A 57,095-nucleotide genomic window follows, 5' to 3' on the forward strand; every position below is an offset into this window, starting at 1 on the left:
ACGGGGCTTGTGCTCTTCGATCGCCGCCTCGATCGCCTTGCGCGTTTCATCCAGACGAAGGTCGGCCGTCAGAAAAATGCTCTGATCATCAGCCTCGTGGACCGAGCCAGACGTGGACAGCTCTTCGACCCGGATGCCATCAAGCGTCCACCCATGCGAGGCAGCGATCGCCTCCAATTCAGCGGCGGTCTGCGACAGCGTGACATAAATGCAGTTTTCGCCGGCTTCAACTCCGGCACGCAAGAACTGCAATGCAGCAGTGGTCTTGCCTGAACCAGGCGCACCCTGGAGCATGTAGAGGTTCGATGCCGGGAGACCTCCGCGCAGGATTTCGTCGAGGCCAACGATACCGGTGCTGACGACCGCAGGCTTTTTCTGTTTGGGCATGGTTATCTTCCGCTATGATCATAGGCGCATTTCGAAATCGACGCGCGCTTCAGCCGAGAAGAGACGCTTGCCACTTATATGTGTCTCTTTCGAAACTTCAATGATTGGCTTGACTTGACCATGCTGTGCTGAGGCTTCTTGTCCGCACACGAAGCAGCGGTTCGCCTTTCCAGCAACGGGCTGGCCTGCGACTACGCGCGGCAGCGGTATCAGCCCATCGGGACGGCGTTTGTCGACTGTGACAATATTTCAGCCCGTCTCTCGAAAGTTTTTCTGCCGTCTTTAAATCCCATCAGGACAGGGCAATGCTCGCAGCAGCCATCAAAATGGCGGAGGGTATCGTTCGACTGAGGAAGACATTGGTCAACCGGAAGCCGCTTAAACGAGCGTTGGTGCGCGGATCCGAAGCAACTGCCCGGCACTCCGCGCCCCTACACAACCTCACATCCTATTCTTCACAAGGGAAACCCGGCAGACACCAATCAGAATTCTTCCCAGCTTTCGGTGCTGGCCGCAATGGCAGCCGAGCCCTTGGCACCGAACGCCTTGGCGATCTTGCCGACCATACCACGGGCCGGTGAAGGTGCCGGAGCAGCATTAGGGTGGGCAGCCATGACGGCGGCTGTCGAGCGAAGTACCGCAGCCGGCGCCTTGCCTCCGTCGAGATCGAACTGCCCGATCAGTTCGCGCAGACGGCTTGCTTCGCTGGCCAGCGTCGCCCCGGCGGCATTGGTTTCCTCCACCATGGCGGCGTTTTGCTGGGTCACTTGGTCCATCTGGTTGACGGCCGTGTTGACCTCGTTGAGGCCAAGCGACTGCTCCCTAGAAGATGTGGCGATCGAATCCATGTGCTGGTTGATCGTGACGATGTAGGCTTCGATCGTTTTCAACGCCTCGCCCGTCTGGCTTACGAGCTGGACACCGTTGGCCACCTCGACGGAGGAGTTCCGGATCAGCGCTTTGATCTCCTTGGCGGCCGTAGCCGACCGCTGCGCCAGTTCACGGACTTCCTGTGCAACGACGGCGAACCCCTTGCCGGCATCCCCGGCGCGGGCCGCTTCAACCCCGGCATTCAGCGCCAGGAGATTGGTCTGGAATGCGATATCATCGATGACGCCGATGATGCTGGAAATCTGGTTCGACGACTGCTCGATCTTGCCCATGGCATCGACCGCATTGGCGACGACCTGGCCCGACGCCGTGGCGTTCTGGTTTGCCTGGATGGCAACGGCACGGGCCTCCTCGGCACGCTTGGAGGAGTTGGAGACATTGGTCGTGATCTGGTCCAGCGCAGCAGCGGTTTCTTCGAGCGAAGCCGCCTGCTGTTCCGTGCGCTTGGAGAGATCGTCGGCGCTGTGGCTGACTTCACGAGAGCCGCTGTCGATCGCACCGGTCGCCTTGGATATCGACGTCAAAGTGTCCTTCAATTGCAGGACCGCCTGGTTGAAGTCGGCACGCAGGCTTTCAAACTCGTCGGCGAAGGATTGGGACAGCTGGAAACCGAGATTGCCGGCAGCGAGCTGCTTGAGGCCGTCGGCAAGGCCGCTGGTCGCCTGGGCCATCGCTTCGGTACGGATGCGATCCTGCTCGGCGGTCCGGCGGCGCTCTTCCTCGGTCTGGCTGCGCTGGCTTTCGCTCTCCCGCTCCAGCTGCTTCGCGTGGATGGCGTTGTCCTTGAAGACCTTGACCGCGCGCGCCATGGCGCCGATTTCGTCCGGACGGGTCTCTCCTTCGACGAGAGCGTCGAGGTTGCCGCCGGCCAGCTGCGACATGGTCGCCGTCAGGCGTCCAAGGACGCCGCCGAGTGAGCGCGCAAAGACGAAGAAGCCGATCAGTGACAGCAGCGAGACGATCAGCGTTCCGGCGATGGTAGACCAGAGTGCAGCCTGCGCATCCTCCACCACCGCAGTGACGTCGGAAGCAATTTCCAGTACGCCGATCTTGGTGCCTGAGAAATTGTTGAAGGGAACGGTCTTGACGATCATGGTCCCGGTGGCGGTCGTGACCTGCTCGTGGACCGGCGTGCCCTCGAAGGCTGCCTGCAGTGTTTCGGGCGACAGAAATGTGCTTTCGGATGTAGAGGCCTGCTTCATCAGCTTTCCGTCGACCAGAATGTGCACGGCGATTTCGCCGCCGATGCGGTCGGAGAGCGGTGTGAAGTAGGCATTGGCCAGGCCGGTACCGACATCCACGATGCCAACGGTGTTTCCATCCCGGACGACAGGTGCTGAGGCGAACGTGCTCACGGCCGCAAGGCCCGGCTCGGTGCCGGCCACGAGCTTGCCAGAGGACAAGGCTTCCACCACCGTCTTGCGGCGGCCCTTCATGTCGTCACCGAACTTCTCTGGATTATGGATGCGCGCAACCACTTCACCGTTGGCGTTGGCGAAGGTGATCAGCTGCAGTCCGCCTTCGCTGATGATCGCGGGCAGCGAGCCCGCGAAGCGGCCGAGTATCTCGTCGCGGGCATTGGTTTCGATCAGCCCCGCAATCTCCGGCTGGCCGGCCAGCGCCAGGGCAAGTGCCGAGGCAGCCTTCTTCTGGGCCGCCATGTCCGTCTCAATCAGAGCAAGGTCGCCCGCCACTTCGCGGTTCAGAGCATCCTCGGTCGCAACGGACTGGCGATACCAAGCCGTACCACCGATGGCGACACTGGAGAAAAGAACAGCAGCAAAACCGCATACGGTTAAAGTCATCCACAAAGGACGTTTGATCTGAACTTCGCTCATATTCTCCACCCATCAAATTTAGTAATTGATGAATAGCAACTGGATATAAATTTTTACTAAACTGCCAAATGAAAGTTTTACTCCCTTTGATATCTCACTTCCCAGACGGGTTAGTGGGTTCGCCTGAGCCCAGACCACGGGACGATTGCGCTCGTGTTCAGTCATCCGACCGAAGCCATGGCGAAGCACTATTCGAGACGCGCCGACATGACCCGGCATGCGACATCAGTCGTTCCGAATTTCGGGGAGGAACTGAACAAACGGAAAACGAGAGTTGTCAAACCGGGCGGCTGAAACTGTCAAACCCGAGAAATCAAGGAGATGTAAAATCTCCGGAAAGCATAGACACATCAAGGAATTTAAATGGTGCCCGGAGGCGGATTTGAACCACCGACACGCGGATTTTCAATCCGCTGCTCTACCAACTGAGCTATCCGGGCATCTCGGCTTGTTTGCGAAGCCTGCCGGTCTCTTTTGAAGACCGCCGGGACATATCCCCGGGAGCGAGCGGGGTTATAACATCTTGTTCGGCCATGTCCAGCGCCTGAAGGCACTTTTTTGAAGAAGATGTGAAAATCGCCGAAAGTTGAACGAGAACAAGGGGATCACGAGTAGGGTCGGATGCCTGCATCGCGTTCAGAAGTAGCCGTCGTCCTCGGCCTTGGACTCGTCGTCGGCGACTGGAATGGCGTATGAACCCTTCAGCCAGCGCGACAGGTCGAGGTTGCGGCAGCGGTCCGAGCAGAAGGGATAGTTTTCCCGCGTCGAGGGACGCCGGCATTCGGGGCAAGGCAGCGCCTTGCGCAGCGGCTCGACCTTGGCGGTCCGCTGATGATCTCCTTCCGCCATGGTCAGCCCTCCGTCCAGCCTGTGTGCACGTCGTAGCCCTCGCCCGAGAGCATCTGCAGCGTCTCGAAGAGCGGCAGGCCGACGACATTGGTGTAGGAACCGACGATCTTCTGTACGAAGCTTCCAGCAATGCCCTGGATGGCATAGGCGCCGGCCTTGCCACGCCATTCGCCTGACGCGAGGTAGCATTCGATGTCATAGCCGGAGAGCCGCTTGAAGCGGACCTTGGTCTCGACGATCTTCTGGCGCAGCTTGCCATCGGGGGCGATCAGGCAGACGCCGGTGAAGACCCAGTGGCTGCGGCCGGAGAGAAGATGCAGCGCCGAAGAGGCCTCCTGCATCAGTTCCGCCTTGGGCAGGATGCGGCGCCCAACGGCGACCACGGTGTCGGCCGCCAGAATGTAACTTCCGCCCCAGGTCAGATCCTTGCGGACCTGCTGATAGGCCGCACCTGCCTTGTCCGCAGACAAGCGACGGGCGAGAGAGCGCGGATGTTCGGATTTCTTGGGCGTCTCGTCGAGATCCATCGGCATCAGGCGTGCGGGCTCGATGCCCGCCTGCTTGAGGAGATCCACGCGGCGCGGCGACCCGGAGGCCAAAATCAGCTTCTGTCTCAATTCCATCCGAACGCGCTCCTCAGCCTCACGTCAAAGGCCAAGGCTTACTTGAAGCGGTAGGTGATACGGCCCTTGGTCAGGTCGTAAGGGGTCATCTCGACCAGAACCTTGTCGCCGGCGAGAACGCGGATGCGGTTCTTGCGCATGCGGCCGGCGGTGTGGGCGATGATTTCGTGTTCGTTTTCGAGCTTCACGCGGAAGGTCGCGTTCGGCAGCAGTTCCGTGACGACGCCGGGGAATTCGAGGACTTCTTCTTTAGCCATAGAGTTGTTGTCTTTCCTGGGGTTTTAAAGGGAGCGCACGACGGGCCCCGAAAATGTGGGCGGAAACTACACAATCGCCCGGCATTTGTGAACCTTGTAGATTCGGCTTTTGGATTTTGTTTCAAGAGGGGCAAAACCGGCCCTAATCCGGGGCCAGAACCAGCCTGTCCCGGATCAGCTTCGTCAGGCGATCCCGCACGTCTCGATAGGCGGTGAGCCGCTGTTCTCGACTGCCGGTTTCGACCGTCGGATCCGGCATCGGCCAGTATTCGACCTCGACGGCAGACGAACGCGTCAGTTCGAGTGCCGCGTGATGGGCTTCCGGTGTCAGAGTGATGACGAGATCGAAATAGTCATCCGCCATATCTTCCAGGGTTTGCGGCTGGCGCCGGCCGAGCGAGAGGCCGATCTCGTCGAGCACGACATCGACGAAAGGATCGCGCTCGCCCTTCTTGACGCCGGCAGAGGCAATCCAAGTGCCGGATGGCAGGGACTGTTTGGCGATCGCCTCGGCCATGGGGCTGCGAATAACATTCTGGCCGCACATGAACAGGATCGCGCCGGGCCGCGAGGCGCGGCGGCTCTCCTTTGCCCCCTCGGTCACCGGCCCTAGCCCCGCCAATAGAGCACGCAGACCAGGGTAAAGAGACGGCGGGCGGTGTCGAAGTCGATCTTGATCTTGCCCGAGAGCCTGTCCATCAGCGTCTGCGAGCCGTCGTTGTGAATGCCCCGGCGTCCCATGTCGATCGCCTCGATCTGCGACGGCGTCGAGGAGCGGATGGCTTCATAATAGCTTTCGCAGATCATGAAGTAGTCCTTGATGATCCGCTGCAGGGGCGTCAGCGACAGGATGTGGACGGCGACGTCTTCGCCGGTTTCGGTCTTGATCGAGAAAACCAGCTTTCGGTCGACCAGCGAGAGGAAGAGCTTGTAGGGGCCGCCGGGATGCCCAGCCGGCTCGAAGGTGTTTTCCTCGATCAGGTCGAAGATGGCGACGGCCCGCTCGTGCTCGACATCAGGCGTCGAGCGCCCGATGGTCTCGTCCAGCACGACATCTGAGAGCCGGAATTCGCCCGCCGCCATTTGCTAGTCCCCAAGATTGAGGCGGATGGCGACGGAGCGGGCATGGGCTTCGAGCCCTTCCGATTTCGCGAGCGCTATCGCCGCCGGTGCCAGCTTGCGCAACTGCTCCGGCCCGAGCCGCAGGATCGAGGTGCGCTTGACATAGTCCAGCACCCCTAGCCCCGAGGAGAAGCGTGCGGATCGTGCCGTCGGCAGGACGTGATTGGATCCTCCGACATAGTCGCCGATCACTTCCGGCGTATGGCGGCCGACGAACATCGCGCCGGCATTGCGGATGCCCGAAATCAGAGGCTCAGGATCGTCGACTGCGAGTTCGAGATGCTCTGCGGCGATGCGGTTGGCGAGCGGAATGGAATCCTCGAGCTTCGCCACCTTGATGATCGCGCCGAAATCCCGCCAGCTGGCCGAGGCCGTTTCCGCGCGCGGCAGGGATTTCAGCTGCCGTTCGACGGCGGCCTCCACGGCTTCTCCCAGGGCACGGTCATCGGTGATGACGATGGACTGTGCACCCGGATCGTGTTCGGCCTGGGCGAGAAGGTCGGCCGCCAGCCAATCCGGATCATTGTCCTTGTCGGCAATAATGAGAACTTCGGAGGGACCGGCGATCATGTCGATGCCGACGGTGCCGAAGACATGGCGCTTGGCAGCGGCGACATAGGCATTGCCGGGGCCAACGATCTTGGCGACGGGGGCAATCGTTTGCGTGCCATAGGCAAGGGCCGCAATCGCCTGGGCACCGCCGATACGATAGATCTCGGTGACGCCGGCGATGCTGGCTGCGGCGAGCACAGTCGGGTTGATGGCACCGCCGGTGGCGGGAACGACCATGACGACGCGCGGGACACCGGCCACCTTGGCCGGCAGTGCATTCATCAGCACCGAACTCGGATAGCTCGCGGTGCCGCCCGGGACATAGAGGCCGACGGCATCGATCGCGGTCCAGCGCGAGCCGAGGCCGACCCCGATTGCATCCTCGTAGATGTCGTCCTTCGGCATCTGTCGCGCATGATGGCGCTCGATGCGTTCAGCCGCGAGCTTCAACGCGTCAATCAGTTCGGGCGCAGTTGCAGCCAGCGCATCCGCAATCTCGTCCTGGGTGACCTGCATGGCAACCGTGGCGAAATCGACGCCGTCGAAGCGCCTGGAATAGTCTGCAAGTGCCGCGTCACCGCGCGCGCGCACGTCGTCGATGATCTTGCGCACCGCGTCGTTGACGTCGTCGGAGACTTCACGCTTGGTCGTCAGGAAGGCGGCAAAACGCGCCTCGAAATCTCCCGATGCCTGATCCAGCCAGATTGCCACGCCCCGTATTTCCCTCTTAAGCATTTCCAATTCGATGACGCCGCGACAAACAGGCGTCACAAGCCGATTCAGCCCGCCTCGTGCTCCGGACGCGCCGTCGTTTCCCAGGCGCCGCCGGTGTCAGCCAGCTGAGCCTCGATGCATTCCACTTCAAGCGCGATCGTGCCGCCGCCGGCAAGAAGGAGTTCCACCACGCCATCCGGGCCCTCGCCCTTCGGCACATAACGGATCGCGAGAAGGCTCATCACCTCGTCAGCCTTGGCCCGATCAAATCCGATCGAGCGCACGGCCTCGACTCGTTTGAAGCTGAGGGCCGCGCGGCGGCGCTCGAAGCTCTTCGTCGCACGTGCCGCCTTTTCCCAGACGAAGCGGTTGGCGGCGAGAGAAAACAGGCCCGAGCGGGCCGAAAAGGTCAGGTCACCGACCTTGAACACGGCGTCCTGCATATGGGCCGAGATGATCGCGAGATCATCGGCATCGAGCGCCAGCAGCTTCAAGTCCGTCATGTCACCTCACAGTATCGCCTTTCGGCGGTGCCCGTCGAATTTCATGTTTTCGACATAGGTTGCGGCTTGTCCAGTGGCAACGGGGCAAAAAGACTTTTCGCCCCGTATCGCTGTAAGAGTGCGACCGAGCCAAGGGCTCAGTCGCTGATGCGCTCGACGATGGCGCCGCAGCGGGTGAGCTTTTCTTCCAGTCGTTCGAAACCGCGGTCGAGATGGTAGACGCGGCTGACCATGGTCTCGCCTTCGGCCGCGAGGCCGCCGATCACCAGCGACACCGAGGCGCGCAGATCGGTTGCCATGACCGGGGCGCCGCGCAGGCGGGTGACCCCTTCGATGCGGGCTGTCTGGCCAGACAGCGTAATCTTGGCGCCGAGGCGGGCCAGTTCCTGCACATGCATGAAGCGGTTCTCGAAGATCGTCTCGGTGACATGCGACACGCCATTCGCACGGGTCATCAGACCCATGAACTGCGCCTGCAGGTCGGTCGGGAAGCCCGGGAAAGGTTCGGTCACGATATCGACCGGGCGGATCTGATCGCCATGGCCGATGACGCGGATGCCGCCTTCAACGGCCGAAACTTCGGCGCCGGCGCGACGGATAGCCTCAATGGCCGTGTCGAGGAGCGTGATGTCGGTGCCCGAAAGCGTCACGTCACCGCCGGTCATGGCAACGGCCATGGCATAGGTGCCGGTCTCGATGCGGTCGGGCAGAACGCGGTGACGCGCGCCCGAGAGGCTGGTGACGCCCTCGATCGTGATGGTGGAGGTGCCAGCGCCTGAAATCTTCGCACCCATGGCGTTCAGGCAGTTGGCGAGATCGACAACCTCAGGCTCGCGGGCGGCGTTGCCGATCACGGTCGTACCGCGGGCAAGCGATGCCGCCATCAACATGACATGGGTCGCGCCGACCGATACCTTCGGGAAGGTGTAGCGGGCGCCGATCAGGCCGCCCTTCGGGGCCTTGGCATTGATGTAGCCGCCGTCGATTTCCATCTCGGCGCCGAGAGCCGTCAGGCCCTCGATGAAGAGATCGACCGGACGCGTGCCGATAGCGCAGCCGCCTGGCAGCGAAACACGGGCCTGGCCTTCGCGGGCAAGCAGCGGGCCGATGACCCAGAAACTGGCGCGCATCTTGGACACGAGTTCATACGGTGCCGTTGTATCAGCCACCGTGCGGCAGGTGAAATGCACGGTACGCGAATAGGAGCCGTCCTGGTGTTCGCGGCGGCCGTTGACGGCGATATCAACGCCATGATTGCCGAGAATGCGGATCAGGCCTTCAACGTCTGCCAGATGCGGCACGTTTTCGAGCGTCAGCGTATCGGACGTCAGAAGCGAGGCGATCATCAGGGGAAGCGCTGCGTTCTTGGCGCCCGAGATCGGGATGATCCCGTTCAACGCATTGCCACCAACAATCCTGATGCGATCCATGAGAGCCTGCGATACGGGCGAGAAATGCCCGCCTTTCCTTGAGAAGGTGTGAGGGGAAGCCAATCCGGCGAGGCTGGCTCTTTAGACGAAAAGAACGGATGGTTCAATTGAAGCTGCAACGCTCGGTTAATCACCGGGTTTGGACGAATTTGCGGCAGGCGTCGAATTGTCCGACACTCCGTCACGCCCCTCGCCTTCTGCAATCACCTCCACCGACACCGGACGCGCGGCCGGCAGCCCAACACCATCTTCGGCTTCGCCGGCGCGGCGTGCGCGCGACTGTTGCTTGCGGCGAGCCAGATTTTCCCGCAGCTTCGCCGCCGCCCGCTCGCGCCGGCGCGCCTCAGCATCGGACAGCGTACGTTTTCCACGATCGGCGAGCGGCGTACCCTCGAGCACACCATCATCCGCTTCGCCCTTGTTTTCCGGGTCATTCGTCATCAGCGGGTGATATCCGATCGAAGAAAAATCGAAAAGTCCTTTCGGACCCCGTCACAAAACTTGGCCGCCCAAACGCTTTACGGCTTGCGCTGCCCGAAACTCTATGGCAATAGGCGCCTCGTTCCGGGCCGACCAAACGCGTCGCCCGCCAGATGCTGCTATAGCTCAGGGGTAGAGCACTCCCTTGGTAAGGGAGAGGCCGAGAGTTCAAATCTCTCTAGCAGCACCATTCCATCCCCTTGGATTTGCAGAACATATTGGATTTGCTTGAGGTCTGGCCGTCCCACTGGTACACAGCGGCGGTACACAATGAGCCTCGTAATGCCCTCACCTGTCCTCATCAGCAGACGCTTCTACCTTCGCGTCCGCGTTCCCAAAGACCTACTGAAAATCGCCCCCGGTCGAACCATTCACCTCCCTGTGGACGGCGTCTGGCGACCTGTGAAGGTAGGGAGCGCCGTCAAGCTGTCCTTGGAGACCAACGACGCAGCAGCAGCGAAGACGCGCTTTGGTGAGGCCTACGCCGCGCTTGGGCAAGCTTGGGAGGCAATGCGCTCGTTCCCGGCAGCACTCACCCACAAGCAGATGTTGGCGCTGGCTGGAGAAATCCGTGGCACCTTCGTATCTGCATTCGATGATGAGCCCGGAACTGCCAAGATGTGGGCGCACGTTCTGGTAAAGAACCAGCGGGCAACAGTCGGCCAGTCCAATCCGCTCAAGATCTCCACTCCCGAGACAATCGCGCAGGACATGGAAAGGCGGTTCGGGAGCTTCGTAGACATCAAGCTGGCTCAGAAGGGCCTCTCCATCTCGCCCGAGCAACGCCCCCAGTTGTTGCAACATGTAGCGCAAGCACTGGACGAAGCTGCGGTGGTCAATATGGCCAAGGCCGATGGGGACTACTCGAACGGCGGAGTAAGCACCAAGTACCCCGAATACGCTCCGGCTCCAAACCGCTCGCCCACAACTGCCGACCCAAAGCACGAAGCCGCTACCGCCGCCACCTTTACCTCTGTGATAGATGAGGAAGTCCGCAGACGGTCGGCGGGCAAAGATGGCATGCCAATGCGGGACGCGACCGTGAACAAGTTCCGGGGCGCCGCCGAAGGGTTCCGGATTTTTCGTGGCAGCGACGATGCGACCATGGTCACAGCGCGAGAAGCGCACGACTGGAAGCAGGCCATGCTTGACGAAGGAAGATTGTCGAACAACTCAATCAAACAGCGCTTGCAAAACCTCCGCACTGTTCTGGAATGGGCTCGTCAGCATAGCTTCGGTGAGCTGTACTCAACCGGAAATCCACTTGACGTTGTCAAACCTCCAGCGTTCAAGCCCGTCGCGAGTGATGCCATCACCTACACGATTGAAGAAGCGCAGACAGTATTGCTTGCTGCGAGGCGCCAAACAAGAGCCGAGACCCGCTGGCTCCCCTGGCTGTGTGCCTATTCTGGCGCGCGGATTAACGAAGTGGCGCAGTTGAGACCCAAGAACTTCTTTCAACTCGAAGATGACTGGTTCTTCCGCCTTACCACAACAGGGGGCAAAACTCTAAAGAACCGGACGAGCGAGCGTATTGTCCCGATCCACCCGGCGCTCGTTCAAGAGGGGCTGCTTGATTTCGTAGGCACCTACCCACCGCAGAGTGAGGTGCGGCTCTTCATACCCTCCTCGACCCAGACGGTTCAAAAATGGGTGCGGGAAAAGGTCGGGCTCACCCGTAAAGAACTCGCACCGAGCCACGGGTGGCGACACCTGTTCGAAGACCTATGCATGAATGGTGGGGTCAGTGACGCAGCTCGCAACTACATGACCGGGCGTGCCACGGGCAAATCCAGCGAAGGCTACGGCAAGAGCCAAGCCATGCTCCCCGGCCTCGCCGACCAGATGCGCAAGGTCCCGGCAATTCCATTGGAGAGTAAGCGCGATGCCTGAGGAGCCCCGTGACGGGCTCATGTGCGGCATCGGGTTTCAGCTCCGACCCAACCACTGGTCGGCGACCTGCCGCGTCCATGCGTCCGTTCGGGGGCTTCCCAGCCCGATGTCTCAACCTCTTCTCGAATGGATAACTCATGCGTTCTTCAATCACTGCCCTGAGCACTCAGGCTCTCTACAACCTCGCAATGGACATCTCAGACGGCTTCAAGCGGCGCTTCGCGTTCGTCGGCAATGGCCTCTTCGTCCATCCCCCTTTCGCAGGCCGCAGCCTCTGGATTGAATGGCGGGAGGTATCGGTCGGTCTCGGCATCGAACAAGACGAGACAGGCACAGTCCATCTGTTCGCCGGTCGGCTGCAGGGCACTCTTTCCACCGAGGGGACTCGCTGATGCTGCTCGCCATTCTTGCCGGGCTAGCTGCCTATATAATCACAAACGGTCTTGTGGGGGCTGTCCACGGCTTCCTGTGCGGGAGTAGTCAGTCCATGTCGGTGCTGCTCCGGTTCTCACCTCTCGCTTTCCCGATCAGACTAGCGTGCTGGGCCTTGGCGGCATGGGCTGGCTGGAGCGCGTTCGCCGCCGTGCACTGACCAATCGGACCGATTACCCCACCCCCAAAGAGCCATGCGGATTATCCCACCCCCTAGGAGAACAGCCAAGGGGGCGGGGTCGGCACCGGCCGAAACCCATATCGACGCCCTGCCTCAAGCCGAGGTGGGGCGTTTTCGCGTTCAAGCCCCACAAGGAATTCGATGCCTGAGATCAACAATACCGCCCCGACCTCCCCCTCATGTAACAGACGCTACGAGATCGCCACCGATGGCGCTTGCAGTGGCAATCCCGGCCCTGGTGGCTGGGGCGCGCGACTGCTCTCCTGGGACGGGAATGTTCTTCATCGGCAGCCTAAGGAGCTGTCGGGCTGGCAGGAGGCTGCCACCAACAACGAGATGGAGCTTTTCGCGGCGATACACGCGCTGCGCTTCCTCAAGAACCGGACCATTCCGGTCACCGTCAAATCGGATAGCCAGTACCTGATCAAGGGCATGACCGAATGGCGAGAGGGATGGCTGGCAAGAGGCTGGCGAACGGCATCGGGTCAGCCCGTGAAAAACCGGGAACTCTGGCTAGAGCTCTACGAACTCGTCGAGCACCGGGACGTCACCTGGACATGGGTCAAAGGGCACTCTGGCGACACAGATAACGAGCGAGCCGATGCCCTCGCGAAACGCGCTCTTGCCCGCTTTCTTCGCGGCGAACGGTAAGCCCCTCACGACAAACGACAGCGCTCTCTAGACGCAGGAAAGCCATCTGCATGCGACAACCGCAAGGAACACTGATGAGAATTGAAGCCATTCGAAAGAAGCTTGAGAAAGCGACTCCAGGGCGACCTATCGGCCCGTTCGAGATCGACCTCTCCGACATCCGCATAGACCCCACCATGCAAGTCAGGGACCGGCTCGACAAGCAGAACATGCACCGCATACGGTCAGCCTATCGTGCCGGGACTGAGTTGCCGCCCCTTGCGCTTGCTTTTGTGGAGGGAGATGAGACCTTCCCTATCGTGCTGGATGGCCACCACCGCTTCACCGTCCTGGAGGCCCTGGCAGCCGAGGCACGATTAAGGGGCAGTCCAGCGAGCATGACCGCGCAGGCCACGTTCGTTTCCCTTACGGAAGCGGAGGCACGCTTCCAGGCGGCCCTTGCGAACACCACCCACGGACTGCAGTTGAGGCCCAGGGAAAGCCGAAGGGTGTTTGCCGCCTATGTCAAAGCAGGCCGCCACAGGAAAGGGGACGAGTTCCGCTCTTACCGTGACATCGGCAAGGACATGGGCCGGGACCACAAGACCATTATCGCTTGGATGAAGGCGGACTTCCCCTCTGAAGCGGCAAGAATGATGGAGCCGGAGAAAGCCACAGAGGGTGGCGATGGACCGCCGCCACCGGTCGTGGTCGTCGCTCACGCTATGGACGCTTGGCTGCTTGCGGGACGGTGCCTGTTTGAACAAGGCGGAAGCCCGGACAGGAGCAGGTTCACTGAGGGGCTCGGGCGGCTACTGCGGTCGTTTAAGGCCGATCTAGCGCGAGAAGAGTGGGACGGCACCATTCCAGGTCTGGACCTTGAGACGTCGACCGAGCACCCCGAAGACGCCGACTTTTGATCCTTGAGGCTGGGGAATTTCCCCATACACAGTTCCCAGCCTCACCGCCTATTTTTTGGCGAAAATCTACGAGGCGGCAATCGATCATGCGGCTCGACGCAACGTCCCCCGTGCCCCAGGTGCCAAGGGGTTAGATCAAAGTGACCGCGTCTTCTGGAGGCCTGATCACCATGCGCGGAAAGTCAGGATGATCGTTCAGAACCCAGAGGCGTTGATCACTGGTTACGAACACCTGACGTCCAGCATGATCGTGAGCCCACAGAGCTTGCGCATCAAGTATCTGATTTCGCCAACGCGCATGCGCACTGCTGCCAAGGTCATCGACAGCTACTCCCTTCGCTCGTGCATAATCGGCCCACTCAAACGGAGACGACGGGAAGAGTGCACCGTAGATCAACGCCTCTCGTTCCAAACCCTCGGGTGAACCGTAAAGGGACTGCCCAAAAAAGGAGAGGTTCCAGCGTGCCATTGACGGAAGCAGTGGGATACCGCCGAAGCCTAGCGCGTTGCGTCTTTGATCGAACGTTTCGAAGTTCGAGAGGTACAAGCCACCCTGTTGGCGTTCCGAAGCGCTGGATGCAACGAGTGCAAGGTCGACGTTACCAACCGCCCAGGCCGAAAGCAGAGCTTGAACGCTCGGTGCCGCTGGGCGGCTTTCGTCAACGTCGATGATGCAATTGGTGTCGAGGGTGAACGAGGTCATGGAACACAAGATGGCACCGATCGTGTTCGCTGTCCATTTTGGGTATACCCTTGTCGGACAGCAGGGAGCGATCCAACAGTGTCCGATATGGGTTGACATTGGGGCTATCGGACACTATTCCGATTGCATCTTAGACCTTATCGGACGGATTGCTCATCATGAAAATCGGTTATGCCCGCGTCTCCACCACTGGCCAGAACGAAGCTGCTCAGGTGGACATCCTAAGCCGCCACGGGGCAGAGGAGCTGTTCATCGACAAAGCCAGCGGGACGAGCCGTGAGGGCCGCGACAAGCTTGCTGAGGCCATCCGCTTCGCGCGGAAAGGGGATACCCTGATGGTCACGCGACTTGACCGCTTGGCCCGCTCGGTGAGCGACCTTCATGCCATCACACAGGAGCTACAGGCAAAAGGCGTTGATCTTGTTGTGACAGAACAACACATCGACACCAGCACTCCCACAGGACGGCTCATGTTCACGATGCTCGGCGCAATAGCTGAGTTTGAAACCGATCTGAGGAAGGAACGGCAGCTTGAAGGTATCGCCAAGGCGAAGGAGGAGGGCCGCTACAAGGGCCGTCCCGTGACCGTGGATAGTGAAGCTATCCTCGCAGCGCTAGCTGCGGGAGAAAAGCCTATCGCCGTTGCGAAGCGGTTCAATGTGGCGCGCTCAACTGTTTACCGCGTAGTCGAGCAAACCCACAAATCGGCATAACCCTAGATAGTTCGGGCTACGCGTCATCCTTCTTGGTTGCGTCAGCGTTCGTTGGGGTGTCTATTCGTTTTCAGCTGGTGAGCACTGGGAGCGGGGAAGGAAATCAAGTGAGCGGCGATGAGAGCTTCACCATGGACGATGTTCTCGATGCCTCGAATATTGGACCAGAGCCTTCTGAGGAGTACATTCACGCGCTGAGCGTTCTGGACAACGTTGTGCGAGACTGCATGTACGTTTCAAAAAGAGCTGGAGGGCTTCCATCGCCTACCTCTGCGCACTTCTTTGCATCAGTGCTCTTCACCGCCCTAGTCACCCGAGGGGTAAGCTTGGTGAACTTGGCACCACACTCGCCTTGGGCGAGCAAGTTGATCGAGCACTGGGACTATTCCTCTTTGACCGGCATTGTCCGCACGATGGTCGAAATCCGGGTTGCATATTTCTACCTGTGTCGCGAGCAATGCACCGAGGATGAATGGTATTGCCGCTGGAACCTGTTTAACTTGCACGACTGTTGCAGTCGGATAAGGCTGTTTGAGGCATTAGGCGCTACGGAAGAGGTTGAGGGTTTCAGAGTCCAGGCAGACGAGTTGCGTGACAGACTTCGCGCGAACTCCTTTTTCACGAACTTGGACCCTAAGCGGCACAAGAAATTGCTTCATGGCCAGACCGCTTATCTCTTTCCCCTCGAAGAGATTGCGGAACGCGCAGGCATCGCGATTGGTTCTTTCCGTTGGCTATACGTGTTGTTCTCGGCCCATGTGCACAGCTTGCCGATGTCATTTTACCGAATGGGCGGCGACAATCCTGAACGTGGACGCGGTCTGCCTAGCCCTGTTGAAGAGGGTTACTCGACGCTCTGCCTCTCACTCGCGTCGGTTCTACTGACCGCTACGCGCGATGAATTCTCGGCTTTGTTCGACGATATGACAGAGGAGCCTGAATACCCGACCTTTGATGATGAAGCCGAAGCGGAGGTGACAGATGCCCTGGACATTGGCGGAAGCACAATCGTGCCGGTTAGCGACGACATGAAGTTTGAAATCCAGAGGCTTTCCGAAACAAGCTATCAGTTTCGCTATCTCCGGCTACCTGGTGAAGAGTTAGTTTTGGAACGGGTGGAAGATGAAGAAACGGGGACCTCCCTGAAATGGTTTGACCCATACTATTGGAGGTTTCTGCTCAATGGAAAGCCAGCAACGGAAAATGACTTGTCGGCTTTGGAGGATCGTCCATACATGATCAAAGTGGACCACGCCGACGCAACGATCAAATTCATAGGTTAGCGCCTCTGAAGTCGTGCTGGCTATCGAACATCTCAACCATTAGCATTGCCGAACGATTGAGATACTGGGAGGAAACGGTGCCTACGAAATCCCCATTTTCTTCCATCACGGCAGGAGGCGCATTTGCCGAACTAGATCAGGCAGCGCGTCGCCACCAGGACTTGATGAAAAGTGCCTTTAGCCCAGCAAGCGCGGTGTCTGAGGCGGCAAGAGGCATCACTCGTTTGAATGATGAACTTGCCCGTGCCCTTTCACCTACGCGCGAATTAATGTCGGCTTTCCAAGCGTCAACCGCAGGCTTGAAAGTTGGCGAACTGTTAGCGGCCAGTCATGGAATTGCTCAGTTCCAGGCAGAAATGAACAGCGCCATGACAGCACTCGCGACAGCGCTTGGAAATGAAAAACGCTTTGTGGTGCAGATTTCGGCGATCCAGGAATTCGAAGCGCTTGGCAGAACCGTCGCGGACTCGCTGCATCAAGTGGCGAGTGCCATCAACTTCGATGCTTTTGGAAACGGGAACTTGGGCATCAGCTCTCGCGTGCTGGCTCAAGCTATGGCAGCGCATGCTTTACATGATGAAGAAAATTTTGCAGCGCTTTCTGGTCAAGGCGGGTCCATTTTGCTGCAAGGCATCCAATGCATCGAGATGGAAAGCAGCTTCGAGCATACCGAGGAGGCGTTCCACCTTGCTTTGAAACGGCTGATCAGCGTCTTCGCAATTCGGCTGAGAGGTGCGCAATCCGTTTTCGAAGCCCAAGCATTGAATAACATCTTTGCGCTTCTTGCATTGATTTTAACTTACCACGTCTGGACGGACGGCAAGGCCGACCAACAACAGACCCTCGACGCTCTCAACTCGATCGCTGTACAACTTACTGAGCTCAACAGCACTGTCGAGGGGTTGCCCACTCATGGCGCGATAGCGGTTACATCGCGCGGGGTCGTCGTGCGGTCTGCTCCCCGTAGCTCTTCGAAGATGATTGATCGCCTTGGCCCGCGAGAGCCGGTTGAACTTCTCGAGATGCAGGACGGCTGGGCACACATCAAATTTTACGATGCCCTCTCAGACGCGTTTGTACATGGGTGGGTTTACCGAAATTTTCTGCGGATCGACGGCCCAAAGGCAGATGGAATGCAGGGAGTACGTGACTAACCCGACTTGACCCTGATGCACGCGACTGGTACACACCGCCCTCGAACCCGCCAGCGCTTCACCAGCGTTTCCAGCATGTTTCACGCTAGATGCTTGACTTCAAATCTCTCTAGCAGCACCATTCCATCCCCTTGGATTTTTTGTCTTTCCTTTCATCGCTCCAAAGCGCGCTTCCGGCCGCCGATTGGTGGCGACGACCGGGCTCTTGGTGTCGTTGGCGCGTCCGGCTTTGGCTAGTTCTTGGCGAGCGTTTCCGAGATGCGCTTGAAGAAGTCCAGGTTCTCGCGCTCGTAGCCGAGCGGGCTCGCGGGGGCTGCGAGCTTGACGATCACCACGTTGTTCGATCGATCGACATAGGTGAACTGATTGTATAGGCCGACGGCGGAATAGGCGTCCGAGCCGCTGATGGTCCACCACTGGTAGCCATAGCCATAACCCACCTCAGGATCGACCACGGCGGAATCGGCCGGGGCAATTGTAGAGGCTTCGACCCAGTCTCGCGGCACGACCTGCGTTTCCCCGACCTTGCCGTTTTCCAGCATCATCAGGCCAAAGCGGCCGTAGTCGCGAAGGGTGGCATTGAAGCCGGCACCGTAGAATTCGCGACCAACCGCGTCCGAACCGTCGAGCACATAGAAGGCCTGCGCTTCCATGCCAGCCGGCTTCCAGATCTTTTCGCTCATATAGTCCGCCCCCTTCATGCCGGTCGCTGCTTCCAGGATGCAGCCAAGAACGGACGTATCGAGGGTCGAGTAGTTGAAGGTGCTTCCCTGTTCGTTCAGCGGCTTTGCCTCGTTGCGCGCATAGTCGCACCAGCGATACTTGTAGCCGACCAGCGAGTTGTCGTGGACCTTGGTGAGCTGGGTCTCGCTGCCGAACTCGTAGATCTCCTTCCAGTCGATGCCGGAGCGCATGCGCAGGAGATTGAGGATCGTGACATCCGCATAGGCCGTGCCCTTCCAGTCAGGCAGGTAATCGACGACCTTGTCGTCGACGCTTTTGATCTTTCCTTCGGAGACCGCGATGCCGATCATCGTCGCCAGCATCGACTTGGCCATGGAAAAGGACATGAAGCGGGTCCGCTCACCGCTGGCATTACGGTAGATCTCCTTGACGATCTTTCCGTCCTTGATGACCAGCAGCGCGTTTGTCCCCGTGCTTTCAAGGAAGGCCTCCAGCCCCTGCTCCTTGCCTTCGAAGACGAAGCTGTCGCCGATGTCACGCTCCTCGCGCGGCAATTCTCTCTTGGCGTCACCCGCCGCCACTGGCCGCGTGGCGAAGAGCTGATACATGTGCTGGAATGTCAGGTAGTTCAGTTCCGGCATGAGCATGGCGGCCCGACCGTTGATCATCGTCGGCGTCTCCCAGCGCGACGGTTCAGCCGCAATGGCAGTGCTCGAGATTGACAGGGCGAGGCCGACGGAACAGGCTAGTTTCGATTTCATGAGAACTCCTCCTTTGTTCGCAAGACATACAAACTAGGTGAAGCGCATGGGGCACTCTATCCAGGTCCCTTCACGGGATACGCTCAATAATTGGGCAGGAGCTGCATGGTCCTATCGGAGCCAGGAGTTCGAAGACGTCACCGAACAGGCGGGCGCCGTCGGAGGATGGCAGATCGCCAGCAACCAGTTGGGGCGGGGCCGCTATGCGGCGGTGTCGGAAACGCTTTCGATCGGACAGGTCACCATCACGCGCGACCGCATCAATCTTCCGATCGGACAGGAGACGATCAGTCCCGGTGGGCGGGTGTCGCTGTTCTTCCCGCTTCGATCAGAGGGCGGTTGGCGCGTCGATGGCCGGTGCGAGACGGAGGCCGTCATCGCCATGCGGCAGGGGCTGACCCATCTGCTCGTTGCGCCCGGCAGCGGTAGCGAACTCCTGCATGTGGAAATGCCCGCCTCTTTGCTCGCTCTCGATACGAAAGAATCCGTCATCCAGTCGAGAAGGCTGCGGGCGGAGGATGAATTACTGCGCGACTGGCTACTTTGCCTCCTCGGCCAGGCGCGAACTGGTGGTGAGCTCGACGCATCAGCGGCGGCTGCGCTGGAGGAGGTTCTCCTGATGCGCCTTTCAAGCTGTGCCGGCGCTTTTTCACCCTCGCCCAGCCAGAGGATCAGCCGGTCTGCTGCGATCGACCTAGTGAGCCAACTCGAACGCGCGCTCCTTGAGGTGGACGATATCCCCGAGACCTTCGGCGCGCTCTGCGAACGCTGGCGCCTTGCACAAAGTGAAGTTGCGGCGGCAACGCTCGCCGCTTTCGGACAAGCCCCTGATCGGTGGTACCGGATGGCGCGGTTGAACGGCGTTCACCGTGATCTCAGGGCGAGGTCTCGCGGCCTGACCGTGACCCGGGCTGCCACGCGCTGGGGCTTCTTCCACCTCGGCCGCTTCTCCGGTGATTATGCCTCTTTCTTCGGCCGCCATCCGCGGGAAACGCTCAAGGCAAGCTGACGCCGAAATCGGCAGCGGCCTTGCGGACCACATCGGAGACTTCCGTCAACTGCTTGGCGATCGGGCTCGTCTTGCGCCAGATCATGCCTATCTTTCGTGATGGCTGCGGGTCCTCGAAGCGGGCGATGGACACATCGGCGGAGCGTGTTTCAACGGGCATGGCAATTTCAGGGATCAGCGTGACGCCGATACCTGCGCCGACCATCTGCACAAGTGTCGAGAGCGAGCTGCCATCGAGGATCTCGCGCGGACGCACCGAACCCATGTCGCAGAAGGATAGGGCCTGCTCGCGAAAACAATGCCCCTCCTCTAGCAGCAAGAGGCGCATCTCGCGCAGCATGTCGCGGCTTGGGACGGGCTTGTCAGCATCCGCCCTCGGGCGGACGAGCACGAAGTTCTCCTCAAACAGCGGCATCTCGGTGAGCGATGGCTCGGAGACCGGCAAGGCGACGATCGCGGTATCCAGGCGGCCTTCCGCCAGTTCCTGCAAGAGTTTCGGCGTTACGGTTTCGCGGACATGGATGTCGAGATCGGCATTCTCGCGGGTCAGCGCCGAGATCATTCCGGGCAGCAGATAGGGAGCGACCGTCGGGATGACACCGATGCGCAGGCGCCCGACCAGCTGCCGGCGGTGCGCCCGGGCAAGATCGCCCAGCTCATCCACCGAACGCAGGATCTCGCGCACCCGAACCAGAAACTCCTCCCCAAAGGCCGAGAGGCGCAGCTGGCGTGCGGCGCGCTCAAAGAGCTCCGCGCCGAGGGCCTCTTCAAGCTCCTTGATCTGCACAGACAAGGCAGGCTGGGATATCGAGCATGCTTCGGCCGCTCGCCCGAAATGACCATGCCGCGCCAGCGCATCGAAATAGCGCAGCTGCCGAAGGGTGAAATTGATCATAACCTAATCCTATGGAACTGATCATATTTTCCAACTTACATTAATCGTTCCGCTTTGCTAGAACAATTCCAGAAGTTGTCGGGGAGCCACCTGAATGGTGCGGTTCTCCAGCTTGTCTCGACAGGGAACAAGCGGACGACGGATCAGGCGGGACGGTCCAAAGTCCCGTCGCCAGTTCATCGGATTGTGATGCGGACGTGCTCTTCAAGAGAGTGTCAGCAATTCGATCCTGGAAAAGCGGTTTCTTCAAGGAGGTACACAATGGATACCCTGAGCAACAAAGGCACCGGCAAATGTCCGGTCATGCATGGTTCGAACACGGAAAGCGGCGCGACCGTCATGGCCTGGTGGCCGAATGCGCTGAACCTCGACATCCTGCACCAGCACGACACCAAGACCGACCCGATGGGCAAGGGTTTCGACTACCGTGAAGCCGTTAAGCAGCTCGACGCTGCAGCGCTGAAGGCCGACATGAAGGTCCTGCTGCGCGACAGCCAGGAATGGTGGCCGGCTGACTGGGGTCACTACGGCGGCCTGATGATCCGTCTTGCCTGGCACTCTGCCGGCTCCTACCGCCTGGCCGACGGCCGTGGCGGCGGCGGCACGGGCAATATCCGTTTTGCTCCGCTCAACTCCTGGCCTGATAATGCCAGCCTCGACAAGGCGCGCCGCCTGCTGTGGCCGCTGAAGAAGAAGTACGGCAACAAGATCTCCTGGGCCGACCTCATCCTCTTTGCTGGCACCGTTGCCTATGAAGACATGGGCCTGAAGACCTTCGGCTTCTCCTTCGGCCGCCCGGATATCTGGGGCCCGGAAAAGGACGTCTACTGGGGTGCAGAAAAGCAGTGGCTTGCCCCCTCCGACAGCCGCTACGAAGACGTGACCAAGCCTGATACGATGGAAAACCCGCTCGCCGCCGTGCAGATGGGTCTCATCTACGTGAACCCGGAAGGCGTGAACGGCAAGCCGGATCCGATGGCGACTGCCGCTCAGGTGCGCGAGACCTTCGCCCGTATGGCGATGAACGACGAAGAAACCGCAGCGCTGACCGCTGGTGGTCACACCGTCGGCAAGGCACACGGCAATGGCGACGCGCAGGCACTCGGTGTCGAGCCGGAAGCCGGCGACCTGGAAAACCAGGGCTTTGGCTGGATGAACCCGAACCAGAACGGCAAGGCGAGCCTGGCTGTCACCTCGGGCATCGAAGGCGCATGGACCGCCAACCCGACCGTCTTCGACATGGGCTATTTCGAACTGCTGTTCGGCTATGACTGGGAACTGACGCACAGCCCCGCTGGTGCACAGCAGTGGCAGCCGATCGGCATCAAGGAAGAACACATGCCGGTGGATGCGACCGACCCGTCGATCCGTCGCATGCCGATGATGACCGATGCGGACATGGCCATGAAGGTCGACCCGGCCTACCGCGCCATCTGCGAAAAGTTCATGGCGGATCCGGCCTACTTCCAGGACACGTTTGCCCGCGCCTGGTTCAAGCTGACCCACCGCGATCTCGGTCCGAAGGTTCGCTACATCGGTCCGGAAGCCCCGACCGAAGAGCTGATCTGGCAGGATCCGGTCCCGGCTGGCGCTGTCAACTACGACGTCGGCGCCGTCAAGGCGAAGATCGCCGCTTCCGGTCTGTCGATCGCCGAACTGGTCGCCACCGCCTGGGACAGCGCCCGCACCTATCGCCAGTCCGACATGCGTGGCGGTGCGAACGGTGCCCGCATTCGTCTGGCCCCGCAGCGCGACTGGGAAGGCAATGAGCCGGCCCGTCTCGGCAAGGTACTCTCAGTTTTCGAACTGATTGCCGAGGAGTTCGGCGCAAGCGTCGCTGACGTCATCGTTCTCGCCGGCAATGTCGGGGTTGAAATGGCTGCCAAGGCTGCCGGTTACGACGTGACCGTGCCGTTCGCCGCCGGTCGTGGTGACGCCACCGCCGAACAGACGGATGCAGCCAGCTTCGCCTCGCTCGAGCCGCTGGCCGATGGCTTCCGCAACTGGACCAAGAAGGACTATGTCGTCAGCCCCGAAGAGATGCTGCTCGACCGCGCACAGCTGATGGGTCTGACGGGTGCCGAAATGACCGTGCTTCTCGGTGGCCTGCGCGTGCTCGGCACCAACTACGGTGGTACCAAGCATGGCGTGTTCACCACCCGCGAAGGCCAATTGACGAACGACTTCTTCGTCAACCTGACCGACATGGGCTTCACCTGGAAGCCGACGGGCAAGAACTCCTACGACATCTGCGACCGCAAGACCGGTGAGAAGAAGTTCACCGCGACCCGCGCCGATCTGGTGTTCGGTTCGAACTCGGTTCTTCGCGCCTATGCAGAAGTCTACGCCCAGGACGACAACCAGGAGAAGTTCGTGCACGACTTCGTCGCAGCCTGGACCAAGGTGATGAACGCCGACCGCTTCGATCTCGAAGCCTAAGCCTTGCGACGCTAGGGCTCGCACACCGAGCCTCGCGACCGTCAGAGCAAGCCGGAGATGCCGCCGCATCTCCGGCTTTTTTCGTCTTCGTCAGCGTAAAAAATGCGGGTGTGCCGGAGCAAAATGAGGACGATCGCCGTACAGCACCGCTGAGCCAGATCGCGCCGTGCGTAGCGGCAACTGCCAAGCTTACCCGCATCCATGGGAGGCTGCTTTGGACAGCGCTATTCGCCTGACAAAACGCCGCCCCGGCAAGCCGGGGCGGCGTCTCTCTCTGGCGCAACGAACCATGTATTCAGAAACCGCTGGCGAGCCTGCGGCGGAGATCCTTGATGTTGGGCATGGCGATTTCATCGAGGCGGCGCTCCCATGAAAGGGCCGTATCCACGATGACGCCGAGGTCATCATATCGTGGCACCCAGCCGAGAACCTGTTTGGCCAGCGTCGAGTCGGCCACCACGAGGGATGCATCCCCCGGACGGCGCGGGGCATAGTCGACCTTAAAATCGACATTGGTCGCGCGGCGTACAGCCTCGACAATGTCGAGGACCGAGTATCCCTTGCCGTAACCGCAATTCGCAACCAGCGGGCCGCCACCCTTTCTGAGATAGCGAAGTGCCTGTAGATGGGCATCGACGAGATCGTTGATGTGGATGTAATCCCGAACACCGGTGCCATCAGGCGTATCGTAGTCCGTGCCATAGACCGACATGGAGGATCGCTTGCCGAGAGCGGCCTCGCAGGCGACCTTGAGGAGATGCGTAGCACCGGCTGCCGAATTTCCGGCGCGGCCCTTCACATCTGCGCCGGCCACGTTGAAATAGCGGAGCGCGACATAGCAGAGACCATGGGCGCGCGCCGTGTCACGCAGCATCATCTCGCTCATCAGCTTCGACTGCCCATAAGGTGATTCCGGTCTGAGCAGGGCATCCTCACGCACGGGCAGCGGCTTGTCCGGCAATCCGTAGACTGCAGCCGTCGAGGAAAAGATGACCTTGTCGATACCGGCCTTCACGGCGGCGGACAGGAGACGTCGGGTGTTTTCGGTGTTGTTCTCGTAGTAGGTCAGCGGATCAGCGATCGATTCCGGCACCACGATCGAACCGGCAAAATGGATGATCGCTTCGATCTCGTTTTCGGCGAAAATCTGCTTGAGGACAGTCGGCTTGGCGATGTCCCCCAGATAGAAACGCGCGCCGGGCGCCACGGCCCAGCGAAAACCGGTGGACAGCCGATCAACGACGACGACATCCTCGCCAGCGTCGAGGAGAGCCCAGACCATGTGGCTGCCGATGAAGCCGGCGCCACCCGTCACCAAGATCGCCATAACTTTTCTTCCCGTTGTTCTTGTTACGGGGAGGAAAGCACGAGCTTCTTACGGAGTGCTTATACGCACGATACAAGCTACTGAAATGGCTCGCCTAATTGGTTTCATTGTTAAACGAGCGTGTGCCTTTTCATTCAAATTTTAGAGACCCGCCGCGCGCTTTGTCCGAGGGGATCAAAGCGCCTTGACGTAGCTGCTGAGCCGCTCTGCGGCGTCGGCAATGTGGGCGGGATTGCGCAGGAAGCAGGCGCGAAGGAATGGTAGTCCTCCCTCGCCGAACGCCGTTCCCGGCGCCAGGCCGACACCGGTCTTGTCGACGATGTCGAGTGCTGCCTGTCGGCTGTCGGTGATGCCGTCGATCTTCAGGAAAGCGTAGAGCGCGCCTTCCGGCTTCAGTGTCTCGACCCTGTTGGTGGCAATCAGGGCATCGCAGAGAATGTCGCGCGAGGCGGTCGCCCGCGCGATGTTTTCGCGGACGAAATCATCCCCCTGGTCGAGAGCGACGACCGCACCGCGCTGCATGAACTGGGCAACGCCAGAGGTCGAATACTGGATGAGATTTTCGAGGACCTGGCCGAGCTCCGGCGGGGCGACGATCCAGCCGACGCGCCAGCCGGTCATGGACCAGTTCTTTGAGAAGGAATTGGCAAACACCACCTTGTCGCCCTCCTCCATGACGTCAAGGAAGGAAGGCGCACGCTCGGAGGCGCCATAATAATAGAGTGCGTAAATTTCGTCGGCGAGAATCCAGACGCCATGGCGTCGGGCGATCTCGAGGATCGCTATCAGGTCTTCGCGGCTCGCTGTCCAGCCTGTCGGATTGGACGGCGTATTGATGAAGAGTGCCTTGGTCTTTGGCGTGATCGCCTTCTCCAGCCGATCCAGATCAAGGACCCAGCGACCATCGGTGAAGGACAGCGGTACGCAGACCGACTTCGCGCCGGCAAGGTCTATTGCGGAGACGATGTTTGGCCAGCAGGGCGAGAGATAGATCATCTCGTCACCCGGCGAGGTCAGAGCCTGTACGGCGAGCGCGATCGCCTGCATGCCAGAGGCCGTTACGTAGAAATGCTCGACTGGTAGATGGACTGCGAAGTGGCGCTGATAATAACGCGAGAGCGCCTGCCGGAGTTCGGGAATGCCGCGCTGCCATGTGTAGAAGGTCTCTCCTCCGAGCAAGGCTTCGCTCGCGGAGCGATTGATGAAGTCGGGGGTCGGCAGATCGCCCTCGCCCGCCCAGAGTGGAAGAAGGCCGTCGCGACCCCGCGCATAGTTTATGATCTCGACGATACCGCTTTCCGGTGCGGCGAGTGCGCGGGGGCTGAGGCTGTCCAGCAAGGTCATCGGATCTTCGCTCCTTCGATCAGTGGGCCTTGTCTAGCCGATCGATGGACAAAAATCCCATGATATTCCTTGAGGGCAGGATCGATCCTGTTGATGGGTTCCCCGTCCGCAAAACAGGCGGGGAACGAAGTTTCAGCGGGTCTTGAGGAGGTCGCGGATCTCGGTGAGGAGCTGGATGTCGGCCGGCGGCGGAGCGGCTTCCTCGGCCTTCTGCTCTTCCTTCTCCATCGACTTGCGCAAGGTGTTTACGCCCTTGACCATGAGGAAGATGATCCAGGCAAGGATCAGAAAGTTGATGGCGACCGTGATGAAGTTGCCATAGGCGAAGACCGCGCCCTGCTCGCGGGCCGCAGCGAGCGAGTTCGCCGTGACATTGCTGCTCAGCGGCAGGAAGTAGTTGGAGAAGTCGAAGCCACCGAAGACGACCCCGACAATCGGCATCACGATGTCCTGTACCAGCGAGTTGACGATCAGGCCGAAGGCCCCGCCGATGATCACGCCGACCGCCAAGTCCATGACGTTGCCGCGCGCGATGAATGTCTTGAATTCCTGTAGCATTATCCCCTGCTCCTTCATGGTCCGGACCCGGCCGGGCGACGGTCGCCCGCGTTATGGTTAATCAATCTTCACGCTTTCGAAAATGGTAAATCGGCACAACGCGTTCTCCAGCTTCGACTAAGGTCAATGGCGCGAGTGATTTCAAAAGGCCGAGACTTGCCCTAAGGTTCCGACGGAGGATGTCGAGGAGGAGAAGGTGTTCCCAGGCTGGATCATCGTAGCGTCGGCACTAGGCTACCTGCTTTTCCTGTTTGCAGTCGCCAGCTATGGCGACCGCAAGACCCGTGTGCACGGCGTTCCCGCCGGTGGACGGCCTGTGGTCTATGCCCTCAGCCTCGCGGTCTACTGCACGTCCTGGACCTATTTCGGCGGGGTCGGGCTGGGCGCGCAGCACGGCCTTGAATTCATGGCGATCTATATCGGGCCGATTCTGATGTACACGCTCGGCATGCCGATCCTCAGGCGGATCGTCGAGCTCGCCAAGACCGAAAAAATCACCTCCGGGGCCGACTTCGTCGCGGCGCGCTACGGCAAGAACCCGATCGTCGGCATGCTCGTGACGGTAATTTATCTGGTCGGCATCATTCCCTATATCGCGCTCCAGCTGAAAGCGGTGTCGAGCTCTGTCGCGGCCGTTATGGACCCGACGGCCTATGGGATCGGCACAGGCAATCTCTATTTCATCGATCTGCCGCTGATCGTCGCCTTCATGCTCGCCTGTTTCGCCGTGATCTTCGGAACGCGCCACACCGATGCCACCGAACACCAGGACGGCCTGATACTCGCCATCGCCATGGAGTCCGTGGTCAAGCTGGTTGCTTTCTGGACCGTCGGCATCTTCGTCATCTGGACGATGTTCGACGGACCTGCCGATCTCTGGCAGAAGGCAACCGAGAGCCCGGCCGTCATGGCGGCGCTAACCCATGAGACACCGGCCAGCCGCTGGATCCTCCTGATCGCGCTCTCGGCGTTTGCCATCATCATGCTGCCGCGGCAGTTCCACGTCACCGTGGTGGAAAACCGGACGCCTCGCGAATTGAAGCTCGCCGGCATCCTGATGCCGATCTATCTGATCGCCATCAACATCTTCGTGCTGCCGGCCGCCATCGCCGGAATTCTTGTGTTTGGCGGGACCGGCGACGCCGACCTCTACGTGCTCACGCTGCCATTACAGGCCGAATCGGGGTTCGTTTCGCTGCTCACCTTCATCGGTGGTTTCTCGGCAGCCACGGCCATGGTCATCGTGGCTTCAGTCGCGCTTGCTATCATGGTCTCGAACGACATGGTCCTGCCGATCTTCCTGCGGCAGAAGCTCCTGGGCCGACCGAGCCAGCGGGAGGATTTCGCCAAAACGTTGCTGCATATCCGTCGCACGGCGATCTTCGGCGTCCTGCTGCTCGGCTACGTCTATTTCCGCTCAGCCGACAACACGACCGGGCTCGCCAAGATCGGCCTTCTGTCTTTCACTGCAATCGCCCAGATCGCGCCGGTCATGTTCGGTGGGCTGATCTGGCGGCGGGCCAATGCGCGGGGTGCCATTGCGGGCCTGACGACCGGTTTCCTCGTCTGGGCCTACCTGCTGTTCCTGCCCAGTCTCGGTACCGAGGACCATTCGTGGATCGCGTCCACCGTCCTCGGCTTCCTTCTGCCCGGGCTCTCGATGTTCGAGCCGCAATATGCGGATCCCCTGGTCAACGCGACGATCTTCAGCCTGTTGATCAACACGCTCGCCTTCATCATCGGCTCGCTCAGCCGCAATCCCCGTCCCGTGGAACGCATCCAGTCGGCGATCTTCATCAAGCGGCAGCCGCGCTCGAACTTCGTCACGCGCGGTTGGAAGACCAGTGTCGCAGTCGGCGATCTCAAGGCAGCTATCGCACGTTACCTCGGAAACGAACGCATGGAGCGCTCCTTCCGGTCCTACGAGCAGACGGTGGGCCGCAAGCTGGCGGATGACAGTCCCGCGGACATGGCATTCATCCACTTCTCCGAACAGCTGCTCGGCAGCGCCATTGGCTCATCGTCGGCGCGCCTCGTGCTGTCGCTCATCCTGCAAAAGGCGGAGGATCCTTCCGCCGATACCGTCTGGCTGCTCGACCAGGCCTCGGAAGCTCTGCAGTACAATCAGGACATGATGCAGACGGCACTCGCCCAGATGGAGCAGGGCATCGCGGTCTTCGATGCGTCCGATCGCCTGACGATCTGGAACCGGAGGTTCCGCACGCTGCTGGATCTCCCGGAACATGTCGGCCAGGTCGGATTTCCGCTGCTCGACATGATCGCCATGCTGGCACAACGGGGTGACGTACCATCCGGTGACATGCAAGCCATGATCCGCAGCTTCCACCAGTTCGACAGTCCATTCCAGATGGTGCTGGGCGGTGGCAAGCGGATCATCGAGGTCCGCTGCAACCTGATGCCGGACAAGGGTCTGGTTGCGACCTTCAGCGATATCACCGCCCGCGTGGAGGCCGACCAAGCGCTGAAGCAGGCGAACGAGACGCTGGAGCAGCGCGTCAGCGAACGTACGGCCGAACTCACGCGCGTGAACCACGCGCTGGCCGAGGCGCGGGCGGCAGCCGACGAGGCCAATATCGGCAAGACCCGCTTCTTCGCCGCGGCAGGCCACGACATCCTCCAGCCGCTCAATGCTGCCCGGCTCTACTCCTCCTCGCTTGTGGAGCGTCTGGGCGTTTCCGAAAACAGCGCGCTGGTCGAGAATATCGACTCGGCCCTGGAATCGGTCGAGAGCATTCTCGGCGCCGTGCTCGACATTTCGCGCCTCGATACGGGCGCCATGAAGCCGCGTTTCTCCAGCGTGCCCCTGAGTAGCCTGTTGCAGCGTATCGAAACCGATTTTGCGCCGATCGCACGGGAGAAGAACCTGAAGCTCGTCATCATGCCGACGACGCTATCGGTGCGCTCCGACCCGACGCTGCTCCGCCGCCTGGTGCAGAACCTCGTCTCCAACGCGATCAAGTATACGCCGTCTGGTCGCGTCGTCGTCGGCGCCCGGCGCCAGGCCGACAAGGTGGTGATCCAGGTGACCGATTCCGGCATCGGTATCCCAGCCTCCAAATTTCGCACCGTGTTCAAGGAATTTGCCCGTCTCGAGGAGGGCATGCGCACGGCCTCCGGTCTCGGGCTCGGCCTTTCGATCGTCGACCGCATTGCGAAAGTTCTGCAGCATCCGGTCGAACTCTCGTCCCAGCCCGGCAAGGGCACGACCTTCAAGGTCGTGATGCCGCTCGACATCGCCAAGCCGGCCGCGAAGGGCGTGGTGCCGCTCGATGGAGGCAGCCGTACGACGCCCTCCCTCCAAGGCTTCAGGGTGCTGTGCATCGACAACGAGCCGAAGATCCTCGAAGGCATGCACCTCCTGATTTCCGGATGGGGCTGCAGCGTCGAATGCGCGGGCTCGATCGGCGAGATGGACGACATGCTGAAGGCCGGCCAGGCGCCGGATCTCGTCATCGCCGATTATCACCTCGACGACGGAAGCGGCATCGGCGCGATCCTCAGACTTCGGGCACTGACAAAGACCGACGTGCCGGCCCTGCTCGTCACCGCCGATCGTTCGGCCGAGGTACGGGCCGAGGCCGAACGCCACTCGATCACGCTGCAGCACAAACCTGTCAGGCCGGCGGCTCTCAGAGCCTTCATCACCCAGATCTCGTCGCAGCGCAGGGCTGCTGCAGAGTGAAGCCGCAGGTGTTTCAGAGCCTCAGTGACCAGACCGTCGCATTGCTGACGACACCCGGTTCGGCGATGAGCCTGATTGCGCGCACCGGCTCGAAACCGGCTATCCTCTTGGTCCCAGCAATCCTGCCGCCATCGACGAAGATTTCGAGCGATCCGTAATCGATGAAGATGCGCAGGCGGCGGGCGCCGGCAGCTTTTGCAATGTAACGCGGTCCGGACGGTTCGTCAGAACGATCGAGATAACCGTGCAGGATCTCCAGTCCCTCGTCATGCTGAGCAATGGCGAGACGGATTTCGGGGTGATCGAATTCCAACCGGAACGCGCCTCCCGCTTCCGAGAGTTCGAAGGCGATCTCGGCGGCCCCGGTAGGAAGACTAACCGACTGGCCGCTCGACAAGCGCGTTCTGTCGAGCATGCGGGCGCGCAGGCTTTCGGCGGCACCGATCGGCGGCGTCAGCAGCGTGTCGCCCTCCAGAACCAGGGTGCGCGGCAGGGTCATGGCCGAGGGAAAATCGATACTGGGTCCGGTATCGGCCCAATTGCCGAGCCAGCCGATGCCAACCGGCGTTCCCCCGTCGACAAACGCCTGGAAGGCATAATTGTCCGTGCCGAAATCGAGTTCCCGCCCGAAGGATTTGGCGAAGCTTCGACCATCGAACCAGCCGATGTCGATCATGGTCAGGTTGCGCCGGCCCGTATCCTTGTCCTCGCCATTCATCAGGCCGTAGATCAGCGCCCAGCGGGTTGCGGGGTCGCGATAGTCCCCGCCGATGGGCAAGAGGCAGGGGCATTCGAGCGCCGAGGTCTCAAAGCGGGTTTCTGTGTAGAGTTTGCCGACATAGGTCCAACCACCAGCTGCCGTATTGTCTTCCGTCTCATAGAGCAGGATGACGCCGCCCCCTTCGCTCTGGCTGCCGAGCAGCATCTTCCAGAGCCCGTCCGGCCCTCGAAAAACGTAGGGATCGCGGAAATCGAAGGTGAGCCCTTCGCCATCGGGGCGCCGCGGCAGGAAGACCTCGGCGGCGCCGGCACTGAAAAGATCCGTCGAGGTGGCCGTCAGCTGGATCTCCTGCTCCGGGGTTCGGTCGGCAATCTTTTCCGTGAAGAAGACCCTGATGCCCGGACCATCGGGGCGCGCGATCGCCGAGCCCGAAAAGGCGCCACCACGCTTGTCGGGCCTGACACTCAGTTCCTCCGAGGGAAAGAGGAAAACCGGCAAGTGGCGCCAGCGCAGGTAGTCGGAGGAGACGGCATGGCCCCAATGCATGTTGTTCCAGATCCGGCCATGCGAATAATGCTGGTAGAAGAGATGGGGTCGTCCGCCGAAGCGGCCGAAGCCGTTGGGGTCGTTCATCCAGCCGAAGGGCGGGCGGAAGTGATAGCCGTCGGGCAAGTCTGGTGGCTCGTTGGCCGGGTTGGTATGGATCACCGTAATGCCCGTCTCCAGCACATCTGATGGCGTGAACCAATAGGCGACAGAGAGCGACGTCGCCGCCATGTCATAGGCCAGCGTCACCGTTCCGCCGCCGAAGACCTGGTAGATGCGGAAGGAGTTTTCCTCGGCATTGACTGCCTGCACTTCACCGAACTTGCCGTTGACGCTGTAGAAGGAGACAGCCCCGGACTCATCCGGTGTCACCGCCTTCAGCCACAAATGCAGCACGGCATTGACTGGTAGATCGACGTCAATGGCCCTGTGGCCGTCCGGTATGCCGTTGGCGGTCGTCATGCGCATCTCCTTCGTCTCGTCGCCAGCGCTCAACGGGAGGAGGCGCGGGCCTGTTCCATTCATAGCTGTCACAGAGGCTTCAGAAAACCGTCACTGCAGTTTCATCCGACGCACCTATTGCGGCGGGAACGATACAGAAGATCGGAGCCCTGCTCATGCGTCTCGCCGTTCCCGCCCTTGGACTGCTGCTCACCCTCGTCACCGGGGCTGCCAGTCTGGCGCCCATTCCGCCATCCAATCGCGCGGCCCTCATTCACGAACGGCTGACCCAGGCCAACCTCAACCGTGATCATGTCATGGTCGTGGCCCATCGTGCCGGCTGGAAGAAAGACGGCGTCACCGTTCGTGCCGAAAACTCCTTCGCGGCGATCGATCATGCCGTGTCGACAGGTGTGGAAATGGTCGAGCTCGACGTCCGCCGTTCCAAGGACGGCGTTCTGGTCATCATGCATGACGAAACACTTGACCGTACCACGACCTGTCGCGGCAAGGTCGCAGAGCAGACGCTCGCCGAATTGAGGCCTTGTCAGCTGGTTTTAGAAGGACAGCGCATCCTTACCGATGAGCATGTCTTCACGCTGGAAGAGGCGATGCTGCATGCGCGTGGGCGCATCCTCATCAATATCGACAACAAGCTGGAGCCGGAGGCGCTCGTCGAAGTCACCGATCTCGCTCGCAGCCTCGGCATGGCAGATGGCGTGCTGCTCAAGCTCGCCGTCTGGAACGCGGAGCGGCTACAGCTTGCCCGCGACATCCGCCGCGCCATTGGACCGGATGTCGCCTTCATGCCGATTCTGGCCGATGATGCCGTGACGGAACCGTCCTTTATCGACCGCACGCAATCGGCGCTGGACGCCCCGGCGGCTGAACTCGTCCACTGGTACCGCGACGCTGCTCAGCCGCTGACCCCGAATGGCGGCCCCCTGCTCTCGCCGCTCGCCCGCGCCACTGCCGTCCGCAACAACACGCATCTGTGGATCAACACCTATCCCATAGCAGACCGTCCCGAGGGCATGGTTGCCGGTGGGCGCGGAGACTATTTCGCACTCGCGACAGGGCGTCCGGAGGAAGTCTGGGGCTTCTTCGTCGACCGCGGTGTCACCATCATCCAGACGGACGAGCCTGAAGCAGTGATCGCCTGGCTCGAGCGCGAGGGACTGCGGCGTCCGTACGACCTGACGAACTGAGCAGGTCCATCAACATTTTGGCCAAAGACAGAAAAGGCGGCTCGAAGCCGCCTTTTTGAATTCATTCAGATACTTTGATCAAGCCGCCTTGGCTGCCTCACCATAGGGATCGAAGCGGCCGTAGAAGGTCTCGCCCTTGGCAGCCATGTCCTTGAGCAACGGCGTCGGGGTGAAGTGAGCGCCGTAATCCTTGGCGAGGCGTTCGCAGAGGCTTACGAAGGTCTTCACGCCCATGCCGTCGATATAGGACAGGGCACCACCGGTGTAAGGGGCAAAGCCGAAGCCGAGGATGGAGCCGACATCGGCTTCGCGCGTGTCGGTGACGATGCCTTCCTCGACGGTGCGGGCGGCTTCGAGCGCGATGGTGACGAGGAACCGTTCCTGCAGCGTCTTGACGTTGACGTCATCCGGCGTCTGCTGCGGATGGAGATCCTTCAATCCCGGCCAGATGTGCTTCTTGGCGGGCTTTGCCGGGTAGTCGTAGAAGCCCTTGGCGTTCTTGCGGCCGAAGCGTTCTTCCTTCTCGACCATGCGGGCGACCAGCTCCATGTGGCGCGGGTCGACGGCCTTTTCGCCGAGGTCGGCGACGGTGGCCTTCAGGATCTTGTAGGACAGATCGATCGCCACTTCGTCGTTCAGCGCCAGCGGCCCGACCGGCATGCCGGCGAACTTCGCGGCATTTTCGATCATGACCGGCGGCACGCCTTCGATGAGCATGTTGTAGCTCTCGGCCATGTAGCGCAGTACGCAGCGGTTGACGAAGAAGCCGCGCGTGTCGTTGACGACGATTGGGGTCTTCTTGATCGCGGCGACGTAATCGAGGGCCACGGCCAGCGCCTTGTCGCCGGTTGCCTTGCCGAGGATGACTTCGGTCAGCATCATCTTCTCGACCGGCGAGAAGAAGTGGATGCCGATAAAATCGACCGGGCGCTTGGAGTTTCCGGCGAGACCGGTGATCGGCAGCGTCGAGGTGTTGGAGGCGAAGATCGCGCCTTCCGGCAGGACGGCCTCGACCTTTTCGATGACGGCCTTCTTGACGTCGCGGTCCTCGAAGACGGCCTCGATGACGAGGTCGGCATCGGCGAGAGTGCCGTAATCGTCAGACGGCGTGATCAGCGCGAGCAGCTTTTCACCCTCGTCCTTGGTCAGCTTGCCTTTACCGACAGCACCGGCAACAAGACCTTCCGAATGGGTCTTGCCCTTGCCGGCGGCTTCCATGTCACGGTCGATCAGCACAACATTGATGCCGGCTGCGGCCGTCACATAGGCGATCGAAGCGCCCATGAAGCCAGCGCCAACGACGCCGACCTTCTTGATCTCGGACTTCGGCTGACCGGCGGGGCGACGGGCGCCCTTGTTGAGCTCCTGCATCGAGACGAAGAGCGAGCGGATCATCGAGAAGGCTTCGGTGGTCTGCAGGATCTCGGTGAAGTAGCGCTGCTCGATCTTCAGGCCGGTATCGAAGGGAACCTGCAGGCCTTCGTAGACGCATTTCAGGATGGCGAGCGCTGCCGGATAGTTGCCGGCGGTTTCGCGGCGCAGAATGGCGGAGGCGGCAGGCCAGAGCTGGGCTGCCGCCGGCGTCCAGATGCCGCCGCCGGGAACCTTGAAGCCCTTTTCATCCCAGGGGGCGACCGGCTTCAACCCGTCCTTGATCATCTGCTTTGCGGCGTTGATCAGTTCGCCGGGCTCGACGACCTGATGCACCAGGTTCATCGCCTTGGCGCGGGCTGCCGTTAGCGTCTGACCCGTGGTCATCATCTGCAGGGCGTCCTGCGTGTTGGCAAGACGAGCGACGCGCTGCGTGCCGCCGGCGCCGGGGAAGATGCCAACCTTGACTTCCGGCAGGCCGATCTTGACCGACTTGGCGTTTGAGGCCACGCGGCCATGGCAGGCGAGCGACAGCTCGGTCGCGCCACCCATGCAGGTGCCGTTGATCGCCGAAACCCACGGCTTGCCGTTGGTCTCGATCTTGCGCCAGAGCCAGGTCATGCGACCGGCAGCGTCAAACAGCTTCTTGACGGCGGCGGCGGGGTCCTTCGCCTTTTCCTCTTCGAGCATGGAGAACATGCCCTTGATCATGGTGAGATCGGCGCCGCCGGAGAAGCTCGACTTGCCGGAGATGAAGACCACGCCCTTGACGTCGGCATCGGCGACGGTCTGCTCAAGGATCTTCTCGATCTCGTCCATCACCTCGACGGTGAAGACGTTCATCGACTTGTCGGGCATGTCCCAGGTGACGAGGGCAATACCGTCTGCGTCGGTCTCGATGGTAAAATTCTTGTAGGTCATGTTGGGATTCCTCTTCCCTGAAATCTTTTGTCGCTCAGAAGACGCCGAGAACGAAACACAGCCAGGTCACCAGTAGGCCGAGAATGACGACGCTGAGCCAGAAGGTGATGCGGTTGGAAAGGACATCCTTTTTGGCAAGGATCGGAGGCCCCTTTTCGGCGGCCTCTTTCATGTCGCTTTCGATCTTTCTCAGCTCGAAGTACCGTTTGTTCTCGTTGTGGTGACCGGCCATGGTGTGGTCCTCAAACGCGCTCGATTACCGTCGCCGTGCCCATGCCCGCACCAATGCAGAGCGTGACCAGCGCGGTGTTCAGATCGCGGCGTTCCAGCTCATCGAGCACCGTGCCAAGGATCATCGCGCCGGTCGCACCGAGCGGATGGCCCATGGCGATCGCGCCGCCGGCGACGTTCATCTTCGAATGGTCGACGTTGAAATGCTGCATGAAGCGCAGGACGACGGCGGCGAAGGCTTCGTTCAGTTCGAACAGGTCGAAGTCGGAGATCTTCATGCCGGTGCGCTTCAGCAGTTTTTCCGTGACGTCGACCGGACCGGTCAGCATGAGCGCCGGATCGGAGCCGATATTGGTGAAGGCGCGAATGCGGGCGCGGGGCTTGAGACCCATGCTCTCACCACCAGCCTTCGAGCCGACGAGAACGGCGGCAGCGCCATCGACGATGCCGGAGGAATTGCCGGCATGGTGGATGTAGTTGATGCGTTCGATTTCCGGATGGGCCTGGATGGCGACGGCTTCGAAACCGCCCATTTCGCCAGGCATCTGGAAGGAAGGGTTGAGGCTTGCCAGCGACTGCATGTCGGTGCCGGGGCGCATATGTTCATCGCGGTCGAGAATGACGAGGCCGTTGCCATCCTTCACCGGGATGACGGACTTGGCGAAGTTGCCGGCAGCCCAGGAGGCGGCGGAGCGCTTCTGGCTCTCGACGGCATAGGCGTCGACGTCGTCACGGGTGAAGCCATACTTTGTGGCGATCAGATCGGCAGACACGCCCTGCGGCATGAAATAGCCGGGGAAGTTGACCGAGGGGTCCATGTACCAGGCGCCGCCGGACATGCCCATGCCGACGCGGGACATGCTCTCCACACCACCGGCGATGACGATGTCGTCCGAGCCGGCCATGACCTTGCCAGCGGCAAAGTTGATGGCATCGAGGCCCGAGGCACAGAAGCGCGAGATCTGGATGCCGGGGGCGGCGAAATCATAGCCGGCCTCGAAGGCGGCGGCCTTCGGAATGACAGCGCCGGCTTCCATGACGGGATCGACGCAGCCGAAGATGATGTCGTCGACGGTCGAGGTGTCCAGGCCGTTGCGGTCGCGCAGCGCTTCCAGCGTCTTGGCGGCCAGACGAGGGGTCGGCACTTCGTGCAGCGATCCGTCCTTCTTGCCGCGCCCGCGGGGCGTGCGCACATGGTCGTAAATGAAGACTTCAGTCATGGTTTCTCTCCCTTGGGCGCCAGGAGCGCCGGAATTTCACTGTCCTTTGCCTGCCGCTATCTGGGCAAGACGAGGCCGCATCCTCGGGTCAACCCTCCCCCTTGTGGGGAGGGTCGGAGCGCAGCGACGGGGAGGGGTTAACCCTCAAAGCCCCCTCCCTAACCCTCCCCACAAGGGGGAGGGAGCAGGTCGCGCAATCAAAACGCTTCGGCGGCCATTTCCATCAGGCTGTCGGCACCGGTCTCAATACGGGCCTTGCGCAGTGCCGTCTCCGGCATGACCTTTTCCATGTAGAAGCGGCCGGTCAACAGCTTGTTCTTGTAGTAGTCGGCGTCACCAGACCCCGCAGCCAGATTGTCGTTCGCGGCCTTGGCCATCTTTGCCCACATGTAGCCGAGCACGACGAGGCCGAAGAGATGCATGTAGTCCGTCGAGCCGGCACCGGCATTGTCGGGCTTGGCCATGGCGTTCTGCATGAACCACATGGTCGCCGCCTGCGCGTCGTTCAAGCCCTTCTTCAGGCTCTTGGTGTAGGCGCTGAGGTTTTCATCGGAGCGGTTTTCCTCGCAGAAATCACCGATTTCCTTGAACAGCGCCATCACGGCACGGCCGCCATTCAGGCCGAGCTTGCGGCCGACGAGGTCGAGCGCCTGGATGCCATTGGCACCTTCGTAGATCATCGCGATGCGGGCATCGCGGACATACTGGCTCATGCCCCATTCTTCGATATAGCCGTGGCCGCCATAGACCTGCTGGGCCATGACCGCATGGTCGAAGCCCTTGTCGGTGAGCACGCCCTTGAGGATCGGCGTCATCAGGCCGAGAATGTCGTCGGCCAGCTGCTTTTCAGCCGCATCGCCGGAACGGTGGGCGATGTCGGACTTCAGCGCCGTCCACAGCGTGAAGGCGCGGCCGGCTTCGTTGAAAGCCTTGATGGTCAGCAGCGTGCGCCGGATGTCCGGATGCACGATGATCGGATCGGCCTTCTTTTCCGGCGCCTTGGCGCCCGACAGAGACCGACCCTGGATACGCTCGCGGGCATAGTTTGCGGCGTTCTGGTAAGCGATCTCCGAGATCGACAGACCCTGCAGGCCAACGCCGAGGCGGGCCTCATTCATCATGACGAACATGGCGGCCAGGCCCTTGTTCTCGGCGCCGATCAGGTAACCGGTCGCCTCGTCATAGTTCATCACGCAGGTGGCGTTGCCGTGGATGCCCATCTTGTGCTCGATGGCACCGCAGGTGACGGTGTTGCGGGCGCCGACGGAGCCGTCGTCGCCGACCATGAACTTCGGTACGATGAAGAGCGAGATGCCCTTGGTGCCCTCGGGCGCGCCTTCGATACGGGCGAGGACGAGGTGGATGATGTTGTCCGCCATGTCGTGTTCGCCGGCCGAGATGAAGATCTTCTGACCGGAAATCTTGTAGGAGCCGTCGCCGTTCGGAACCGCCTTGCTCCGCAGCAGGCCGAGATCGGTGCCGCAATGGGGTTCGGTGAGGTTCATCGTGCCGGTCCAGACACCCTCGACCATCTTCGGCAGGTATTTCTGTTTCTGCTCGTCGGAGCCGTGCTCAAGGATCGCGGCGACCGCGCCCTGGGTCAGACCCGGATACATCATCAGCGCCATGTTGGCGGAGGACATGTATTCGCCGACGGCCGAATGCAGGACGTAAGGCAGACCCTGGCCGCCGTATTCGGCCGGGACTGCGAGACCGAGCCAGCCGCCCTGACAATAGGCGTCATAGGCCTGCTTGAAGCCCTTCGGCGTCTTGACCGAGCCATCATCCGAACGGGCGCAGCCTTCCTGGTCGCCAGAGAGGTTGAGCGGGAAAAGCTGCTCTTCCGCGAGCTTGGCCGCCTCACCGACGATCGCCTCGACCATGTCGGGGGTCGCGTCCTCGAAGCCGGGCAGGTTGTTGTACCGCTCCAGGCCAAGCACGTCGTTGAGAATGAAAAGCGTGTCGTTCACAGGGGCCTTGTAGACAGGCATCGGTCATCTTCCTCCAAAGACTTCGGTTCCGACGGGATCGGACTGTTCTGGCTTATACAAATAATTGACGTGCGCGTAAACGTCAAAATTTTCGATCGCGGCATTTTCGCCCGCTCCCTGCACGACACCCTCCCCTTCGCCAAACTTCCAGACGCCGCTTGCGCGGGGCAGGAGAGTGGCTTCGCCAATGGGTGCTTCTTCATGATTTTCAGCACATGATTAACGGCTTGTTTACCATGTTTCATGAATGGTTGCGTTTGAAAGCTGGTGATCCATCCGTGATTCCGACGTCGCCTGCGCGCTGCAACGCAAAGCGCCCGACCGAAGCGAAGATGGACCACCCGGACGCATTCGGACGGCATGACCCGCCCGGCATCATCGAAGCGAGCAGAACCATGAACGGATCGCGATCTGAGACGCAAAGGCCCGGCAGCCCATCCTCCCTGGATGCGTTGAGTCGCACCATCGAGGGGCTCGAGGCGCGGATCGAAGGGCTGATCGGCCAGCAGGCCGCCCGCAGCCGCGGGGCGGACGAACCGGTGTCGCGCGCCCTTCCCGGCCGCCGTGCCGACGACGCACCGCGCAGCGATCGCGATCAGCGCCCCGATCCGTTGGCTGAAATCCGCCAGCGCCAGCGTGCACTCGAAGAAAGCCGCGCCCGCAGCAGTGATCGCAGCCTCTACAGCCGAAGCGAAGAACAGGCTCCGCGCGCGCCGATGCGCCAGCCTCTGCCCCCGCTTTCCGATCCGCAGCCGACCTATCAACCGCGCCCCGCCGTTGCGGCGGCACCGGCTGGTCGCGAGATCGCCGAAGCGCTGAGCGGCCTGCGCAACGAACTCAAGCAGGATATCGCCGAAAGCCTGTCGCGCGAGATCTCCGGCTTGCGCAACGAGATGCGCTCCATCCTCACCCTGGCCGAAGAGAGCCGTCCGCAGGACGACATGCGCCGGGACATCGCCCGGCTCGCCGAAAGCCTCCAGCGGCTCGAAGGCGTCAAGGCTCCAGGCACAGACGGGCTGCGCCAGGACTTCAACGAGCTGCGTTCGCTGATGGACGGTCTTGCGCGCGAGGATTCCGTGCGCCGCATGGAACGTCGCTGGGACGACGTGGAAGTGCGACTCGACGGGCTGGACACCGGCGCCATGCGCGACGAAATCATCCGCATCGCCGACCGGTTGGACGATATCAAGGCCCAGCTCGGTGGTATGGGCGACACGCGCGCCATCCGTGCGCTCGAAGAAAAGCTCATCACGGTCGCGGCAGCACTCGAGCATATCGGCGCCCATATCGACCCGAACGAGCGCATGGTCATGGAGCATTTCTCCTCGCTCGACATGCGCCTCGACGAAATTACCCGGGCGATCGCCGCCGGCAGCCGCAACAGCGGCCCGGGCAACGACCCGGCTACCTTCCACCGCCTGGAAGAACGGCTCTCCGGCCTTGCCCGTCAGATCGAGGGGATTTCGGAGCAGCGCGCGCCGCAGCACGACGCCTCGCACGAGATGGCGGAACGGCTGGAGCTGCTCACCGCACGCATCGAACAGCTGTCGTCGGAACAGGGTGCCGCGCGTCTCGAAGAGCGCCTCGACCAGATGTCCTACATGCTGGAACGGGCGCAGAAGCCAGTGCCGGCCCCGGAACTCACCGGTTATCTCGCCGATATCTCGCGCAAGATCGACGCGTTGGATGGCGGCGCCGGCAACGACCGCCTTGCTGACCGCCTGGAATTCCTTGCCCAGCGGATCGAGGACCTGGATGCACCGCAGCCGGTTGCCATGATCGACGACAGCGCACTTCGCAATCTGGAAGACAGGCTGAATGCCGTGGTCGACCGGCTGGAAGAGACGAGCACGACAGGCCCCGTCAGCGGCGAAAGCGCCAGTCTCAAGGGCCTCGAAGACCAGATTGCCCATCTCTCCGCTCTGATCAGCCAACCGTCGCCGCAGGATCCCGAGGTCACGGGTCGGATCTCCGCGCTTGAAGACTATGTCGCGACCAGCGACGAATACATCATTGAGGCCGCCCGCCAGGCGGCCGAGACTGTCATGGCGAACTTCTCGCATCGTTTCCCCGCGGGCAGCCAGGCAGCGTCAGCGGATATTTCCGCGCTGACGGCGCTTTCCGAGCACCTGAGGCAGCTCGAAGACCATACGCGCCATTCCGAGGAACGCACCCACCGCACCTTCGAAGCGCTGCACGACACGCTGGTGCAGATTGCCGGACGGCTGGATGAACTGCATCATCTGGGCCAGCCCCAGGAGGCGGTGCCGCTCTTTGCCCAGGCGCCGATCGCCCCGGCGCAAGCCGCACGCCCGGCCGAAAGCTCGACCCCCGTGGCTCCGCAGGCGCCGCGCATGGTCGCAGAGCCGGCAGCGGAGGCCATGCATCCCATCGATCAGGAGCTGCTCGCCGCAGCCGATGATTTTGCCCAGACCATGACCGCGCTGCCGGTCATCGATGCCGCACGCGAAAAGAAGGCGCCAAAGCCGAGCCTGCTCGCTGGCCTTGGCAAGAAGCTGATGCCGGGCAAGAAGGCCCCGAAGGCCCCTGCAGAGGCGCGCCAGACCGTCGATACCGCCCCGTCGATCGACCCTGTCGACGTGCTTCCACCCGACGACGCCAACGAATTGCTGGAGCCAGGCTCGGGCGCACCCGACGTGCGCAAGATCCTGGAACGCGTCCGCGCCAGCCAGCAGGCCGCGAAAACCGGCACATCCACCGAGGACAATGGCGACAGGACCGATTACATCGCCGCCGCCCGCCGTGCCGCCCAGGCCGCAGCAATGGAAATGGACCGCGCCCAGAAAACGACGCCATCTGCCAACAAGGCTATGTCCGACGCGAAGGCCAAGTCGAAGTCGGCCGGCCCATCCCTCTTTGCCCGCTACCGCCGTCCCATCCTGATGGCGGTCGGCGCCATCCTGCTCGCCGCCATGGCCATGCCTCTGGTCAATACGCTGACCCGGGGTGAAGCGCCGCCGGTGGTCGAGGACATCGCTCCGGCCGAGACCAGCGAGATCGCTCCCGCCGACCAGCCGGCGGATACCGCACTCCCGGCAACTGCCGCGGTTGACGCAAACCCCGCAGTCGCCACAGCGAGCAGCGATGCTCCGGCTGAATCGCAAGAAGACCTCGCAGCCACGCTCCCGGCGTCCGTACCGGATGTATCGTCTGCTGCCCCCGTTCAGGCCAGCGGCGCTGCACCGGTCAGCGCCTTGATGGCGCCGGTGTCGAACACGCCTGCACAGAGCCTCGAAACGCCCGCCTCCGCGCCGGTCACCGATACGATTGCGTCGGCGCAACCGCAGACGGCAGAAGCGTCCAACGTCGTGGTCGCCGAAGAGGTCACGGCTCAGGCTCCCGCAGCGGACATCGTCGTTCCCGCAGACATCACGCCGCCCTCGCTCTCCATCGCCGCCAAGAACGGCGATCCGCTGGCGCTGTTTGAAATCGGCGCGCGCTATACCGAAGGTCGCGGCGTGAAGAATGATTTCGCCGAAGCGGCCAAGTGGTATCGCCTCGCGGCCGACAAGGGGCTTGCACTTGCGCAGTATCGTCTCGCCAACTTCCTTGAGAAGGGGACAGGCGTCGCGCCCGATATCGACGCAGCGAAGCGTTATTACGAGATGGCGGCCAATGCCGGCAATGCCAGCGCCATGCACAACCTCGCCGTCATCTACGCCTCCGGCAAGGATGGCGCTCAGGATTACGCCAAGGCCGTGGAATGGTTCACCAAGGCCGCCGATCACGGCGTTTCCGACAGCCAGTTCAACCTCGCCATCCTCAGCGCACGCGGCAACGGAACATCACCGGATCTCGTCACCTCCTACAAGTGGTTTGCGATCGCTGCCAAGGGTGGCGATACGGATGCCGCCCAGAAGCGCGACGAAGTGGCCAATGCGCTCAAGCCCGATCAGCTGGAGCGCGCTCGCGCCGAGGTCGATCTCTGGAAGCCCAAGGAACTGAACCCCGACGCCAATTCGGCCAATACGCCGGATGAATGGGCGGGCAAGGGCCTCAAGACGGCCAGCGTCGATATGAAAAAGGCGATCCGCAACATCCAGGCGATCCTGAACAAGAATGGTTTCGATGCCGGTACGCCGGATGGCCTCATGGGTGCCAAGACGGTCTCGGCGATCAAGGCTTTTCAGACCTCTATCGGCCAGCAGCCGACCGGTCAGGTGACGGACAAGCTGGTCACGGAGTTGCTCGAGCGCAACAAATGATGCGACTGCCATAAAAGACCGCGCATGAGGCTCTATGAGGGGGCTCTTTAATTGACTTGGCAGCCTCTGAGGCGCAAGAAAGAATTCGAATGGTAACAAGTGCGATCAAGGACTTGCGGCCGTCCAGCATGAGAGTCAGCAAGGGCTCATAGGCCCGATAGCGACCGCGCCAGAGAGCGCGGATTCCTGCATTTGAGGTCCTGACGTGACGATCTATCTGCCGATCGCCGAGTTGTCGGTCAACGTGTTCATCATCCTCGGCATGGGCGCGGCTGTCGGCTTTCTCTCGGGCATGTTCGGTGTCGGCGGCGGCTTTCTCATCACCCCGCTCCTGATCTTTTACAACATTCCGCCCGTGGTGGCCGTCGCGACCGGCGCAAACCAGGTGGTCGCCTCCTCGGTCTCAGGCGCCATTTCGCATTTCCGGCGCGGAACGCTGGACATGAAGCTCGGCACGGTCCTGCTCATAGGCGGCCTCGTGGGAGCGACGATCGGCGTCTTCATTTTCTCCTGGCTGAGGCGCCTCGGCCAGCTCGACCTGATCATCTCATTGCTCTACGTGGTCTTCCTCGGCACGGTCGGCGGACTGATGCTGGCGGAAAGCCTGCGGGCGCTCCGTCGTGCGGCGCGCAACGAACCGGCTCCCCTGAAGCGACCCGGCCAGCACAACTGGGTGCACCGCCTGCCCTTCAAAATGCGCTTCAAGAAGTCGAAGATCTATCTCAGCGTGATCCCGATCCTGGCGCTCGGCTTCGGTATCGGCATCCTGACCTCCGTCATGGGTGTCGGCGGCGGCTTCATCATGGTGCCTGCCATGATCTATCTGCTGCGGATCCCGACCAATGTCGTTGTCGGGACCTCGCTGTTTCAGATCATCTTCACCACCGCCTACACCACGATCGTACAGGCCGCGACGAACTATTCAGTCGATATCGTGCTCGCCTTCGTGCTGATGGTGGCCGGCGTCATCGGTGCACAATATGGGGTCCGGGTTGGACAGAAGCTGCGTGGCGAACAGTTGCGCGCGCTGCTGGGTCTGCTCGTGCTGGCCGTCGGCGTGCGTCTCGCGATCGAACTGGTCGTGACACCCGACGATTTCTACTCGCTGGCAATCGGAGGCTGACATGAGAACGCGCCTCCTCGCCCTCATGCTTTCCGCCTTCATCGGCCTATCGGTGCCGGCCACAGCACAGGATCCGCTGACCTCGCAGCTTGCCGAAACCGAAGGCCTCGACATCGGCACGTCCACCAGCGAAATCGCCATCACCTCCGACTTCTCCGGTGCTGATCTCACCATCTTCGGTGCGCTCACCAATACCGACCAGCTGCTGCTCGCCATCGGCCAGTACGACGTGGTCGTGACGCTGGAAGGCCCGCGCGACTGGACGACCGTGCGCCGCAAGGAACGCCTCTTCGGCATCTGGGTCAATCGCACGTCGCTGACCTTCGAACAGATGCCGATCTCCTATTCGCTCGCCAGTACGCGGCCGGTCGAGGAGATCGCTGCGGACGACCTTCTGACCTCGCTCGGCATCGGCATCGATCACCTGGCGCTGACCCCCACCGGCTTCATCAGTAATGCCGCCAATCTCGGCGAATTTCGCGATGCGTTCCGACGGCTGAAGCAAACAGGCGGTCTCTACCAGCGCGACACGGGCGGCGTGCGTTTCGTCTCATCGAGCCTTTTCAAGGCGACGCTTCGCCTGCCGGCCAATATCCCGAACGGCGTTCACATGGTGCATGCCTATCTGTTCAAGTCCGGGCAGTTCATCACGGAAAGAGAACTGCCGCTGCGCGTGATCAAGACTGGTCTCGAGGAAGCGATCACCGAGGCTGCCCACGAGCAGCCGCTGGCCTATGGCGTCTTTGCCGTCGTGCTGGCGTTGATCACCGGCTGGGCCGCGAGCCTGATCTTTCGCAAGGATTGATTGTCAACCGGTGGCCATGCGCGCCTTGACCTCGAGATAGGCATCCGTCAACTCGCGCAAGACGTCACGGGCACCGGCCTTGCGCACGGCTCCCAGATGGATCACCCTGAGTTCCTCCATGAAGGCATCCCAAAGACCGGGACCACCACGATCGAGAATTTCCGCACGAATTGACAAATCCTCGCTGACCGGACGATGTCTCCTGCCCCAGGCGCCTATCGCAGCGAGCAGCGGGACGAGCTGGATTGCGGGCTCCGTCAGGCTGTAGATACCTTTCTGCCTGTGCGTCGGGTCGTCCGCCCGGGATAACAGCCCATGGGCGACGAGGCGCTTCAGCCTATCAGCCAGAATGTTCGAGGCGATACCTTCTTCGGAATTCTGCAGAAGCTCCCGGAAATGGCGTCGATTGCCGAACATCACATCACGGATGACGATCAGGCTCCAGCGATCGCCGAGCACTTCCAGCGTCAAATTGATGGGGCAGCCCGAGCGTTGCGATGTCATTCCATGCTTCCCAAAACCGATTGCGTCTTGCCATCAGATGCGATAGCGATCAACCAGTTTCAATATGCAATCGGTTTGGGAGGATTGAGATGCGTAAGCTGGTTGGCTGGAACCTCATGTCGCTGGACGGCTATTTCGAGGGCGAGACGCCTTGGGACCTGTCGTTCCACCTCACCGTCTGGGGCGAGGATCTGCGCCGATATTCGCTGTCACTGGGCGAAGAGACCGATTTCATCGTCTTCGGCCGCAAGACCTATGAAGGCATGGCCGCCCATTGGCCGGAAACGACGGAAGAGCCCGAGATCAAGGCTTACATGAACGCAAAGCCCAAGGGCGTCGCCAGCCGAAGTCTGTCGGAGGCGCAGTGGAACAACACGCGCGTGCTGTCAGATGCCGTCTCCGACCTGCAGGCAATGAAGTCGCAGCCGGGAAAGACCATCTTCGTCTTCGGCAGCGCGGATTTGCAGCACACACTCTTGGAAGCGGGACTGATGGACGAGGTGCGGATTTGCCTGGCCCCTGTCCTGCTCGGAAAGGGCAACCCGCTGTTCAAACCTGGCAGTGAAAAGATGCTGGCATTGCTTGAAGCACGTCCCGTCGACACCGGTGCCGTGATCCTGCGCTATTCGGTCAACGCACGTTAGATTGCGGGCTCAGCCTAGAAGATTACCGTAACGGACCGAATAGATCCGATCGCGGCCGAGAAGGTGGGCGATCAGGTCGGCGCGGACGAAGATGCCGGTGAAGGCCTTGTGGCGCAAATCGAGCCCACCCGTGGTCACGCCGAAGGAGGGCATGATCATGCGCAGGCCGTCGCTTGCAAAACACGGGCGACGGACGGATTTTTCGCGCCGGCGGACGGTGGCGGACGGGTGGAGATGGCCTGCCACTTCGCCTTTGCCATGGGCGAGCGAAGGTTCGTGGCGGAAAGTGAGGCCGGCGAGTGAAAATACATCCATCGACTGACCGGGCAAAGCCGTCGTGCCGTCAGGATCGTGATTTCCGTTGATCCAGACCAAATCGCGTCCACCGGCAAGACCAAAGATCATCTCGCGAAACAGCGTCGGCATCAGGGCCGAGCCGACACGGTCGTGGAAATTGTCGCCGAGACTGATGATCGTCGCCGGCTGGTAGCGGGTCACCACACTTTCCAGCAGGCGCAGCGTGGCCAGTGTGTCATAGGGTGGCAGCAATTGCCCGCGGCGTGCAAAAGCCGCGCCCTTTTCGAGATGCAGGTCTGACACGATGAGCGTGCGATGGTCAGGCAGGTACATGGCGCCGGTGAGATCACAGACGGCAGCCACGCCCGAGAGCGCGATCTCGGTCGTCGTCTCCACTGTCTCGATCGGCGCGAGGCGCCCGGCCATCATACCCGTCATGTCTTCATTCCGCAGGCTCGGGCCTCGTCATAGCCGCTCCGCGTGATTCACGCCATGGCTTCCGCGATCAGATCGTCCGCCGCCATGGAAAGAACGTGTTCCTGGGCCTCGCCCGCCACCGGCTCCTTGCCGATCTCCAGCATCACAGGAACGGCGAGCGGCGAGATCTGGGTGAGGCGCTTGTGCAGGATATGACCCTTGATTCGCTCCAACATATCGGCAAGGCGGGCAATGTCCAAAAGTCCGGCGGCAGCATCCTGTCGCGTTGCCTGCAGCAGAATATGGTCCGGCTCGTGGCTGCGCAGCACGTCGTAGATCAGGTCGGAGGAAACCGTTACCTGTCGGCCGGATTTCTCCTTGCCTGGATGGCGCTGCTCGATCAGGCCGGCGATGACGGCGCAGTTGCGGAAGGTGCGCTTGAGCATGAAGCTCTCGTCGAGCCAGGTTTCGAGATCGTCACCCAGCATGTCCTGGTCGAAGAGGTCTGCGAGGCTGAGTGCTCCGCGCGCGATCAGGGAGCCCATGTCCTCCAAGGCCCAGATCGCGAGGGCATAGTCGGTTGCGACGAAGCCGAGAGGCTTGGCGCGCATGCGCTCCAGCCGACGGGTGAGCAGCATGCCGAGCGTCTGATGCGCAAGCCGGCCCTCAAAGGCATAGATCACCATGTAGAAGCGCTCGCCGCGCGGGAAGGTCTCGATCAGGAGATCGCCGCGCTTTGGCAGAACCGACTTCTCCGCCTGCAGTGCCAGCCAGTCGCGCACCTGGTCGGGCAGGCCCGTGCGGCGGGTGGGATCATCCAGCATCGCGCGCACCTGTTCGGCGAGATAGGTCGAAAGCGGGAACTTGCCACCCGCATAGGCCGGGATCTTCGGATCCATTGAAAAGGCATTCGAGACGAGGCATTCGTTGTCTCTGATGCCTTCGAAGCGCAGGACCTTGCCCGAGAAGAGGAAGGTATCGCCCTGGGTCAGCTGCTCGAAGAAATACTCCTCGACCTTGCCGAGTGTCATGCCGCCGCGGCCTATCGAGCCGAGATGATTGCGCTTTACGAGCCGGACATTGAGCATCGGCATTTCGACGATGGTACCGAGATTGAGACGATACTGCTGAGCGACCTGCGGGTTCGAGACACGCCATAACCCGTCCTTGCGACGGCGGATGCGGGCATAGCGCTCGTAGGTGCGCAGGGCATATCCGCCGGTGGCGACGAAATCGACGATCCTAGCAAAGGTCTCGCGCGGCAGGGCGGCATAGGGAAGTGCCGTCGTCACTTCGCGGAAAAGCTCCTCCTTGTCGAAGGCATCGGCGCAAGCCATGCCGAGCACATGCTGGGCGAGCACATCGAGCGAACCTTCGCCGACCGGCGGGGTATCCTGGGCGCCGATATAATTGGCATCGAGTGCCGCCTGGCATTCCATGACCTCGAAGCGATTGGCCGGCACCAGAATGGCGCGCGACGGCTCGTCCATGCGGTGATTGGCGCGGCCGATGCGCTGGGCAAGGCGCGAAGCGCCCTTCGGCGCGCCTACGTGGATGACCAGATCGACGTCACCCCAGTCGATGCCGAGATCGAGGGTCGAGGTCGCAACGACTGCACGCAGCCGGTTTTCGGCCATCGCGGCTTCCACCTTGCGGCGCTGGGAGACGTCGAGCGAGCCGTGATGTAGCGCGATCGGCAGATTGTCGTCATTGACCGTCCAGAGCTCCTGGAAAAGCATCTCGGCCTGGGAGCGCGTGTTGACGAAGAGAAGTGTGGTCTGAAAGTCCTTGAGGACCTTGTAGACCTCGGGGATGGCATAATGCGCCTTGTGCCCCGACCATGGAATGCGCTCATCCGTTTGAAGGATGGTGATGTTGGGCCGCGCGCCCCCTTCGACCGTGATCAGACCGGCCGCCGCCTCGCCGGCTTCCGGCTGGGCGACCAGCCAGCGGCGCAGGTCCATGGGCTGTGCCACCGTGGCCGAGAGGCCGATCGTCTTCAGGCCAGGAGCGAGTTTCCTCAGCCGCGTTAGGCCCAGCGACAGCAGATGGCCGCGCTTGGAAGTCACCAGCGAATGCAGCTCGTCGAAGATGACGTAGCGCAGGTCCTTGAAGAAGCGCTCCGCGTCCGAGTGGGAGATGAGCAGCGCCACCTGCTCCGGCGTCGTCAGAAGGATATCCGGCGGATTGGTCTTCTGCCGCTGACGCTTGTGAGCCGGTGTGTCGCCGGTGCGGTTCTCGATTGTGATCGGAAGCCCCATCTCGGTGACGGGCTTCATCAGGTTGCGCTCGATGTCGACGGCGAGCGCCTTGAGCGGCGAAATGTAGAGCGTGTGGATACCGGTGAAGGCCTCGCCCGGCTTCTTGCGGCCACGCTCGGTGAGTTCGGTGAGCGACGGCAAGAAGCCGGCCAGTGTCTTGCCCGCACCGGTCGGGGCGATCAGCAGCAGGCTTTCGCCGCCGTCGTCCCCGGATCTCGCGCGGGCCAGCAGCTCCAGCTGATGGTCACGCGGCTGCCAGCCCTTTTCGCCGAACCAGCGTAGGAAGGGGGCAGGCAGAAGGGCAAGGGCGGAATCAGCTGTCGTCACCGCCCCAAGGTAGTGGACGGGCGGGGAAAGAGAAGGGGCGAGAGAGACCTTAACGCAGCGCGATATACCGATCCGAGCGGTGGTTGATTGCGAGGAAGAGGTTCAGCACGACGGCCCCGATCACAGAATAGAGCACCACCGAAGGGCTGACGACAGCAAAAGCGAGCACCATGACGCAGAGGTCGAAGGCGAGCTGGACAAGGCCGGCGCGGATTCCGAAACGGTCCTGGATGTAGACGGCCAAAATGCCGAGACCGCCGAGGCTGGCGCGGTGGCGGTAGAGCGCCAAGAGGCCGAAGCCGAGCAGCAGGCCGCCGAGGATCGCCGCCCAGACCGGCGCAATGCTCTGAATGACGAGGAAACGGCTTTCGATCTCGACGATGAAGGAGGTGAAGCCGACGGCGACAAAGGTCTTGATGGTGAAATCGACACCGACGCGACGGAGCGAGAGGATATAGAAGGGCAGGTTGAGTACGAAGAAGAGCAGACCGAAGCTCCAACCGCTCCAATAATGCAGGACGAAGGCCAAGCCCGCCATCCCGCCCGTGAGCAGGCCGACCTGGGCGAGGAAATAGAGGCCAAGTGCTGCGATCAGGCTGCCGGCCACGAGGCCCTGAAGATCTTCCGCCGGTGTGTGGCGGGTCGGGTTCGAATTCCAGATTCCCAGCATGCTCGTCAACTGCGCCATGTCACGTCTCCAGAAAGTGATCGCCGAGCCCAAATGGTACCCGAGATCCCCTGGAAAACAAGGTCGATAGGTCAGTAAAGCTGACCTATGAAGCGATTCGCAAGAAAGCTGCTCTTCAGCCCGTCCGGCTCGCAAGAAACAGAATGCCGGAGACCGGTTTTCCGCCATCCATGCGAATGGTGGTGCGGGTCAGAACGAGGACATCGAAGCTGTTTTCGGCAAGGCGCTGCCGCACATGGCGTTCGGTGTGGGCATAACGCAGGCTCGGGGCCAGCAGATAACCTTCCCCCTCGCCCGCGTCTTCGACCGAAAAGGCGAAGAGTGCGCCCGGCTTCGACAGCCGCGCCGCAAGCGCAAAGGCATTGGCGAGGTCACCGAGATACATCAGCACGTCGGCTGCAGAGACGAGGTCGGCACGGGCTTGGGCAAGCCCCTCATCGAAGAGGCCCGAGCCTGACGGATCGAGCGAGAGATCGGCTTTGGCGAGGAGGTCGTAGAGGCCCTTTTCCTCGGCCTTGGCCAGCATGTTGACAGAGAGATCGAAACCCTCCAGCCGGGCGGCCCTGTCACCGATCTCGGCGCCGAAAAGGCCTGTGCCACAACCGAGATCGACGGCGTTCTCGAAACGCCTTGCATCATGATCAGCAATCAGCCGCGCAAGCTTCGCCGGGACAGTATACGCGAGCCGCTCGACGAGGGCCGTATCAAAGCGGTCGGCATAGTCGTCGAACAGTGCTTCAACATAGCGAGACGGTGGCTGGTCCGGGACGTCTTCGGCGCCGAGCAGGGCCAGCTTCAGCCGTGCTCCGAAGATATCCTCGGGATTGAGATCCAGCGCGCGCCGCAAGGCCGGCACGGCCTTCTCTGGTAGACCCGCCTTCTCGGCGTAATCTGCCAGCCGCACGAGACCAGCCGGCCAGTCAGGCACGAGCTCCAGCGCCTGCTCCATCAATTCCACGGCTGCCTCATGTTCGCCATTCTCGGCAAGCATTCGGGCGTAATCGGCACGGCGGTCGGCGATGACGTCGCCGGACGAGAACTGCGTGGGGTGCATCGGAGAGTTTCCTGGCGCCTTCCAGCATGGAGTAGGCGCGCGGTCTTGACCGATCGCCGGAAAAAACTCAAGTCCTATCACAAGCCCCTGCTTCGCAGGCTTGCAGGGTGGGGTGACCGCGCCCATATCAGCGGACGACAACAGGAGACCTGCATGGCTGATGGCATCAATCAATTTCTCGGCGACACTCCGGGCCGCACGCTCGTCAAGCTGATCGTCGTATCGCTCATCGTCGGCTTTGTAATGTCGATCTTCGGGCTGGATCCCATGGATCTGCTGAACGGTATCCGGCACTTCATCCTCGACCTCTGGTATACGGGCTTCGATGCACTCGGGCGGGTCGGGCAATATCTGCTGATCGGGGCCACGGTCGTCATTCCGGCCTTCATTCTGCTCCGGCTCTTCGCCTCCCGGAACTGAACCGCCAATGTCGAACATCACCCTGCCCCGTCGCCGGCTGATCCTGATGTCGGCCGGCCTCCTGACCGCAGCGATCGCCGGCTGCCGCTCGACCGACATCCTAAATCCTGACGATGGCCAGTCGCGGGCCGAGACCACGGCAGCACTGCCCATGGTCAATCGGCTTCGCCAATCGCGCAGCCTGTCATCGCTTTCGCGCAGCCGGCCGGCAGAGGTTGCGGCGATCGCGCAGGCGAAACGCATGGCACGGGCCGGCGAGATGTCGCATCTGATCGGCTTCAACGACAGTTTTGGCGCCAGGATGAAGGGCCACGGCGTGCCCTTGCCGGCAGCCGAAAACATCGCTGCGGGCCAGGACAGCGTCGAGCGCGCGGTGCAGGCCTGGATCGATTCCAAGCGGCATCTCGACAACATGCTTGGCGGCTTCAACGGCCTGGGCGTCGCCGTCGCCTGGGATTCCTCTTCCGGCAACCGCCCCTACTGGGCCATGGTGCTATCGGCCTGAGTGATTCTCCTGCTCCGGTCCCGACCGGAGCAGTTCATGCACAGCCCTCTATCCTCCCCCTCCCGGCCCATCGTGGTCAGCCACCGTTCCGTGCTCGCGATCGCGGTGCCGATGACGCTCGGTTTCGTCACCACGCCGCTGCTCGGCCTCACCGATACCGCCGTCGTCGGGCGAAGTGGCGATGCGGCCCAGCTCGCAGGGCTTGCGATTGCGGCTGCACTCTTCGACCTGCTGTTTGCGAGCCTGAACTTCCTTAGGGCCTCGACGACCGCATTGGTTGCGCAGGCACAAGGGCGCGGGGAAACCTCCGAACTCTTTGGCGTCTTCTGGCGCTCGATTGCGCTGTCGCTCGGCTTCGGCCTCATCATCCTCGTCGCCTCCCCCGCCATCGTCGGCTTCGGGCCAGCGATGATGGGGGCAGACGGCGGTGTGCAGGCGGCGGCCGCGACCTATATCGGCATTCGCATCCTCGCCGCCCCGGTGACGTTATCCAATTTCACCCTGCTCGGCTTCGTGCTCGGACGCGGGCTAGGCTCCATTGGCCTTGCCCTGCAGATCTTGCTCAATGGCGTCAACATCGCCATGTCCATCCTGCTCGGCCTCACCTTCGGCTACGGCATTGCCGGCGTCGCCTGGGGCACGGTCATCGGCGAAGTCGTCGCCATGCTCGCTGGCTTTGCCTTCGTCTTCTGGCGCTACGGGCGGGCCGCCGTCCCCCAGGTCTCTATGGTGACCGACCGCCCGAAACTGATGGCACTCTTCCGGCTCAATCGCGACATCCTGATCCGCACCTTTTCGCTGATCACGGCCTTTACCGTCATGACCCGGATCGGAGCGGGCTTCGGAGCCGTGACGCTGGCTGCCAATGCTGTGTTGATGAACTTCTTCATGATCGCGAGTTTCTATCTCGACGGTATGGCGACGGCGGCAGAACAGATCACCGGCGAGACGATCGGTGCCCGGCAGCGCTTTGCCTTCCAGCGCGCCGTGAAGCTCACCGGCCTCTGGTCCTTCGGCCTTGCCATCCTCAGCGTCGCCTTCTTCCTGATTTTCGGCAACGCGATCGTCGGATTCATCACCACTGCCGGAGACGTGCGCAGCACTGCCGAAACCTATCTCGTCTACGCGGCACTGACCGCGCTCACCGGCGCGCTCGCATTCCATATGGACGGTGTCTTTATCGGCGCGACCTGGTCATCGGACATGCGCAACATGATGCTCGTGGCGCTGGCGGGTTATCTCGCCAGCGTCGCCGTGCTCGTGCCGCTGTTTTCCAATCACGGGCTCTGGATCGCGCTCAACGTCTTTCTTGGACTGCGCGGCCTGCTTCTGCTTCTGCGGCTGAAACCGAAGACCGATCAGACCTTCACTGACAGCCAGTGATCCAGACTGGTATCGCGAAGCTCGCGGATGTTGGCGACCGTTTCGCGATCAAGCAGGGTCGACAGACCTTTCACGATACGCCCCGGCAGTGCCGGCCCCGCATAGACCATGCAGGAGTAGAGCTGCACGAGGTCGGCACCGGCGCGGATTTTCTCCAACGCCGTTTCCGCCGATGAGATGCCGCCGACGCCGATGATCGGCAGGTTGGGACCGACACGCTTGCGCATGCGGGCGAGTACTGCGGTCGACTTGTCGAAGAGCGGCGCGCCAGATAGGCCACCAGCCTCTCCCGCGAGCGCAGCATCGTTCAGTCCTTCGCGCGAAAGCGTGGTGTTCGAGACGATCAGACCGTCGAGATCATGCGCGGCTGCGACCTCGGCGATATCATCCATGCCCTCTTCAGTCAGGTCCGGCGCTATCTTCAGGAAGACCGGCAGCCGCTTGCCGGCACGCAGGCCTTCTTCCGAGCGGGCGGCGAGCACGGCCGAGAGAAGCGCGTCGAGGCTCTCCTTGGCCTGCAGGTCGCGCAGGCCGGGCGTGTTGGGCGACGAAATGTTGGCGGTGAAATAGGTGGCGACTGAATAGAAACGGCGAATGCCGGCCACGTAGTCCGCGATGCGGTCCATCGCATCCTTGTTGGCGCCGATGTTCACGCCGACGATACCCGGGCGGTTGCGACGGGCGGTCAGCCGGTCCAGCGCTGCGGTGTGGCCTTCATTGTTGAAGCCGAGACGGTTGATCACGGCATTGTCGCGCTCCAGGCGAAAGATGCGCGGCTTCGGATTGCCGGCCTGCGGCTTCGGCGTCAACGTGCCGACTTCGGCGAAACCGAAGCCCAGAGACAGCAGTGCATCCGGCACTTCGGCATTTTTGTCGTAGCCGGCTGCCATGCCGAGCGGGTTTGGAAAGCGAATGCCGGCGACGGTCTGGACGAGACGCGAATCCGCGGGCGTCTTGCAGGCCGGCACGAGGCCGGTCTTCAGCGCTGCAACCGAAAGCCCGTGGGCGGTTTCGGCGTCGAACAGAAAGAGACCTCGGCGACCGAGGGAAAAGAGGTCGGACATCAGCGCTTCTCCTCGGCCATGGACGGAAAGATATGGAGCCCATCATCTCCGAGCGGGAGGGGCTTTTCCCAGATCACGGCATCGAGCGGCAGATCAGCATAGAGATGGGGAAAAAGTTCGCCACCGCGGGAGGCTTCCCATTTCAGTGCTTCACCGAAGACCGTGGCGTCGACTGCGACCAGCAGGAGACCCGCCTGCCTGGCAAAATGCAGCCGCGCGGTCTCGATGGCTTGGGCGGCGGTGGAAAAATGGATGTAGCCATCCTTGAGATCGATAGCAGCCCCCTTGAAAAGGCCTGCGGCACGGGCCTGCTGCCATAATTCTCGCGGAACGATCTTGTATATAGTCTTGTCCAAGGTCCGGTCTCTCCCAGATCATGAGGGTCGAGGCGGGTTTGCCGCAAACGCGGACAAAAGTCCACGCCCGGCGAGACGGACAGCAGGAGGAGTCAAAGATGGCGATCCGCAAAATCATAATGACAGCCCTGACGGTCACGGTTCTGTCGTTCGGACATTCGGCCGCAGAGGCGCAGCAGCCCAGCCAGGATCGCTACAGTCTGGAAAGATCCGAAAGCGGTTTTGTGCGGCTCGACCGTCAGACGGGTGCCGTCACCCTCTGCACCGAGGCCGAGGGAACGCTGACCTGCCGGATGGCGGCCGACGAACGGGCGGCCTATGACGAAGATCTCGCGCGGCTCGAAAAGCGGATGGAGGCGCTGGAAAAGCAGATCGCCGGCGGGACGGCGGCCAAGAGCGGCGATTTGCCCAGCGACGCAGAGATCGACCGCTCGATCGGCATCATGGAGCGCTTCATGCGCGCCTTCTTCAACCTGGTGCAAGAGTTCCAGGGCGAGGAACAGCGAACAGAACCAGGGACAATTCCCGACCGGACCTGACGTTCGTCAAGACCAATTCTCTCATTCGTTGCACGACCATTGTCTAGCGGCTCGGCAAGCGCTAAAAGGACTGCACGCATCCGTGCGCAATATGACATCGCTCTTGGGAGGGGGCTTTGACATGGCTGAATCCACTTTCATCATCGCCGACGACCATCCGCTGTTCCGTGGCGCCCTGCGCCAGGCCGTGAGCGGTATCGATGGCACGCAAACGATCATCGAGGCCGGCGATTTCGAAGCCGCGCGCAAGGCAGCGGCGAACCATCCAGATGCCGACCTGATGCTACTCGACCTCGCCATGCCCGGCGTCTCCGGATTTTCGGGGCTTATGGCATTGCGGGCCGAATTCGCCAGCCTGCCGCTGGTGATCGTGTCGGCGACAGACGACCCCGTCACCGTCCGTCGCGCGCTCGAGCTCGGCGCCTCCGGCTTCATCTCGAAATCTGCCGGTATCGAAGAGATCCGGGCCGCCATGCAGTCCGTGCTCGAGGGCGACATTGCCACGCCGGCGAGCTATCATGGGGGCCAGGAAACCGATCCTGATGTCGCCGACCTCATCAATCGCCTTCGCACGCTGACACCACAGCAGAGCCGCGTGCTCGGCATGCTGGGAGAAGGCCTGCTCAACAAGCAGATCGCCTATGAGCTCGGCGTGTCGGAAGCGACGATCAAGGCGCATGTCTCCGCCATCCTCCTGAAGCTCAAGGTCGACAGCCGAACCCAGGCCGTGATCCAGCTGGGCAAGATCAACATGGCCATGGTCGCCTGATCTCCTGACGGCTAAAGAGGATTTTATTCCTTTTTACCTTTACTAAGCTTGGCCCCTCGTCTATGGTTTTGACCATTGCCGGACCGGGGATCCAATGCGTTCCGGCGCTGAAGAGGCGCGAACATGCTTTCGCATGACAGCATATGGACCGCGATCGATCGGCTGGCGGAGCAGCATTCGCTGACGCCGTCAGGTCTTGCGCGCCGCGCCGGGCTCGACCCCACCTCCTTCAACAAATCCAAACGCGTCGGTGCCGACGGGCGCATGCGCTGGCCCTCGACCGAATCCATCGCCAAGGTGCTCGAAGCAACCGGCGCCAGCCTCGATCAGTTCATGCGCCATGTCTCGCCGGACGGCTTTCGCGGCAGCCCCCTGCCCCAGGGGAGTTTTCCGCCGCAGGCAAGCTCGATCCCCCTGCTCGGCATGGCCCAGGCCGGTGCGGGCGGCTTCTTCGACGATGGTGGTTTCCCGGCGGGCCAGGGCTGGGATCTCGTCGAGTTTCCGGCAGCGCCAGGCCGCAACAACGGCGTCTATGCCCTGGAGGTCCAAGGCGAGAGCATGAAGCCGCTCTACCGCGATGGCGACATTCTGATCGTCGAACCCGGCGCCCAAGTGCGACGCGGGGACCGCGTCGTGGTCAAGACCCGCGAAGGCGAAGTCATGGCGAAAATCCTCGCCCGCCAGAGCGCCAAGTCGATCGAACTGCAGTCGCTCAATCCTGACCATCCGCCGCGCATGCTCGACATGGGCGACGTCGAATGGGTGGCGCGCATCATCTGGGCCAGCCA

50 protein-coding genes and 2 tRNA genes (2 of these 52 running past the window's edge) are annotated in these 57,095 nt (G+C 61.6%); 22 read left to right on the plus strand and 30 right to left on the minus strand.

Features of this window, described 5'->3' with window-relative positions; translation table 11 throughout:
• The 12 genes from E9677_RS03695 to E9677_RS03755 form a co-directional block, all read right to left on the minus strand.
• A protein-coding gene (locus E9677_RS03695) for an ATPase domain-containing protein (protein ID WP_136556720.1) crosses the window boundary here: on the minus strand, positions 1 to 387 show its start. The gene continues 1,056 nt to the left of window position 1, outside the view; only the first 387 of its 1,443 coding nucleotides appear in the window; the start codon lies at positions 385 to 387; its stop codon lies beyond the left edge, outside the window.
• 482 nt (positions 388 to 869) lie between these two features.
• Positions 870 to 3,116, minus strand: a complete 2,247-nt coding sequence (locus E9677_RS03705; protein ID WP_136556722.1) for a methyl-accepting chemotaxis protein — start codon at positions 3,114 to 3,116, stop codon at positions 870 to 872.
• 364 nt (positions 3,117 to 3,480) lie between these two features.
• Positions 3,481 to 3,556: transfer RNA gene (locus E9677_RS03710), tRNA-Phe, on the minus strand.
• A gap of 196 nt (positions 3,557 to 3,752) precedes the next feature.
• Positions 3,753 to 3,965 carry a DNA gyrase inhibitor YacG gene (gene yacG, locus E9677_RS03715; RefSeq protein ID WP_136556723.1) on the minus strand — a complete coding sequence of 71 codons (213 nt, stop codon included), beginning with the start codon at positions 3,963 to 3,965 and terminating at the stop codon, positions 3,753 to 3,755.
• Positions 3,966 to 3,967: 2 nt separating this feature from the next.
• The gene (locus tag E9677_RS03720; RefSeq protein WP_136556724.1) at positions 3,968 to 4,588 is read right to left on the minus strand and encodes a Maf-like protein; all 621 of its coding nucleotides are present in this window, start codon (positions 4,586 to 4,588) and stop codon (positions 3,968 to 3,970) included.
• Between the two features lie 38 nt (positions 4,589 to 4,626).
• A complete protein-coding gene (gene infA, locus E9677_RS03725; protein ID WP_004435948.1) occupies positions 4,627 to 4,845 on the minus strand; it encodes a translation initiation factor IF-1 in 219 nt (72 codons plus the stop codon).
• A 142-nt stretch (positions 4,846 to 4,987) separates the two neighbouring features.
• Positions 4,988 to 5,392, minus strand: coding sequence for an arsenate-mycothiol transferase ArsC (locus E9677_RS03730; protein ID WP_235882866.1), 405 nt, complete (start codon positions 5,390 to 5,392; stop codon positions 4,988 to 4,990).
• 62 nt (positions 5,393 to 5,454) lie between these two features.
• On the minus strand, positions 5,455 to 5,928 hold the full coding sequence (locus E9677_RS03735) for a UPF0262 family protein (RefSeq protein WP_136556726.1): 474 nt from the start codon (positions 5,926 to 5,928) through the stop codon (positions 5,455 to 5,457).
• A 3-nt stretch (positions 5,929 to 5,931) separates the two neighbouring features.
• Positions 5,932 to 7,230 carry a histidinol dehydrogenase gene (gene hisD / locus E9677_RS03740; protein ID WP_136556727.1) on the minus strand — a complete coding sequence of 433 codons (1,299 nt, stop codon included), beginning with the start codon at positions 7,228 to 7,230 and terminating at the stop codon, positions 5,932 to 5,934.
• 68 nt (positions 7,231 to 7,298) lie between these two features.
• On the minus strand, positions 7,299 to 7,736 hold the full coding sequence (locus tag E9677_RS03745) for a DUF2948 family protein (RefSeq protein WP_136556728.1): 438 nt from the start codon (positions 7,734 to 7,736) through the stop codon (positions 7,299 to 7,301).
• A 137-nt stretch (positions 7,737 to 7,873) separates the two neighbouring features.
• Positions 7,874 to 9,166: a UDP-N-acetylglucosamine 1-carboxyvinyltransferase gene (murA, locus tag E9677_RS03750; protein WP_136556729.1), complete on the minus strand. Its 1,293-nt coding sequence runs from the start codon at positions 9,164 to 9,166 to the stop codon at positions 7,874 to 7,876.
• Between the two features lie 126 nt (positions 9,167 to 9,292).
• Complete coding sequence (locus tag E9677_RS03755; RefSeq protein ID WP_136556730.1) at positions 9,293 to 9,607, minus strand: hypothetical protein; 315 nt, start codon at positions 9,605 to 9,607, stop codon at positions 9,293 to 9,295.
• A gap of 154 nt (positions 9,608 to 9,761) precedes the next feature.
• Between E9677_RS03755 and E9677_RS03760 the strand changes: the two genes are divergently transcribed.
• The 5 genes from E9677_RS03760 (at position 9,762) to E9677_RS03780 (ending at position 13,702) form a co-directional block, all read left to right on the plus strand.
• Positions 9,762 to 9,836: transfer RNA gene (locus tag E9677_RS03760), tRNA-Thr, on the plus strand.
• A gap of 80 nt (positions 9,837 to 9,916) precedes the next feature.
• Positions 9,917 to 11,539 (plus strand): DUF6538 domain-containing protein, encoded by a 1,623-nt coding sequence (locus tag E9677_RS03765; RefSeq protein ID WP_136556731.1) that lies wholly within the window; start codon positions 9,917 to 9,919, stop codon positions 11,537 to 11,539.
• 137 nt (positions 11,540 to 11,676) lie between these two features.
• Positions 11,677 to 11,931 carry a hypothetical protein gene (locus tag E9677_RS03770; protein ID WP_136556732.1) on the plus strand — a complete coding sequence of 85 codons (255 nt, stop codon included), beginning with the start codon at positions 11,677 to 11,679 and terminating at the stop codon, positions 11,929 to 11,931.
• A gap of 362 nt (positions 11,932 to 12,293) precedes the next feature.
• Positions 12,294 to 12,803 (plus strand): ribonuclease HI, encoded by a 510-nt coding sequence (gene rnhA / locus E9677_RS03775; protein ID WP_168801110.1) that lies wholly within the window; start codon positions 12,294 to 12,296, stop codon positions 12,801 to 12,803.
• 74 nt (positions 12,804 to 12,877) lie between these two features.
• Positions 12,878 to 13,702 (plus strand): hypothetical protein, encoded by an 825-nt coding sequence (locus tag E9677_RS03780; RefSeq protein WP_136556733.1) that lies wholly within the window; start codon positions 12,878 to 12,880, stop codon positions 13,700 to 13,702.
• Positions 13,703 to 13,832: 130 nt separating this feature from the next.
• Here the strand turns inward: E9677_RS03780 and E9677_RS03785 are convergent, their stop codons facing one another.
• Positions 13,833 to 14,405 carry a hypothetical protein gene (locus tag E9677_RS03785; RefSeq protein WP_136556734.1) on the minus strand — a complete coding sequence of 191 codons (573 nt, stop codon included), beginning with the start codon at positions 14,403 to 14,405 and terminating at the stop codon, positions 13,833 to 13,835.
• Positions 14,406 to 14,563: 158 nt separating this feature from the next.
• Between E9677_RS03785 and E9677_RS03790 the strand changes: the two genes are divergently transcribed.
• The 3 genes from E9677_RS03790 (at position 14,564) to E9677_RS03800 (ending at position 17,555) form a co-directional block, all read left to right on the plus strand.
• Positions 14,564 to 15,118 (plus strand): recombinase family protein, encoded by a 555-nt coding sequence (locus tag E9677_RS03790; RefSeq protein ID WP_328591121.1) that lies wholly within the window; start codon positions 14,564 to 14,566, stop codon positions 15,116 to 15,118.
• A 107-nt stretch (positions 15,119 to 15,225) separates the two neighbouring features.
• Positions 15,226 to 16,401 carry a DUF5677 domain-containing protein gene (locus E9677_RS03795; RefSeq protein ID WP_205910097.1) on the plus strand — a complete coding sequence of 392 codons (1,176 nt, stop codon included), beginning with the start codon at positions 15,226 to 15,228 and terminating at the stop codon, positions 16,399 to 16,401.
• A 77-nt stretch (positions 16,402 to 16,478) separates the two neighbouring features.
• Entirely contained in the window at positions 16,479 to 17,555 is a 1,077-nt protein-coding gene (locus E9677_RS03800; protein WP_136556735.1) for an SH3 domain-containing protein, read from the plus strand.
• A gap of 233 nt (positions 17,556 to 17,788) precedes the next feature.
• Here the strand turns inward: E9677_RS03800 and E9677_RS03805 are convergent, their stop codons facing one another.
• Complete coding sequence (locus E9677_RS03805) at positions 17,789 to 19,000, minus strand: serine hydrolase domain-containing protein (protein WP_136556736.1); 1,212 nt, start codon at positions 18,998 to 19,000, stop codon at positions 17,789 to 17,791.
• Positions 19,001 to 19,046: 46 nt separating this feature from the next.
• Here E9677_RS03805 and E9677_RS03810 point away from each other — a divergent pair, with 46 nt between their 5' ends.
• On the plus strand, positions 19,047 to 20,009 hold the full coding sequence (locus tag E9677_RS03810) for a helix-turn-helix domain-containing protein (RefSeq protein WP_136556737.1): 963 nt from the start codon (positions 19,047 to 19,049) through the stop codon (positions 20,007 to 20,009).
• Here E9677_RS03810 and E9677_RS03815 read toward each other — a convergent pair.
• Positions 19,996 to 20,904 carry a hydrogen peroxide-inducible genes activator gene (locus tag E9677_RS03815; protein ID WP_136556738.1) on the minus strand — a complete coding sequence of 303 codons (909 nt, stop codon included), beginning with the start codon at positions 20,902 to 20,904 and terminating at the stop codon, positions 19,996 to 19,998. The two genes, E9677_RS03810 and E9677_RS03815, sit on opposite strands and share 14 nt — an antisense overlap.
• A 261-nt stretch (positions 20,905 to 21,165) precedes the next feature.
• Between E9677_RS03815 and katG the strand changes: the two genes are divergently transcribed.
• Positions 21,166 to 23,343 carry a catalase/peroxidase HPI gene (gene katG / locus E9677_RS03820; RefSeq protein WP_136556739.1) on the plus strand — a complete coding sequence of 726 codons (2,178 nt, stop codon included), beginning with the start codon at positions 21,166 to 21,168 and terminating at the stop codon, positions 23,341 to 23,343.
• 295 nt (positions 23,344 to 23,638) lie between these two features.
• On the opposite strand, the gene galE is transcribed toward katG, so the two are convergent.
• From galE to mscL, 3 genes are all read right to left on the minus strand, one after another.
• On the minus strand, positions 23,639 to 24,670 hold the full coding sequence (gene galE, locus E9677_RS03825) for a UDP-glucose 4-epimerase GalE (RefSeq protein WP_136556740.1): 1,032 nt from the start codon (positions 24,668 to 24,670) through the stop codon (positions 23,639 to 23,641).
• A 174-nt stretch (positions 24,671 to 24,844) separates the two neighbouring features.
• Positions 24,845 to 26,014: a pyridoxal phosphate-dependent aminotransferase gene (locus E9677_RS03830; RefSeq protein ID WP_136556741.1), complete on the minus strand. Its 1,170-nt coding sequence runs from the start codon at positions 26,012 to 26,014 to the stop codon at positions 24,845 to 24,847.
• 132 nt (positions 26,015 to 26,146) lie between these two features.
• A complete protein-coding gene (gene mscL, locus E9677_RS03835) occupies positions 26,147 to 26,572 on the minus strand; it encodes a large conductance mechanosensitive channel protein MscL (protein ID WP_136556742.1) in 426 nt (141 codons plus the stop codon).
• Positions 26,573 to 26,768: 196 nt separating this feature from the next.
• On the opposite strand from mscL, the gene E9677_RS03840 reads away from it, so the two are divergent.
• A complete protein-coding gene (locus E9677_RS03840; protein WP_136556743.1) occupies positions 26,769 to 30,275 on the plus strand; it encodes a hybrid sensor histidine kinase/response regulator in 3,507 nt (1,168 codons plus the stop codon).
• A gap of 13 nt (positions 30,276 to 30,288) precedes the next feature.
• Here E9677_RS03840 and E9677_RS03845 read toward each other — a convergent pair whose 3' ends face one another.
• Positions 30,289 to 32,004 carry a GH32 C-terminal domain-containing protein gene (locus tag E9677_RS03845; RefSeq protein WP_136556744.1) on the minus strand — a complete coding sequence of 572 codons (1,716 nt, stop codon included), beginning with the start codon at positions 32,002 to 32,004 and terminating at the stop codon, positions 30,289 to 30,291.
• Between the two features lie 155 nt (positions 32,005 to 32,159).
• Between E9677_RS03845 and E9677_RS03850 the strand changes: the two genes are divergently transcribed.
• Entirely contained in the window at positions 32,160 to 33,191 is a 1,032-nt protein-coding gene (locus E9677_RS03850; RefSeq protein ID WP_136556745.1) for a glycerophosphodiester phosphodiesterase family protein, read from the plus strand.
• Between the two features lie 78 nt (positions 33,192 to 33,269).
• Here the strand turns inward: E9677_RS03850 and E9677_RS03855 are convergent, their stop codons facing one another.
• The 4 genes from E9677_RS03855 to E9677_RS03870 form a co-directional block, all read right to left on the minus strand.
• Positions 33,270 to 35,483 (minus strand): FAD-dependent oxidoreductase, encoded by a 2,214-nt coding sequence (locus tag E9677_RS03855; protein ID WP_136556746.1) that lies wholly within the window; start codon positions 35,481 to 35,483, stop codon positions 33,270 to 33,272.
• 34 nt (positions 35,484 to 35,517) lie between these two features.
• Positions 35,518 to 35,715, minus strand: a complete 198-nt coding sequence (locus tag E9677_RS03860) for a hypothetical protein (RefSeq protein ID WP_136556747.1) — start codon at positions 35,713 to 35,715, stop codon at positions 35,518 to 35,520.
• A gap of 10 nt (positions 35,716 to 35,725) precedes the next feature.
• On the minus strand, positions 35,726 to 36,934 hold the full coding sequence (locus E9677_RS03865; protein ID WP_136556748.1) for an acetyl-CoA C-acetyltransferase: 1,209 nt from the start codon (positions 36,932 to 36,934) through the stop codon (positions 35,726 to 35,728).
• A 197-nt stretch (positions 36,935 to 37,131) separates the two neighbouring features.
• Positions 37,132 to 38,925 carry an acyl-CoA dehydrogenase C-terminal domain-containing protein gene (locus E9677_RS03870; protein WP_136556749.1) on the minus strand — a complete coding sequence of 598 codons (1,794 nt, stop codon included), beginning with the start codon at positions 38,923 to 38,925 and terminating at the stop codon, positions 37,132 to 37,134.
• Between the two features lie 395 nt (positions 38,926 to 39,320).
• Between E9677_RS03870 and E9677_RS03875 the strand changes: the two genes are divergently transcribed.
• From E9677_RS03875 to E9677_RS03885, 3 genes are all read left to right on the plus strand, one after another.
• On the plus strand, positions 39,321 to 43,151 hold the full coding sequence (locus tag E9677_RS03875; protein WP_136557189.1) for a peptidoglycan-binding protein: 3,831 nt from the start codon (positions 39,321 to 39,323) through the stop codon (positions 43,149 to 43,151).
• A gap of 205 nt (positions 43,152 to 43,356) precedes the next feature.
• Positions 43,357 to 44,274 (plus strand): sulfite exporter TauE/SafE family protein, encoded by a 918-nt coding sequence (locus E9677_RS03880; protein ID WP_136556750.1) that lies wholly within the window; start codon positions 43,357 to 43,359, stop codon positions 44,272 to 44,274.
• Between the two features lies 1 nt (position 44,275).
• Complete coding sequence (locus tag E9677_RS03885) at positions 44,276 to 45,079, plus strand: TIGR02186 family protein (protein ID WP_136556751.1); 804 nt, start codon at positions 44,276 to 44,278, stop codon at positions 45,077 to 45,079.
• 3 nt (positions 45,080 to 45,082) lie between these two features.
• Here the strand turns inward: E9677_RS03885 and E9677_RS03890 are convergent, their stop codons facing one another.
• A complete protein-coding gene (locus E9677_RS03890; protein ID WP_136556752.1) occupies positions 45,083 to 45,583 on the minus strand; it encodes a winged helix-turn-helix transcriptional regulator in 501 nt (166 codons plus the stop codon).
• A gap of 89 nt (positions 45,584 to 45,672) precedes the next feature.
• On the opposite strand from E9677_RS03890, the gene E9677_RS03895 reads away from it, so the two are divergent.
• Entirely contained in the window at positions 45,673 to 46,227 is a 555-nt protein-coding gene (locus E9677_RS03895; protein WP_136556753.1) for a dihydrofolate reductase family protein, read from the plus strand.
• A 9-nt stretch (positions 46,228 to 46,236) separates the two neighbouring features.
• On the opposite strand, the gene pdeM is transcribed toward E9677_RS03895, so the two are convergent.
• The 4 genes from pdeM to E9677_RS03915 form a co-directional block, all read right to left on the minus strand.
• Positions 46,237 to 46,953 (minus strand): ligase-associated DNA damage response endonuclease PdeM, encoded by a 717-nt coding sequence (pdeM, locus tag E9677_RS03900; protein ID WP_136557190.1) that lies wholly within the window; start codon positions 46,951 to 46,953, stop codon positions 46,237 to 46,239.
• Between the two features lie 56 nt (positions 46,954 to 47,009).
• Complete coding sequence (locus E9677_RS03905; protein WP_136556754.1) at positions 47,010 to 49,529, minus strand: ligase-associated DNA damage response DEXH box helicase; 2,520 nt, start codon at positions 49,527 to 49,529, stop codon at positions 47,010 to 47,012.
• A 49-nt stretch (positions 49,530 to 49,578) separates the two neighbouring features.
• Positions 49,579 to 50,217 (minus strand): YitT family protein, encoded by a 639-nt coding sequence (locus E9677_RS03910; protein ID WP_136556755.1) that lies wholly within the window; start codon positions 50,215 to 50,217, stop codon positions 49,579 to 49,581.
• A 115-nt stretch (positions 50,218 to 50,332) separates the two neighbouring features.
• Positions 50,333 to 51,271: a class I SAM-dependent DNA methyltransferase gene (locus tag E9677_RS03915; RefSeq protein ID WP_136556756.1), complete on the minus strand. Its 939-nt coding sequence runs from the start codon at positions 51,269 to 51,271 to the stop codon at positions 50,333 to 50,335.
• A gap of 153 nt (positions 51,272 to 51,424) precedes the next feature.
• Between E9677_RS03915 and E9677_RS03920 the strand changes: the two genes are divergently transcribed.
• From E9677_RS03920 to E9677_RS03930, 3 genes are read left to right on the plus strand one after another with little or no spacing between them, the layout of a single operon-like run.
• Complete coding sequence (locus tag E9677_RS03920; RefSeq protein WP_136556757.1) at positions 51,425 to 51,691, plus strand: DUF6460 domain-containing protein; 267 nt, start codon at positions 51,425 to 51,427, stop codon at positions 51,689 to 51,691.
• A 7-nt stretch (positions 51,692 to 51,698) separates the two neighbouring features.
• Positions 51,699 to 52,196 (plus strand): CAP domain-containing protein, encoded by a 498-nt coding sequence (locus E9677_RS03925; RefSeq protein ID WP_136556758.1) that lies wholly within the window; start codon positions 51,699 to 51,701, stop codon positions 52,194 to 52,196.
• A 36-nt stretch (positions 52,197 to 52,232) separates the two neighbouring features.
• A complete protein-coding gene (locus tag E9677_RS03930; RefSeq protein WP_136556759.1) occupies positions 52,233 to 53,579 on the plus strand; it encodes an MATE family efflux transporter in 1,347 nt (448 codons plus the stop codon).
• Here the strand turns inward: E9677_RS03930 and E9677_RS03935 are convergent.
• Together E9677_RS03935 and E9677_RS03940 are read right to left on the minus strand one after the other, a co-directional pair.
• Positions 53,555 to 54,643, minus strand: a complete 1,089-nt coding sequence (locus tag E9677_RS03935) for a quinone-dependent dihydroorotate dehydrogenase (RefSeq protein WP_136556760.1) — start codon at positions 54,641 to 54,643, stop codon at positions 53,555 to 53,557. The genes E9677_RS03930 and E9677_RS03935 overlap by 25 nt on opposite strands.
• Positions 54,643 to 54,999, minus strand: a complete 357-nt coding sequence (locus E9677_RS03940; protein ID WP_136556761.1) for a DUF952 domain-containing protein — start codon at positions 54,997 to 54,999, stop codon at positions 54,643 to 54,645. The genes E9677_RS03935 and E9677_RS03940 overlap by 1 nt, the downstream gene beginning before the upstream one ends.
• A 98-nt stretch (positions 55,000 to 55,097) precedes the next feature.
• On the opposite strand from E9677_RS03940, the gene E9677_RS03945 reads away from it, so the two are divergent.
• From E9677_RS03945 to E9677_RS03955, 3 genes are all read left to right on the plus strand, one after another.
• On the plus strand, positions 55,098 to 55,538 hold the full coding sequence (locus E9677_RS03945) for a hypothetical protein (protein WP_136556762.1): 441 nt from the start codon (positions 55,098 to 55,100) through the stop codon (positions 55,536 to 55,538).
• 121 nt (positions 55,539 to 55,659) lie between these two features.
• A complete protein-coding gene (locus E9677_RS03950) occupies positions 55,660 to 56,307 on the plus strand; it encodes a response regulator (RefSeq protein WP_136556763.1) in 648 nt (215 codons plus the stop codon).
• Positions 56,308 to 56,430: 123 nt separating this feature from the next.
• Positions 56,431 to 57,095 carry the 5' portion of a S24 family peptidase gene (locus E9677_RS03955; RefSeq protein WP_136556764.1) on the plus strand. The gene runs 4 nt beyond the window's last position, so 665 of the gene's 669 nt are visible here — the first part of the coding sequence; its start codon is at positions 56,431 to 56,433; its stop codon lies off the right edge, out of view.

This window comes from Peteryoungia rhizophila (assembly GCF_004912145.1).
GTDB classification, from domain to species: Bacteria; Pseudomonadota; Alphaproteobacteria; order Rhizobiales; family Rhizobiaceae; genus Allorhizobium; species Allorhizobium rhizophilum.

Excerpts from the sequence above, each read along its gene's own strand:
- E9677_RS03705 (WP_136556722.1), bottom strand. The coding sequence starts at position 3,116 with ATGAGCGAAGTTCAGATCAAACGTCCTTTGTGGATGACTTTAACCGTA.
- yacG (WP_136556723.1), bottom strand. The coding sequence starts at position 3,965 with ATGGCGGAAGGAGATCATCAGCGGACCGCCAAGGTCGAGCCGCTGCGC.
- E9677_RS03720 (WP_136556724.1), bottom strand. The coding sequence starts at position 4,588 with ATGGAATTGAGACAGAAGCTGATTTTGGCCTCCGGGTCGCCGCGCCGC.
- infA (WP_004435948.1), bottom strand. The coding sequence starts at position 4,845 with ATGGCTAAAGAAGAAGTCCTCGAATTCCCCGGCGTCGTCACGGAACTG.
- E9677_RS03730 (WP_235882866.1), bottom strand. The coding sequence starts at position 5,392 with ATGTGCGGCCAGAATGTTATTCGCAGCCCCATGGCCGAGGCGATCGCC.
- E9677_RS03735 (WP_136556726.1), bottom strand. The coding sequence starts at position 5,928 with ATGGCGGCGGGCGAATTCCGGCTCTCAGATGTCGTGCTGGACGAGACC.
- E9677_RS03745 (WP_136556728.1), bottom strand. The coding sequence starts at position 7,736 with ATGACGGACTTGAAGCTGCTGGCGCTCGATGCCGATGATCTCGCGATC.
- murA (WP_136556729.1), bottom strand. The coding sequence starts at position 9,166 with ATGGATCGCATCAGGATTGTTGGTGGCAATGCGTTGAACGGGATCATC.
- E9677_RS03755 (WP_136556730.1), bottom strand. The coding sequence starts at position 9,607 with ATGACGAATGACCCGGAAAACAAGGGCGAAGCGGATGATGGTGTGCTC.
- E9677_RS03765 (WP_136556731.1), top strand. The coding sequence starts at position 9,917 with ATGAGCCTCGTAATGCCCTCACCTGTCCTCATCAGCAGACGCTTCTAC.
- E9677_RS03770 (WP_136556732.1), top strand. The coding sequence starts at position 11,677 with ATGCGTTCTTCAATCACTGCCCTGAGCACTCAGGCTCTCTACAACCTC.
- rnhA (WP_168801110.1), top strand. The coding sequence starts at position 12,294 with ATGCCTGAGATCAACAATACCGCCCCGACCTCCCCCTCATGTAACAGA.
- E9677_RS03780 (WP_136556733.1), top strand. The coding sequence starts at position 12,878 with ATGAGAATTGAAGCCATTCGAAAGAAGCTTGAGAAAGCGACTCCAGGG.
- E9677_RS03785 (WP_136556734.1), bottom strand. The coding sequence starts at position 14,405 with ATGACCTCGTTCACCCTCGACACCAATTGCATCATCGACGTTGACGAA.
- E9677_RS03790 (WP_328591121.1), top strand. The coding sequence starts at position 14,564 with ATGAAAATCGGTTATGCCCGCGTCTCCACCACTGGCCAGAACGAAGCT.
- E9677_RS03805 (WP_136556736.1), bottom strand. The coding sequence starts at position 19,000 with ATGAAATCGAAACTAGCCTGTTCCGTCGGCCTCGCCCTGTCAATCTCG.
- E9677_RS03810 (WP_136556737.1), top strand. The coding sequence starts at position 19,047 with ATGGGGCACTCTATCCAGGTCCCTTCACGGGATACGCTCAATAATTGG.
- E9677_RS03815 (WP_136556738.1), bottom strand. The coding sequence starts at position 20,904 with ATGATCAATTTCACCCTTCGGCAGCTGCGCTATTTCGATGCGCTGGCG.
- katG (WP_136556739.1), top strand. The coding sequence starts at position 21,166 with ATGGATACCCTGAGCAACAAAGGCACCGGCAAATGTCCGGTCATGCAT.
- galE (WP_136556740.1), bottom strand. The coding sequence starts at position 24,670 with ATGGCGATCTTGGTGACGGGTGGCGCCGGCTTCATCGGCAGCCACATG.
- E9677_RS03830 (WP_136556741.1), bottom strand. The coding sequence starts at position 26,014 with ATGACCTTGCTGGACAGCCTCAGCCCCCGCGCACTCGCCGCACCGGAA.
- mscL (WP_136556742.1), bottom strand. The coding sequence starts at position 26,572 with ATGCTACAGGAATTCAAGACATTCATCGCGCGCGGCAACGTCATGGAC.
- E9677_RS03845 (WP_136556744.1), bottom strand. The coding sequence starts at position 32,004 with ATGACGACCGCCAACGGCATACCGGACGGCCACAGGGCCATTGACGTC.
- E9677_RS03850 (WP_136556745.1), top strand. The coding sequence starts at position 32,160 with ATGCGTCTCGCCGTTCCCGCCCTTGGACTGCTGCTCACCCTCGTCACC.
- E9677_RS03855 (WP_136556746.1), bottom strand. The coding sequence starts at position 35,483 with ATGACCTACAAGAATTTTACCATCGAGACCGACGCAGACGGTATTGCC.
- E9677_RS03860 (WP_136556747.1), bottom strand. The coding sequence starts at position 35,715 with ATGGCCGGTCACCACAACGAGAACAAACGGTACTTCGAGCTGAGAAAG.
- E9677_RS03865 (WP_136556748.1), bottom strand. The coding sequence starts at position 36,934 with ATGACTGAAGTCTTCATTTACGACCATGTGCGCACGCCCCGCGGGCGC.
- E9677_RS03870 (WP_136556749.1), bottom strand. The coding sequence starts at position 38,925 with ATGCCTGTCTACAAGGCCCCTGTGAACGACACGCTTTTCATTCTCAAC.
- E9677_RS03875 (WP_136557189.1), top strand. The coding sequence starts at position 39,321 with ATGAACGGATCGCGATCTGAGACGCAAAGGCCCGGCAGCCCATCCTCC.
- E9677_RS03885 (WP_136556751.1), top strand. The coding sequence starts at position 44,276 with ATGAGAACGCGCCTCCTCGCCCTCATGCTTTCCGCCTTCATCGGCCTA.
- E9677_RS03890 (WP_136556752.1), bottom strand. The coding sequence starts at position 45,583 with ATGACATCGCAACGCTCGGGCTGCCCCATCAATTTGACGCTGGAAGTG.
- E9677_RS03895 (WP_136556753.1), top strand. The coding sequence starts at position 45,673 with ATGCGTAAGCTGGTTGGCTGGAACCTCATGTCGCTGGACGGCTATTTC.
- pdeM (WP_136557190.1), bottom strand. The coding sequence starts at position 46,953 with ATGATGGCCGGGCGCCTCGCGCCGATCGAGACAGTGGAGACGACGACC.
- E9677_RS03910 (WP_136556755.1), bottom strand. The coding sequence starts at position 50,217 with ATGGCGCAGTTGACGAGCATGCTGGGAATCTGGAATTCGAACCCGACC.
- E9677_RS03915 (WP_136556756.1), bottom strand. The coding sequence starts at position 51,271 with ATGCACCCCACGCAGTTCTCGTCCGGCGACGTCATCGCCGACCGCCGT.
- E9677_RS03920 (WP_136556757.1), top strand. The coding sequence starts at position 51,425 with ATGGCTGATGGCATCAATCAATTTCTCGGCGACACTCCGGGCCGCACG.
- E9677_RS03925 (WP_136556758.1), top strand. The coding sequence starts at position 51,699 with ATGTCGAACATCACCCTGCCCCGTCGCCGGCTGATCCTGATGTCGGCC.
- E9677_RS03930 (WP_136556759.1), top strand. The coding sequence starts at position 52,233 with ATGCACAGCCCTCTATCCTCCCCCTCCCGGCCCATCGTGGTCAGCCAC.
- E9677_RS03935 (WP_136556760.1), bottom strand. The coding sequence starts at position 54,643 with ATGTCCGACCTCTTTTCCCTCGGTCGCCGAGGTCTCTTTCTGTTCGAC.
- E9677_RS03945 (WP_136556762.1), top strand. The coding sequence starts at position 55,098 with ATGGCGATCCGCAAAATCATAATGACAGCCCTGACGGTCACGGTTCTG.
- E9677_RS03950 (WP_136556763.1), top strand. The coding sequence starts at position 55,660 with ATGGCTGAATCCACTTTCATCATCGCCGACGACCATCCGCTGTTCCGT.